Origin of the sequence: Sphingobacterium sp. UBA7249 (assembly GCF_002472835.1) — a bacterium.
In the GTDB taxonomy this organism is placed as follows: Bacteria; Bacteroidota; Bacteroidia; order Sphingobacteriales; family Sphingobacteriaceae; genus Sphingobacterium; species Sphingobacterium prati.
Map to the genome: position 1 here is coordinate 1 of NZ_DKST01000029.1, position 48,431 is coordinate 48,431.

Consider the following 48,431-nt stretch of genomic DNA (forward strand, 5'->3'; position numbering starts at 1 on the left):
ATTAATATTCAAATTAAAAATTGGTTCTATTTTATTTGCGAATATGATATTATTTGTAATATTTATGATTTCTTGTAAATATTTACAAATTGTATGTTAATAATTTTAACGAATATAAATATATTTTGGGAGTTTTAGAGATTGACTATTAGGTGATTATAGTGCATAAAAAAGCCCTAACATTCNNAATTTTCCGCCATCTGTCACACTGTATAGTGCTCCATTTTTAGCTTGGATAACATCTCTGAATCTTTCACCCTTATCACCCAATAATCTTTCTTCACCCACGACTTTATTGTCTTTAATAACAAGGCGAGCAATATGAGTGCTGCTTAAGCCACCAATGAAAAGGTTGTTTTCCCATTCAGGAACATTCGATCCTTTATAGAAGGTCATTCCACTTGGAGATAAAACTGGATCCCAGTAGTAAACAGGTTGTTCCATTCCTCCTTTTTGTTGGATAGGAGGGTTTCCGATTGCATCGCCTTTATACTCGATGCCGTAGGTAATTTCTGCCCAACCGTAGTTATTTCCTGGTTTCACCAAGTTGATTTCATCACCACCACGCGGACCGAATTCAGAATCCCATAAATCACCGGTAGCAGGGTTAATTGCTAGACCTTGAACATTACGGTGTCCGTAGCTATAGATTTCAGGTTTAGCATCACCTTTACCAATGAAAGGATTACCTTCTGCAGGTTTACCGTCTTTGGTGATTTTCAAAATTTTTCCAAGGGCTGAGTTTAATTGTTGCGCTTGAGGGCGAGTTTCCAAGTCTGAGCGCTCACCTGTTGAAACGAATAAATTACCATCTTTATCAAACAAAATACGTCCACCATAGTGTAATTTGCCATTATAGGTAGGTAAAGCTTGATAGATAACTTTTGCGCCTTCGATAGACTTTTCATCATCTGCTAATTTACCTTTTGCCACTGCGGTGTGATTTCCTCCAGAGACAGGTTCTGCGAACACCCAATATACCATTCTATTGCTTGCGAAATCAGGGTCTAGGGTAATTCCTAATAAACCACCTTGACCTTGAGCATCTACTTTAGGGATGCCAGTGATTGCATCACTCGTTGTTTTTTTAGCTGGATCCACGATACGCATGGTTCCTTCTTTTTCGGTTATCAGCAGTCTTCCGTCAGGAAGTTCAGCGATTCCCCAAGGTTGTTTCAATCCTTCAACTACTACTGCGCCTTCATAAGGAGAGGTAGTTTTTACGCCTGCGATTCTAGTTTGACCTTCAAAAGCAGGTTTATAATTTGCATTTGCCGGAAGTGTTTCTACAGGTGGGTATTTTGTTGTATCCTGACTGGTTGTTGTTGTATCTTTTGGTTCAGTACCATTAGAATTCGCTCCAGAACAGGAAATAAATGCTGTTGCTGCTGCGAAAAACAAAACGTTAGAAAAATGTTTCTTCATGTTGGTTGATTTATGTTTGTTTATTTTTTATTAGTTGAATTCTGGTCTTTTCGGGAAGTTTGCGACATGGGCATACTTAGGTCCCATACTAATCAATGCTTCTTTCCATAGGTTTTCGCCATCGGTAATAAATGCTAAATCAATATTAAAGGAGTTGTGTACAGCCCATGAATTCTGTTTGATTTCACCATCCAATTGTCCGGGGCTCCATCCAGAATAGCCGAGAAAGATTTTTACTTCTTCATTTGAGATAAGGCTTTCGTTGATCAGATATTTTAAACGTTCAAAATCGCCACCCCAATAGAGGTCATCTACGATATGGGTTCCGCCGGGGATTTTTTCTTGGGCTTTATGAACGAAAAATAATGCATTGCCTTCCACTGGGCCGCCAAAATAGAGTGGGACCTCGGGGTTTTCGATTTCCTCTAAGACATCGGAAAGCATGAGCATGGAACGATGATTAAGGATTAAGCCTACCGTACCATCCTGATCATCATGTTCGCATANNGCGTTCAAAATTTTGGTCGAGCATGAAAGGTTCGGATAAAATTAGACTGCCTCGTTTTGGAATATATTCGTTGAACATAACAGAAATAGATGTGTTTATATCAAATTTATAGAATAACATTATTAATCCACTGTAAAATAGCAATAATTTTTCATTTCATTTTCTATAAAAAATGGAGATTATGTTAAGTTTGTAGGAAATATCCTTTGCCATGTCCATTGAACATAAAGAAATTGCCGCGATTCGGGAAGACTATGTTAAAAGCAGTTTGAGCGAATCGGACGTCCTAAAAAATCCTATTGAACAGTTTCAGAAATGGTTTGATGAAGCTATGTCTTCGCAAATTATGGAGCCAACCGCTATGGTTGTTTCTACGGTATCCGAGCTTGGTTATCCATCCTCACGTGTTGTATTGTTGAAGGATATCAAGGCGGATGGTTTGAGTTTCTTTACGAATTATAACAGTAGAAAAGGCCAGGAGATTCTTCAAAATCCACATGTTTCAGCCTTGTTTTTTTGGCCAGAGCTGCAACGGCAGATACGTTTTGAGGCGGAGGTTGAGAAACTTCCTAAAGCAGATTCTGACGAATATTTCTCCATTAGACCTCGAGGTAGCCAAATAGGTGCCATTGCATCTCCGCAGAGTGCCATTATTCCAGATCGTGAATCCTTAGAAAATCGGGTGATGGAAGTTGAAAAAGAAATGGAAAACGTAGAAGAAGTGCCGAGACCGGAGTTTTGGGGTGGATTCTTAATGAAGCCCTTTCGGGTTGAGTTTTGGCAAGGTCGCAGTAGTAGACTACATGACCGTATAGTTTATCTGAAAGAGAATGACAACTGGGTCATAAATCGTTTAGCACCTTAATTATGATTCAGGAAATCAATGAAAATATACTACAAGCAGTTCATCCAGATGCGGTTGTGGAGGTCCAAGAAATTGGTCTTCAATCTGCATTATATATAGCACCTGATTATTTAAAGTCAGTCTGTAAGTTTCTTAGAGATGATTCAAGATATTATTTTGACTTTTTGGCAAATGTTACTGCGGTTGATTACTTTCCGCAGGAATATTTTGAGGTCGTATATAACTTAACCTCCATTCCATTTCAAACGCAATTGTGTTTAAAGGTTCGGGTTTCAGCCGAGCGGAATTTGAATGAATTGCCAGAAGTGCCTTCGGTATCTGAGGTTTGGCGAACAGCAGATTGGCATGAACGTGAAGCATATGACTTAATGGGCATATTTTTCACAGATCATCCAGATTTAAGAAGAATTTTGATGCCTGAGGACTGGGTTGGGTATCCGCTGAGAAAAGATTATCAAGATCCTGAAACTTACCATAATATCCCGATTAAATAAGCAATGAACGAACGTTATTTACAAGCTCATAAAAATTATCAGGAAAAGATTAATACCGTTTCCTCCCAGGAGATGGTTATTAATTTAGGGCCACAGCATCCTTCAACGCATGGGGTATTGCGGTTGGAACTGATTACTGATGGTGAAATTGTAAAGGAAATTATTCCTCATATGGGTTATTTGCATCGTTGTTTTGATAAACATGCGGAATCCATGAATTATGGAAAAACAATTCCTTTTACAGATCGCTTGGATTATTTGGCTTCCATGAACAATGCGCATGCCTTTGTAATGGGGGTGGAGCGTATGCTCGGGATTCAGGATAAGCTTCCAAAAAGGATTGAATATATCCGGGTCTTAGTTACTGAATTAAATAGAATTGCATCCCACCTGATTGCGATTGGAACTTATGGCATTGATATCGGTGCTTTTACGCCATTTATGTGGTGTTTTAGAGACCGAGAACATATTATGAATATGTTAGAATGGGCGTCAGGTTCCAGGATGCTCTATAATTATATATGGGTAGGTGGGTTGTTTTATGATATTCCAGTCAATTTTGAGGAGCGTTGTCTAGAGTTTATTCAATATTTTAAGCCCAAATTGGTTGAATTGGATGATCTTTTGTCCAATAATCAAATCTTTATTCAGCGTACTGCAAATATTGGTGTTTTGCCTGCAGATGTGGCGATAAATTATGGTTGTTCAGGGCCAATGTTGAGAGGTTCTGGAATAAAATGGGATTTAAGAAGGGTAGATGGATATTCTGTTTATCCGGAATTGGAATTTGAAATTCCTGTTGGAAAAGGTGAGATGGGCGCTGTTGGGGATTGTTGGGATCGTTATAAGGTGCGGGTAGATGAGGTTAAAGAGTCTGTAAGGATTATTGAGCAATGTTTGCCAAGGTTGATGCATGATTTTAAAAGAACGCCTGATTTTGACCCTCGCGGATTAGTTCCCAAGAAAGTGAACTTAAAAGCTCAAGAATATTATGTGCGGGCTGAAAATCCTAAAGGGGAACTAGGTTTTTATTTTGTCACTCAAGAGAAAACGGATATTCCTAAGCGAGTAAAGGCGAGAGGGCCGAGTTTCAACAATCTCTCAGTTTTACCTGAATTGGGAAAAGGAGTTTTGATCGCGGATTTGATTGCAATCCTCGGATCGATTGATATTGTGCTTGGTGAGGTCGACCGCTAAAATAAACATGCATAAAAACGCAAAAATAATTAGGAATAATCCATTAAATAGTTATATTTGCTATCTCATAATTTAAGTTTATAATTGGTTAATAGTTAGGGATGTAATTGCCAGATTGCATCCCTTTCTCTTTTTNNCTTTTGTAAAAAATAGCAAGAACCTGCAAAACTTGTTGTCCCTATTTTTAATACTTCTCAATCCTTGATTCAAATCTCTCAATAGGTTTTTATTAATAATTTTAGTAAAATATATAATAAAATTATTAATAACTAAAAATATTAGTATATTTACAACAATGAAATAAGCGAGTTTCTTTAAATTTTTGAAGACATATATACAATCATAGGGGCTGTTGTGAAACATCCCCATTTTTTTTGAAGCATAATCTTAATTGATAGAATTCAATATTGAACTATATTAGGTGATTATGGATCTATATATTATTAGAAATAATTTTATTAGCTGTTAAATACCCATATTATGACTAAATCAATTAAAAACCCGGAAATAGTACTCAAGAAAACGGAGGTTTCTGATTTGGAAACTTTGTTTCAGATTCAGCTTGATGAAGAAGGCGGATACCTAGCGGCCTTTACAGCTAAAGACCATGATAATAAAGCTGCCTATATCAACAAATACACAAGTTTTTTAGAGAATCCGACGATCAATAATCAGACAATCTGGTTTGAAAATACCATTGTTGGAAGTGTTGCCAAATTTATCATGGATGATAAAACGGAAGTTACTTATTGGATTGATCGAAAATATTGGGGTAAGGGAATTGCAACAAAGGCTTTGAAAGAGATGTTGAAGATGATAGCAGTGAGACCAATATATGGAAGGGTAGCATTTGATAATTTAGGTTCACAAAAAGTATTGGAAAATTGTGGTTTTGTAAAAATTGGAACTGACCACGGATTTGCAAATTCCCGGCAAGAAGAGATTGAAGAATTTATTTATAAATTTGATTTATAGATTGTTTGTTTTGAAAAAATTCTTGTTGTTAATGTTAGTTTCAATGCTTTTCATTTCTTGTAGTAAAGAGAATGATGAAAATATCATTGGAAACTGGATTGGAGTTAACGGGGATGAATGGCTTTATTTAAACCTGAATTCCAATGGTGAATTTGAATTTTCGGTATGTTCATCCCGGGAACAAGGAAATGACTGCCTGGAACAAGGAAAATACAGCTTTAAAAATAACCTACTTACCTTGAATGATGGATTTACAGATGTTATTTATAGCGTAAGTTTTGAGTTAGAAAATAGAATTCAAATCTTCAAGCATGGTGGGTATGGGGATATAATTGACTTCAAGCGTAAATAATATCAAAATCGAGTATTGATCAATCCTTTCCCTTCAGATTGGTGATTTATCTGTCTACTTTCCTATAATAATCTGCTATTGGATATATAAACCTCGAGTATCCATCTAAATGGCAATTTCGATTAATATCCCAAATTTGTAGGCTAATTAAGTTGCCGCTAAATAATCTTTGGGGCTAGATGAGAATTGAAATTAATATTAGTCGCAAAAATTTCTTAATAACTAAAAGCAAAACAAAATTATTTAAATTATATAATCGTACATTTGAAAAAAACCGTTTCTGTAGAATCGAAAGACAACTTATTAGCTAATTAGATATAACATAATTTTTATAATTAATTCTTTTGTTGAATAATTATAGAATATGATGCCATAACCTAAAAAAGAAATTGTTATCAAAATGAATGAAGATCATAGCTTGGCATATTCTCAGCTCTTGATTGCTATCGAACAGGGCAATGAGCGAGCTTTTGTAATGTTATACGATATGTTTTCGAAAGATCTTTCACATTATATTCTTTCAAAAGTCTCTGATGCAGACCTCGCACAAGACATACTACATGATTTGTTCTTATCAGTTTGGAAAAATAAGGATCGGATGGCTGAAATAAAGAGCTTGCCAGCATATCTGTATAGTTCCTGCAGATATCTCATCATGGCCAATTATCGCAAGAAAATCCTAAAAGAAGTTCCAGCATACAATCTAGATCAGTTGGATGTATTGGATGAATCCGTACCATTAGAAGATAGGCTCCACTATCGTTATATTATTGATTTGGTTGAAGAAGAAATTGAGCGACTTCCTGAAAAATGTCAAGCCGTATTTAAATTAAGTCGCTATGAATATCTGAGCAATAAGGAAATTGCTGAACGAATGAATATTGCAGAATCAACCGTTGAAAAACATATCAATAAGGCCATCTCCCGTCTTAAAGTCTTGACAAAGAACTATACCATCTTATTTTAATGCTAATTTTATTTCACTGTTTTTCAGGTGTTTGTGGTGAAATTCATTTTTTTTTCAATTTATAGTAGAAGCTAGCGATATGAAACTACACTTATGTTTAAGATAGCTCAATAAACCGTCTATTATGATAGATAAAACTAAATTATTACAATTACTTACGAAGTATCTTGCTGCAAAGGAAACGAAAGCGGAGCGGAAAGAGCTATTGGAATGGTATGAACAACAAGAAAGCAATCATCCTGATTCTTCAATGGAAGATGATGTTCGGATAAAAACAAGAGCAAGACTTATTACTTCGATCAAAAGTTCCGAACGAAATAAATCTCGAATACCTCTTATTTGGTTACCAATTGCTGCGGCATTGCTTGTAGTAGGAATTTTTGGTTATCAATATTTTCTGTCTGGATCTGAGAAGAAAGCTACCATGGAAATGTTAAGTCAAATCAAACCGGCCAAAGATCATGCTATCATGATTTTGGAGAATGGGAGAGAGATTAATTTGGATCAGTTGGCTGCCAATGAGGAAATCCAGATTGATGGTATGATTATCAAGAAGGATAAAGATGGAAAAGTTAGCTATCATTTAGCATCATCGAATTTGCCAGTCATTCCTAAGAATAGTATTCAAGTTCCTATTGGATCCACCTTTAGTTTGACTCTAACGGATGGAAGCCGAGTAGTTTTGAATTCGGATTCTAAACTTACCTTTCCAAGTAATTTTAGCACAGGAGATAGGGTTGTGGAGTTAGAAGGAGAGGGATATTTTGAGGTTAAGCATTTGAATGACAACAGTCGTTTTATTGTTAAAACAGATGATCAGAATGTTGAAGTATTGGGAACAAGATTCAATGTCAAAGCATATAAAACTGAAGATAATACCCTTACCAGTCTGGAAGAGGGCTCTGTAAAAGTAACAATCCCTAAAGGGAAAAGTGCCCTGCTCAAACCGAATCAGCAAGCCCGAACAGATGGTTCCACAGAATTACAAGTGGGCAATGTAAATATTGACAACATATTAGGTTGGACAAGGGGACAGTTTTGTTTTGATGGAAGCAACACTGATGAGGTTCTACGAGAAATAGCCCGATGGTATGATATCGACATCACTTACAACAAGCAAGGAAACGCGGCTCAATATAGTGGAAAAATTCCACGGAATTTGAGTCTAGAAAAGCTCGTTGCGCTTTTGAATTACGCGGACATTAAAACCAAGGCAGTTGTAGGGAAAAACAATAGAATTAACTTAATCATTACATAACCAAACTTATTGACAAAATGAAAAGCATAAAATCTCCTCCCTAAAAATAGTGCGTTAATATCAAAAAAAAGACGGATCCTGTTGGCGCAGAATCCGTCCAACTTAATTGGTATTAAAGTATCGTCTAACTTCTAAATTATTAACACGTTAAAACCAAACGAATTTAATGAAATTTACCTTAACTCCGTTCACTAAGAAGGAGAAAGATTTTCATTCGACAAATTTGGATGCTAACCTAGCGTCCAATATTTGGCGAATTTATGAAAAACAAAAGCCTCTTTTTGCGCGCCCCTTATCCAGATCTCTCATGAGGATCAACTTAATCACCCTACTACTTGGTCTAGGTTTGTCGCAAGTAGATGCAAATACCTATGCCCAACAGATTAGCTTAAAAAAGCAGAAATCGAGCCTTGAATCGATCTTGAGAAACCTCGAAAAACAAAGTGGTTATTCGTTCTTTTACAAGAAAAATGAGATCAACCAAATCATCGATTTGACAACTGAAATCAAGGATGTTCCCTTCAAAAAAGCGTTAAATGTAATTCTTAATAAAGCAAATCTGTCTTACGACTTTTTTGATAAAACTGTAGTTGTCAAAAAGAATACCGAGCGGCCCAAAAATCTCGCTATGGTAACATCGCAAGCTGAAAGAATTATCTCGACTATGCAACAGCAATACGTAAAAGGGCGAGTCATCGACAACGAAGGAAAACCTATTTCGGGTGCATCCATTCGTCTCAAAGAAGATGCACGAAAAGGCGTCATTACCCAGCCCGATGGAAGCTTTACATTGCCTATATATTCATTAAATGAAATTCTGGTCATAACTTCCTTAGGCTACGAAAGACAGGAAATTAAAGCGAGTTTAAATCTGGAGAAGATGATAGTTCGCTTAAAGAAGCAAGAAAATGCGCTTGAGGAAGCTGTTGTTTCTACAGGTATTTTTAAGAAGGAAGACAAAAGTTTTACGGGAGCATCACGTACAATTACGACAAAAGAACTGAGGCAATATGGAGCAAGAAATCTCGTAACTTCCTTACGGAATATCGATCCATCGTTTAATATCATTGAGAATAATCTTTTTGGTAACGATCCTAATCGACTTCCGGAAATTCAGATGCGCGGAAATTCCAGTATTCCCAATGTGAATGAAATTCAGAGCGAATCCGCAAGTCAGCTCAACACACCGCTGATTGTTTTAGACGGTTTCCAGACATCCCTTCAGGCACTGATAGATATTAATGAAAATGATGTTGCCTCTATTACCCTCCTGAAAGACGCCGCCGCAACTGCACTTTACGGGTCTCGAGGTGCTAACGGTGTCATCGTCATAACAACAAAACTTCCGAGACCAGGCAAATTACGCCTAAGTTTTGGGTCAGAGCTAAAGGTTGAAAATGCCGACTTATCGGCTTACCACCTCCTTAATGCAAGAGACAAGCTGGAGCTAGAACGTATTACCGGGCTTTATGACTCTCCGAACGCAAGTACAGATATGCCGAATAAGCGTTACTATAATTTTCTGTTAGATGAAATTAATAGCGGCGTAGAAACGGACTGGATGGCTATTCCACTGCGCACTTCATACGCATTAAGAAGTAATTTAAGACTGGAAGGCGGGGATAACCAGTTCCGTTATTCAGCTGGCATTCAAAATAACAATACAGCCGGTGTCATGAAAGGGTCTTCGAGAAATACGCTGAATGGATCTATTACCCTATCTTATACCTACAAAAATTTAATATTTAGAAATTATTTAAACATCAATAATATTAAGAATCAACAGTCACCATATGGATCATTCAGTGATTATTTCGACCTCAATCCGTATTGGCGCCCTTATGATAAAGATGGGAACGTAAATAAAGTATTGGGAGATCCGGGTACAACTGATTATTCAAATATATGGACAACCCTTCCGACAAACCCCTTGTATAATGCTAGTCTAAAAACATTTGACAAAGGAGAACAAACAGATATTACCAATCAGACTGCTGTCGAATGGTCGATTCAAGAAGGATTAAGATTAATTGGTAAATTCAGCTTTACGAAATCGGATAAACAGTCCGATGCGTTTAAACCAGCAGAACATACTGACTTTGCCAATTATACTGGAGTTGATGTCTTTAGAAAAGGGGCTTATTGGATTAGTCTCAATCGTGGAATGAAATACGAGGGAGCTTTAAATCTATCCTACAGCAAAAAAATAAAAGAAAAGCATCAGATTTTTGTCGGAACCGAGGCGAATATTTTTCAGGATAACACCTCGCAACTGACAAACGCCGCTGAAGGTTTCCCAAACAGTGATCTTGATTTTCCATCGATGGCATTGCAATATATGAAAGATGGAAAACCTTCAGGTAATGAGTACTATTATCGGACAGTAGGCTTTGTAGGAAATGCGAACTACAATTATAACAACCGCTATTTTATTGATGGAACTTTCCGTATGGATGGCTCATCACAATTTGGTGCCAACAAGCGTTTTGCGCCTTTCTGGTCTGCGGGTCTCGGATGGAATTTACATGAAGAAAAGTTCTTTAAAAAGAATGAGTTTGTCAACCGACTTAAATTACGCGGGTCAGTAGGGACATCCGGGTCTACAAAATTCAATACTTACCAGGCCTTGACTACTTATGGCTATTACACTTCCGATAGATATTATAATTGGCTGGGAGCTTATATCTTGGGGCTCGGCAATCCAGATCTAAAATGGCAGCAAGTGCTCAAATACAATATCGGAACAGATATCGACCTTTTCGACCGTTATGTAACGCTACAGGCCAACTATTATATTGAAAACACCAATGATCTAGTTTCGTCCGTTAATACCCCTGCATCAACAGGTGTCAATTACTACACCGCTAACATCGGAAAATTACGAAATAAAGGATTCGAGTTATATGCGACAGTTTATCTGATGAAAAAGCCAACCGGTTTAACCTGGTCATTATCTGGTTCAGTATTGCATAACAAAAATAAGGTACTTGAAACTTCACAAGCTTTAAAAGACGCGCAGAAAACACTTCAGGGGGATCTTTATAATGCCAACAAAATGTACATCGAGGGATATTCCAGCAACGCAATTTGGGTAGTCCCATCCCTCGGAATAGATCCGAGCACAGGTAAAGAGCTTTATCTCGCTGCTGACGGCACGCCAACTTACACCTGGGGCTCTAAAGACGTTACTGCTGTCGGAAACACCGACCCTAAAGTTTGGGGTAATTTCAATACAATGCTACGCTACAAAGGATTTACATTTACCGCTTCGTTGGGTTATCGTTTTGGCGGTCAGACTTACAATAGAACGCTGGCCGAAAGAGTCGAAACCAGCAGTTACAAATATAATGTTGATGAACGCGTCTATACTGGCAGATGGCAAAATCCCGGCGATTATGCACCATTCAAAGGAATTTTAAATACAAACCCAACCTATAAAACATCCCGGTTTGTCCAAGATGAAAACACCATATATGCGAGAAGTTTCAATTTCCAATATAATTTTCGTTACATGAACTGGGTAAAGAAAATTGGCTTCGAAAACGTCAATATAGGACTGGATGTATCTGATCCATTTATCATTTCGAGTATCCGCCAGGAACGGGGAACAAATTATCCATTTTCAAGGCAGGTAACTTTTAGTCTTAACGCAACATTTTAATAAAATGAAAAAACACATCATATTAGCGAGTTTAGTAAGTTCCTTATTTTTAGGTTCATGCAATAAATTTTTGGATGTCTTACCTCGAACCCAAATACCTGCAGATAAGTTATTCGATTCCGAACAAGGGTTTAAAGATGCTTTGGCAGGCGTTTATATTTCTGCAAAAAGTAGCGCAAGCTATGGAAAAGCTTTAACTTTTGGAACATTAGAAAGCCTAGTCTCCAGTTGGGACGTGACCACAAATACTGTGGAACAACAGTTGGGCCTTTTCAATTATTCCGACAATCGAGTAATTGATCAATTCAATGCCATATTTGCCAAGCAATATGCTACAATCGCTTCAATTAACTCTATTCTGCAGAATTTAGAAGCCAACAAATCTCTTTTCAAGACCGAGGGGGTATATCAAGTGATTAAAGCAGAATGTCTGGGTTTACGCGCCTATATTCACTTTGATCTTATGCGGCTATATGGCCCGATCCCAAGTGATCCATCCACTGGAAATCAACTTGCTTATGTAACAGAATTCAACAGAGAGATCCATCAGCATATTTCTTATGAAGAATTTAAAAGCAAAATTTTTACAGATCTGAAACAGGCTGAAGAACTCATCAAAGAATTCGACCCCATGCTTACCTATTCGATGAATGACGTAAGAAATCCGAATGGTTTTGGAAGCAATTACAAACCATTGGATGACTTCCTATCTTATCGCAATATGCGCATGAACTACTACGCAATGAAAGCATTAGAAGCGCGCGCGAGCTTATGGTATGGCGACAAAGACAATGCCTACAAAGCTGCCAAAGAGGTGATTGACGCAAAAGATTCGGACCGAGAAGCGAAATTCAAGTTGGCAACAGGGAAAGAGTTTACAGCAACCAATTATATCTTGACTTCAGAACAGATATTCGGACTTTACGCTTTTGATTTAGCAAAAACCTACACGGACAACTTTGGCAATGCAACCTATCGCAAAGGTACATCTGCAACAACCATCACGAATCAACTATACGGAAATACCGGAACTGATTTTAGGGAATCTTCCCTTTGGAATATTGTTACATTGACTAGTGGTTCCAAATATAATGTCATTAGAAAGTTTTGGGTTACGGCAGACAATGTGACTGTTTTAACAGATTACAAACAACTTCCAATGATACGTACGAGTGAACTTTATCTGATTTTGGCAGAAACAGCACCGTTCAACGAGGGGGTCGAATATTTAAAAACATTTAGGACAAATCGGAATATATCCAGTCTCACTATACCGGGCGACGTTCCAACATTACTAAACGAGATCATCAAAGAATACCGAAAAGAATTCTACGGTGAGGGACAGGCTTTTTACGCTTACAAAAGACTGAATATTCCAAAACCTCAAATAGTGTTTGCCCCCTCAAATGCAGTGGTCAATTACCTCTTGCCAATGCCAACAGTTGAATCCATTAATTAGTCCCCGTTATGAAACTATATTTTATATTAATCATTTTTGGTATTGTATGCTTCTCATTCAATAGCTGCAAAAAAGACCAATATTATATCTTTGATGATATTCCAAGAGTACAATTTGGACCGCCCATTTCTACGCTCAAACTCAATGAATATACCGATTCGTTAAAATCTGAAACATTCTTTTACGAATCCAAGGATACGCATCAAGATACCGTGTATTTTGATATCTACACCGTTGGCGAAACATCGAAAAAAGACCGGAAATATCAGCTTCAACAACTACAATTGCAGGGCGTGGAAAATGCGATCCCCGGAAAACATTTCATTGCTTTTGAGGATCCTGCTGTTGCCGATCTTTACGTTATCAAATCCGACTCTGTACATACAAGGGTACCTATCGTGATCTTACGGGATGGTGAATTAAAAAACAAAACTGTCAACCTTGGCATTTCCATTGTCGCTAACGCAAACTTTGCTATTGGTGAACCCACGAAATCTTGGCGAAAACTACAATTTACCGATCGTCTTAGCCAGCCGAATGCCTGGACAGCATCCTATTCCACCTATTATTTCGGAGCGTACAGTGTTCGAAAACATGAATTTATGATTGAGGTTACGGGTCAGCGTTGGGATCAAAATTTTATAGCCACTCTACCTTTAGATCAAATGAACTATTATAAATCTGTCCTTGGAATGGCAGTCATCGATTACAATATACAACATCCGAGTGCACCTTTACGCGCCGAAAATGGTGATCTCATTACTTTCCCTAATTAATCAGAAGCGATGAAAAAGATAAATATTTACATATTACTCCTAGGATTCCTATTGGTTTTATCCTGCTCAAAAGATAAAAGCAACTATGACTATAGTGAAAACGAACATATCGATATCGAAGGCATTGAGTCAAAATATGCTGTCATTTCGTTAAAAGACACGTTAAAAATATCTCCAACGGCAAAATCAAATAAGGAAGGTGAGTTAGAATATAGATGGGGATTTTACGAAACAAATGTTCAAGGAAGAACAGAACCATTGGATACAATCGCCCGCAGCCAGAACCTTCGCTATTTTATCACGGAGGATGCCAAGGACTGGATTGCAGTCTGTATCGTTAAAAACAAAAAAACGGGTTATACCCAATACAAAACTGCTACCGTAACCGTAAGTACACAGTTCACACGGGGTTGGTATGTTCTTAAAGATGATGGAACCAATTCAGACTTAGACCTCTACCTTACCCCACAAAATAATTCGGTAAATGGAAAAATCGAAAATGTATACAGCACCGCAAATAATCAAAAAATAGCAGGAAAGGCAAATTTCATCAGTTTTTCTTCCAGTTACAAAAGCAATATCTTAAATCCCGCTTCTTATTCAAATACCCGGGCTTTATTTCTCGTAACAGAAAAAGATGTGCAAGCTATTAATGTCAATAATCTAAAGAAAATAAGAGATAAGCAGAACTTATTCTTAGGAGGACCACAAACGATATCCGGAACTACCGGAGCTTTTGTAGGAAGTAGCGCCAATTATATTCTTAATAATGGGCAGCTATATAATATCTATGCCATGAGCGCCAATACCGGCCAGTTTGGAAACAAAGCAATGATCGATGGAAACAACAGCGCTTACGAATTGTCAAAATTCATGATCTCTAGCTCTAGTAATGATCCTATTCTATTCGACAACATTGGCGGAAATTTCGTCACGCTCGCGAATGGATCAGGCTCTAGCATGACGATATTTTCAAATGATGCTAACAATGATTTCAGCACGACGAACAACAACCAAAAAGCGTTGTTTTTGGGAATGAAGTCGAATGTTTATTTACCCACCCCCGATTATTACTACAAAACTGTTGGCTACGCAATATTGCAGGACAAAACCGACCCTAGCTTGAAATCCCTATGTATGCTGGAAAAAAACAAGTATGTCTTAAAAATAAAAAAAGATAGCATAGGACCTTCTTCTAAACTATATAACGCTAGCCTACATACCTTATTATTTGAAGATGAAAACCTGCTATATTTTGTCAACAACAACCAAGTATATAGCAAAAATCTGAGCAATAGTTTTGAACAGTTGCAATTTAGTGCACCTGGAGGTGAACAGATTACCTTTATCAAACATCTCAAATATTCAGAATCGGGATATGCTTTCAATTTCTTCGTAATTGGGACAAAAATCGGATCGAATTATAAAATCAGAATGTTTACAAAAAACTCGGGGAACTTAGACTCAAATCCAGCACAGACTCTCGAAGGAACCGGAACAGCACGCGCAATAATCTATATTGCACCATCCGTTTATGACTCTACTTACCCATGCTCTTATTAGGCCCCTCATTACCTATAAAATACTAAAAATGAAAAAATACATCATAACCATTATAACGTTACTCAACACAAGCGCAGTTTTTGCGCAATCACCAGTCCTAATCAAAGGGACATTTAACAAAGAGTTTATCAAACCGGTAAAGCTCTTCAAGGTCGTCGACGGCGATATGGTGGAGATTGCTTCGGCACAGCCGCAATTGAATAAAAAGTTTGGCTTCACCTTCTATCCTGAGTACGAGGGATTTTATGCCATCGGCTCAGGAACAATAGGGAGTCAAACCGAGAATAATATCTTCTATTTCAAGCCGGGCGATCAACTTGAGTTGACCGTTTCTGAAAAAAATTACCAATTGACCGGCACAAATAACAGCAAGGAAAACCAGATTCTAAGCCGTTGGCACGACGAAGTCAACCCAATAGAACAGAAGGCATTCAATTGGATGAAAACCCAAAGTACTTTTGTCGATTTTTTTCCGGATCTGGAGAATATTGTTGCCAAAGCCAATACCTTCACAAAAAATAACAAAAGTGGAAATGTAAAATTCGATACAAAATTACAAGATTATATTCAATGGGATCTTGCCGCGAATGCGACAAATTTCTTAAATACACCACGTTCAGCACATCCCGCTGTAGAAGAGTATACGGATTACTACAAAAGCCTAACGTTAGCCAACTTCGCAAAAAACGCCGCATTAGTCTATCAAACTCCCTGGGGAAATCGCACTTTAAACGGTGTTTCATCTGTCGTACGCCGAACGGCAAATATTCCTTATACTAAGGGAATTGAAGGGCTACAAAAAGATATTGATCTGCTTCCAAATGACACCTTAAAAGGTGATGTCGTATTGAGTTATCTGAGCCGACAAAAAGATTATGCAAGCTATAAGGAGGCTGCAGATAAATATCAAGCGTGTTTTCTAACTGCAAGCCAGAAGCAACGTGCAACAGGGATCATGAATGACATGGCTCAGCTAAAAAGTGGAGACCAAGGTCTTAATTTTTCTTTTCCTGACAATAACGGAAAAACCATAAAATTCGCCGACTTAAAGGGGAAAGTAGTTTTAATCGACGTATGGGCAACTTGGTGTGGCCCCTGTAAAGCAGAAATACCGCATCTCAAAAAACTTGAAAAAGAAATGCATGGTACAGATGTTCAGGTGGTGAGCATCTCGGTTGATGAAGAAAAAGATAAAACGAAGTGGCTAAAAATGATTAAAGACGAACAACTTGGTGGCCTGCAGCTTTTTGCTTCCGGGTGGGGAGATTTTGCCAAATATTACAAAATTACGGGCATTCCACGCTTCATGGTTTTTGACAGACAGGGAAAAGTTGTCACCATAGATTCACCACGTCCATCGAACCCAGAATTAAAACAGCTCCTTGAAAAAGAATTAGCAACGAAATAGGTATGAACAAACTTTGGATTTACTTCCTATTTTTAACGTTGTCTCCCGCGCCCCTATATGCGCAGGGAGATAGCGTTACAATTAAAGGAAAAATTACATCGTCTGCAGCGGATCCTGCTACGAAGTTAAGCGTTTCTTTTACTGACAATCAAGGCAAAAGACTAGGTTTTACAACTCCAATAAATGATGGATTATTTGAAATCAAGGTTCCCAAACAAGTGCAAGTGGTTGACGCAATGTTACGGACAAGCAGTGGCGATCAAATCACCAACGCATTACAACAGGTCATGCGCCATCCGCTCAATATTTTTATTTCTAAAGATGATATCTTGATTAATGGCAATGCCGAGGAACTTGAACTTTCACATGTAGAAGGTGGAGAAGAAAACAATGACTACAATAGCCTTCGTCAGTCCACAGCCCGATTAGTACAACAAAAAAATACATTATATAGTCCAATCCTACAGGGAAAGATAAGTACTGAATCTCCAGAAGGCAAAACCATACTCGAACAACTTAGTCAATTGGGCAAAAAGGAAAATGACCTTCAGAAGAAATTTATAGAAAATCATCCTAAATCCTTTGTCAGTCTATTTTTACTTTACCGAATGAAGTCCAGTTATACATCTGAGGATTACAAATTAGCATTTAGTCGTCTTGACTCCACCTACAAATCAACAGACAGGGGTACAGCAATAGCATCGACAATTGCCAAAGAAACCGTTACGGCGAAAGGGAAAATGGCCCCACAATTCACACGGACAACCGCCACCGGAACTCCTTTTAAATTAGAAAAGATGCAAGGCCGCGTTATTCTGTTGGACTTTTGGGGCAGTTGGTGTGGCCCATGCCGTGCAAGTATGCCACACCTCCAACAGCTTTACAGTCGTTACAAAAATAAAGGCTTTGAAATTATCGGTATTGCCCAAGAACGAGGTAAAACACTTGATGAATCAAAAAACAGCTGGCACAAAGCTATAGAAGAACTCAACTTGCCTTGGACAAATGTCTTAAATAACGAGAACAAGGAGCAAATGGATATTGTAAAAGAATATCAGATCAGTGGTTTTCCAACAAAAATTCTGGTGGATGAAAATGGAAAAATCATTTTACGGGTTATTGCCTCAGCAACAGATGACATTGACATTGCACTGAAAAACATCTACGGCTACTAACCTAATGAGATCAATTACTAAAGACAATAACTTAAAAACCATGCCTTATAAACCAATAATCAAAGCTGGGAGCCTCTTACTGTTGACAGTCTGGGTATCATGGTCAAAAGCTCAGCTAGCGGCACAATTACCAGCTAAACTACTGACATGTTTTGAACAGAAAGACACCTCTATGATAACAGGTGAACTCGCACCAAATTTTTCCGTAGCAGGACATACTGGTGCAGGAGCAAGCTTCCGATTAAACCAAATTATTAAAAACTATCCCTTAAAATCTGTACATATATTGTCAGAAAATAAAACAGATCGAGGGACATTACTTCAAATAGAAACCATAGATGCTAAAGATAAGCCAACAACCAATCAGGCCCTCATCGATAGCAATGGAAAACTGGTCCACTTCAGTCTTTTTGATCAGCTCTATGGACTAAAAAGAGAAAGCAAACCCAAATTACGAGCTGTAATTCCGTTTGAAAACAAGAATGGTTCCATTTACCTGCAGGTAAAAATCAATGGATACAAAAAACCTTTAAGGCTCCTTTTTGACACCGGAGCAGATGGCATGGCCGTGAACAAGCAGCTTGCTGATGCTATTGGCCTAAAGGTAACGCGTGAAAATAACGCCTCCGTCGTCGGCGGCAATACAAAGATTCAGGTATCTGACAACAATAGTATTCGATTAGACACGCTTAAGTTGGCTGGACAGGGAATTGCTATCTTTCCTGAAATGGGCAAAGAAGGCGATGGCATTATCGGCAATACGTTGATACGCCAATTTATTACCCATATCGACTACGATAAAAATACTATTTCCTTGTACGATTTCGGGGATTTTCAATACAAAGGTAAGGGAACTACAGTACCTATTACAATGCCTGCCGGTGTAATGATATTGCCCGGACAGCTTGAGATCGTCAAGGACAAAAGCTACTCAGGCCATTTTGTTTTCGACACCGGTGCTTCGTATGACCTGATCTGCTTCCGTCCATTTGTACGTCAGAACAAGCTGCTGGTCAGTGGATTTAAACCCGAAGCGCAGGCAGCGACCGTAAGCATGGGTGTTTCCTCTCCCACCTTCTCGGGCAAAAGTTACCAATTTGCCATTTCTCCCCTCCCCTCAATGCAGGGTTTGCCTGTGACATTAATGGGTGGCAGTGCTGGAAATGAACAATGGCAACCTGGTTTCGACGGATCCATTGGTGTTCGCCTATTAAGCCGCTATAATATTACCATCAATCTTGCCGAAAGTGAGGCTTACTTTGCTCCCAATAGATTACATGCTTACCCACAGGACTTCTTAGTAAAGAATTATCAGTTTGGCTGGGATAATTCGGGACAACTGAAAGCTTTGGGCGTCGTCAGATCGGCCGAAAATCCAGCCGGTCTGAAAGCAGGTACTTTAATCCAACACATTGACAAATATACAGTCGATCAGTTGAAAAAAAATCCAACGTTGATAGATGAAATTCGATTAAGATCGGCAGCAGAATCAATTTCCGTGACCACGTCTGACAAGAATATCATCAACATCTAATCCCATTAAACAAGATATACTATCTCTAATTTTCAAAAAAATTTATGAAAAAGGTTATTTTTTATATTATCACGATCTGTTACGGAATATTCATTTCAAGCACGGCGAACGCACAGGGAAAAGCTTTCGAGGGCAGCTATGCGGCATGCCAAGCACAGGCAAAAAAAGAAAATAAACTCATTCTGATAGATCTGTACTTTGTTGGTTGTATGCCCTGTGCAGAAATGGACAAACAAGTATTTCCGGATCCAATAGTAGCTCAGGAGTTAAGTACTAATTACATTCTATACAAAACAGATGTCATGAAAGAGGCAGACGGAAAGAAATTAGCCCGCAAATATGGCGCGCCCGGATTTCCAACCTATGTCATCGTAAACCCCGAAGGCAAAACCATAATGACTGAATCCGGTTTCTTTGGTGTGGACCGATTTGTCCCTTTACTAAAAGAAGCTGTCCAGCGCAATAAATCTGGGCAATACCTCGCCTTTAACAATACATTGGACAACGTCTATCCTGCAGCTTACAGCGAACGTTTTATCAAAACCGGCGAAAAACACGATTTTGCGGAACTCGAAGGATATCTAGAGCAACAGAAAGATCTGTTCAATGAAACCGCTTTCTTGGCCAATAGCGTTACTTCCTTTACAAAATACAATAATTGGGCTTATGCAAACCTTCCAGAATTAATTAAACGATATGGCGGAAATCTACTCCGCAACAAAATTTCAACAATTGCCAAAGCAAAAAGTAAAGCATATGGAACAGTACAGCAATTGGACAGCCTAAAGACCATGTTGACCTATATACGTCCTACGTTCAACGATAAATTATGGGAGGCATTTTTACCCGGGTTTGTAACGAGTTACTATGCCGGCTCCCAAAATGCGGCCAGCTATTTAGCCCTGATTGACGAATATAAACTTTACCCTACTTGGGATGAACGCAGCAATGCCTTTGGGCCGGTCATTCTGGATCAGTCAAAGAACCCGGCAATCCTGAAATCTATACGAGCTGAATATCTAGCCGCAGAACAACGAAACACACTGGACCCCGTAGATTGTTATCGGCTGATACTATTAAATTACTATTTAAAAAATTTTGATCAGGCTTCCAAAGGGATGGAAAAACTGCTGAAATCAGATTTAACATCTCCATTCCAAACTATCGACAAAAAAGACCTGCAAGACTTAAATGAGGCCATAAAAAGAAAAGATGCCAGTTTATATCAAGCTAAGGATATTAAGAAAATTATTCCATTTAAATTAAGTTAACCCTCTATATCATGATTAGAAAAACTATTTTATTGCTCACTGCCCTGACTTGCTCGATTGTCGCATTCGCACAACAGCCAAGCAACATCACCGGAACGACAGATCCCGCAAAAGTAAAACGTGTCGGACTATTTAAAGTACTCAATGGTCGATTGAAGGAAATCGCAACATCCATTCCCGACGCATCGGGAAGATTTGCATTTCGTTTTACGCCTGAATACGAAGGACTGTACTCTGTTGGTAGTGGGAATGCCCAGAATCAGCAGGGACTTTTTCGCTTTTACTTCAAGGGGAACGAGGACTTAAACCTAAAATTAAGTCAAAATGATTATGAATTAACAGGCAAAAATAGTCCAGAAAATGAAACGTTATACGCTTGGGACAAAGCGTCGAAAACTTTTCACGATAAAGGCACCACTCCAGGAGGAATGAGCACCTATGTCGATTTCTTCCCTGAAGTCGAGCAGTTCAAAGGAAAACTGGACGCTATCAAGAAGAGCGCAAAAACAGGAAATTCCAATTTTGACAAATTTTTCCCTGAACTAGTCGATTATGATTTTGCCTATTATGCAATCTCTTATCTGTACATGCCACGTACAGCCCATCCAAGTAAAGAGGAAATGAGTGATTTTTATACCCAGTTCAACGCCGATCGTTATCTGACGACCGAATTATTAAAATTTCCGTATGGCGACCGCTTTATGAGTAATATGATCTATCGTAAGCTGGATCTTTCCTCCAAACCAACATTTGATCAACAAGTAGCGGCAATCGGCCCCGATGTACTAAAAGGACAATACGTATTGCAGCGGCTTGAGGGAGCACGTTCTTATGGCGACTTTCAGGAAATGAATGAGAAATACAAGAAGTATTTTACGCTACCTGAGCAAATCGAACGGGCAAAAGTTGTAGAAGCGCGATTGGTAGAAACAAAAACAGGTGTACCTGCTTTCCAATTTAGCTATCCCGATCTTAGTGGCAAGAAAACAAGTCTCGCCGATCTTAAAGGTAAGGTAGTATTGGTCGATATGTGGGCGACCTGGTGTGGACCTTGTCGTGCGGAAGAACCCTATTGGGAAAAATTAAATGAAGAGTTTAAAGAAAAACCAGTGGCATTTGTAGGTATCTCAGTCGACCAGGACAAACCAAAATGGGAAACCTATGTTAAAGAGAAAAATATCAAAGGAATTCAATTACACGCGGGACCGGGAAATGAGTTGACAAATGCGTATAAAGTAAATGGTATACCACGTTATATTCTGATAGATAAAGCCGGAAACCTCATCACCGCAGATAGCCCAAGACCAAGCGATCCAAAGTTAAAAGCTTTGCTTGAAGAATGGATTAAAAAATAAAAATCGAATATCAACCGATCGAAACAAAAAAGATCCCAGCTCAAATAAAAGCTGGGATCTTTTTTTGTTCATATAACGAATAGGCCAACTCTATTCGCTGCTTTGTTTATATGGTCATTACCCCAATTGTGGATCAGTCTTCGAGTGACTTCCTGTCTCCACACGACCGGCAAATTGGCGGACAAATTTACTTTCCACAATCTGTAAAGTAACATCATACCAACCACTAACTTTATGCGATTCTACAACCCATTTGATGGTTTTACCCACTCCCAGTACGGTATTTTTCTGCCAAGAACTGTAGGCATTATCCTTCACCTGTAAATGCAGCGATTTGTCTCCTTTATTGGTCGCTTCCAAGATAAGGTTTCCCGTGGGGATACCTTGCTTTCCGATCTCATAAGTAGCGACAACAACCAAAGGCTCTTCATTCCCTTTAAAGCTACGCATAAACCCATTTGGCCCGTATACGGTTAAATCATAATATCCATCTTTAAAGTCAGCTCGATTCCAGTCAAAACTCAATTCTTCACCAGCAATCACCGCAAAAGGCCAGAAACTGACACCATCTTTATAGTTCGGTCCACTATACACATTAAAAGGGCTGCTTAGGGATTTCGTTCCGAATAGCTTATTCCCAGCGGACATCGTCAGTTTTACGCTGTCCTTATCAATAGTTTCACTTGCATATAACTCATAGGCCAGCGCATTGGAATTTTTTTGACCTTTTTCCTGTCTTGCCAATTGTCCAGCCTTTCCTGTATTTTGTAAGACTTGCATTTCATCAGCAGTCCATACATGGAAGTTATTCGGTAGCGGTTTGGATTTAGCCTGATCAATTGCATAAATCTGTTGATTACGGTTCAAGAACGGCAATTCCACATGGGTACCACCTTCTGCTTTCCGAAATACCGAAGTCAGATCTCCGGTAATGGCACGGCGCCACGAACTGATGTTGTGTTCTTTCACATCCTTACCAAGCTTCTTGTCGAAGAAATACTCCATAAATTGAATGGTCGAAGTGATGTCGCAAACCTCCGAATTAACCCAGCCCCCTTTGCTCCATGGAGATGCAATGATCAAAGGTACCCGATAGCCCAGACCAACCGGTCCCTCTGTAGCGTGTTCCTTTTTCTCACCGCTGGCAAGTTCCTGCTCCAGACTTACATATTCACCACTATAATCCAAGCCTGCTGAAGTCTTTCCTGACCGTGCATCTGCCGGATTAGGTGCTACAAACGGTGGAATATGATCGAAATAACCATCATTCTCATCGTAGTTTAGTATAAAGATTGTTTTCTTCCACACGTCAGGATTTTCAGTCAGAATATTCAGGATTTCGGATACATACCATGCACCATACATCGGCGCACTTGGATGATCTGAAAAACATTGTGGGGCGACAAGCCATGATACTGTTGGCAATTTCCCAGAATTGACATCTTTCCGGAATTGATGGAGTACATCCCCTTTTGGAACAGTAATCTCTTCACCTTCATGTAGGACGGAAGCTGTCTCACGATAGAATGCGTCATCCTCATTTGTCTGAAAAGCACGCTTATGCAACGCGATTTGTTCTTTTGGAAGTTGTTGGAATGCCTGTTCGGTGAGTCGTTCCAGTTGTTTCTTATAGCTGATCAGCTGCTCTTGTTTTTGCTTAAGCTTATTTTGGGTTTTCTGTACACTTTCGGCTCCATTATTCGCTAATGCTTTTTCAAGCTCCTGGATCTCATCAGGTAGTTCAACGGCACGCTTACGCATAAATTCCAAGTGGCTTTTTTTGAATTCAATATGGTATTGTGAAAACCACTCTAAGTTATTGTCTGTAAAATTACCTAACCATTCTTCTCCATGAAGACCGCTCTCTATACTGACTTCATTCTGATATACCTTCCAAGGAATACCCGCAGCTTCCAGACGCTCAGGGAAAGTTTTCCAATGCGCCCAACGGTTGAAATAGATATCTGAATTACGAATTAGCGGTTTCGCACCTTTATGAGGCACACAAGTACCTGTCCAGAAAAAATGACGATTGGTAGTCGTTCCGGTAATGGAAGAACAAAAATGTTGGTCACAAATTGTAAACGCATCGGCCATCGCATAATAGAAGGGTATATCTTCACGGGTATAATAGCCCATGGTTAGCGGTATCTCACTCAGCACCTTTCCACTGGGACGCTTTGCGTCAATCCAGTTATCATGTTTACCCTGGTTACGTGCCGCCATTTGATTTTCCCAGGAATGGGGAAGATTTCCTGTCCAGGCGGCATTGGAATTCTTAATATCCAATCGAAAGGGTGAATAGGTCTTTCCTGAAGCTGAAGCCTGCAACCATACCGGATTTCCACTAGGCAACTGGATAGCTCTTGGATCATTAAATCCCCGAACCCCTCTCAGTGTACCAAAACTATGGTCAAAGGAGCGATTCTCCTGCATTAACAAAACAATATGCTCGGCATCTAAAAAAGAACTCCCCGCAACTGGTTCAATCGCCAAAGCGCGTTGTATCGCATCCGGTACAGCATTCTGTAAGCCAAAAATACCAGCCAATAAGGATGCTTTCTTGATAAAATCTCTTCTACTATCCATAAAAATATTTCTTATCTCTCCTATAAATTCAATGGTCTATCAGCGAATATATTCATTCGCCACCGCTTTTTAATGTAACGTTTTTAACAAAAATCCCCGCACACGATTGATATGGTGCGCGGGGATAGTTTTTATTGCGCATAAAAAATCCCAGTGGAAATGCCAATGGGATTTATTGAAAAAAATTATTTAGGCGCTCTAAGAGCGATTATTTTATCAATGGGAATGGTCCTAGGAAGTAACTGCCCCTTTTATAAAAACGCAGGAAAAAATCCAGTACTTCTTCTTCCAGCGGAAAGAAAAATTGTTTATCTACCTCCGTTTTGAATAGATTGGCGTAATACTTTGGCAATTCACTAGGGAAAAAGTCTTCGACCAAAAGATTCAAGAAATAACGGGCAAACGGGACGTCTGCTTGGCTTCCCTCCTCTTCCTTTTCAATAAATGGATTATGTTCCAATGGAAAGAATTCTTCTATTCCACCGAATACCTCTAATCCTGTCTTTGGGTTAAAGAAAACAGTCACTTTCGCATCTGCTGTCAGATCTAAATTCGATTCTGGAAGTGCTGATTCCTCTTTGCTTGGATGTTTTTGCTGATATGTTTGAAAGAATTTGTTTGCAAATTCTTTCACTTCTCGTCCCTCCATAAAAGCTACAGCAGCCTTTTGCTCAGACTGGAATAATTTACCCATATCTTTCAATTGCTTTTCTGTTTTTTTCAAGCTCTTGTCCTTGCCGTTCATCGCTTCAATGCGGTAGGTCATTTCATATTGTTCCGGCAGATCGAAATTCACTTCTTCCGGATTGACCACCGTCATAATTCCGGAGAGATTCCAAGCATCTTTCCAAGGAACGATTTCCATATAGAACGATAATACTTCTGACGGTTCAACAAACTCTTGAATAGAATCCTTAAAAATTTTGAATTCGGTTTTTGTGCCAATATGTTTTACGTGGACAAATTGTTCATCCATTTTGACATAGTCAAAAAAACTATGGATGCGGTTGCCTAAAGTTTTAACAGCACTATACAGCGCATGTCCTTTACCCACAACTTCTGCAACAAATTCAGATGATTTAAGAGCAAATAAATGCAGTCTATAATTGTTAAAATGATTATCACGAACACGGTAAACCATTTGCTGCAATTGTGCCTGATCATGTTGATATCTTCCCAATTCCGCAACTTGCATAAGATGATTGAGGTTGGTGTTATACTCACCAGCAGTCAGATAATTTGTTGCGACAAGTTTTTCTATAAAATTACGAACATCAAAGTAACTCGCATTTTCGCCCAGTGAATATTCCAATTTTAACTTGGGATTTTCTGGCGCCACTTCATAATGTTCCTCCAAAATAGCGTAAGCCAATTCCGTGATCAACTGTATCAATCGGCCATNNCCATGAGGATCGATAAACAAGTGTGGGTTGCGTTCACTAAAAAATAACCAAGTCAATACAGCAACGTCTTCACCATTAATATCCTCAGGAAAGTAATCCAACAGATTATCGTCCTTGTAGAAAGGTAAAAATTGATTATACAGCTCTTTGTGGATAGTTCTAAAAGCTGCAAATATCCCTGTATTGGCAATAACATCTTCCAAATAACAGGTCAGATAAATACTTAAAGTTTTTAAGGCATCAGTCTGAATAAGATCATTAGTCTCTGGTTCTTCAAACCATAAAGTTGATAAATTATCGTTGATCTGATTCGCAACTTTTAAATAATAACTATCTATATCATTTGCTTTTTGGTAGGTATGGTGTGCAATCCAATCTTGAATAAAAATTCTATTTCCTCTCATATGAAAAATGCTAAATCCAAAAGTAGCCAAATTTTCGAAATTTTATGACTGCAAAACACATGCATTATCGAAAATAATTTCGGTTAATCTTTCCCGCCAGTAAAGGACAAAGAGCTACTGATAATTCGCCCCATGACCGTATAGCTGCGCTTGACAGAAACAAAAAAAGATGCCTTTTGGGCATCTCTATATTGTAAATTTTATTTCCTTTATCCAGCGGCAATAACATTCTCATTGCTACCCAAATGATCCTGGAGTGTAGGATTCAAAATATTACAGGTTTTTAGCAAGTCACGTACAGGATATTTCGCAACGATTTCCTCCAGCGCGACCAAATGACGGTTGTGATGAAGATCCGTTCCTACAAAATCATACATACCAGATTTAATCATTGTCAACGCTGCAGATTTCACTTCAACACCATAGTATCTACTGATCGAAAGGAGGTTCAATTGCAACATACAACCAGCATCTTTGATCTGTTTGTACATATTGAAATTATAATGGTAATAGTTATAGCGTTCCGGATGAGCCAATATTGGTTGATAACCAAGATTTTGAATATCCAAAATAGTTTGGAATAAAGCCTTAGATTCCTGTAGATAAGACATCTCAATAAGTACATATCCCCCCGGCATCACACAAAGCTCATTGGCATCGATCAACCTTGCAATTCCATCGTCTATCATATGCTCAGCGGCAGGATAAATCTCAGGAATATTAGGTAGGTGTTTTATACCATTCACCAACTTGTCTTTGGCATCTTCAATTGTTTGGATTGAATTCGGATGCACACCTTCCATAATATGCGGTGTACAAATAAATTTTTCAAATCCCATTCTTCCCAAGCCCTTCAATAAATCAATTGATTGTTCAATGGACTGACTTCCGTCATCTATTCCCGGGAGGATATGATTATGCATATCCACTTCTAAAAAGGCGAGTGCACCTACAACCTTTATTTTTGAATCTTGAGTTTTGTTTCCAAATAGTTTTGAAAATATCCCCATATTATATTATTAAGTATAAATCGTTTAGTTATCCGTTATCACAAATAACAAACCACAAAAATACCACTATCTCTCTAAAAACACATAATATTATATTAACATTATAAAAATATAACCATAATATTACAAACATTGCATCAAACAAATTTACAATTAAATTGTTTGATGCTCCGTATCTACTTATTTATTTCCGATCTCTAATAAAATTTGGTCAATCATGTAGCTAATTGCTCCCTCTTTTGTCTGTGGAAGCTTTGAAGACATTTCTGCCTCCATACGGTTCCCCACAATTCCTTTCGAGGTGATTGCCGTACTGCCATATTGATTCAGTTGTGCAACAGTTTTGTCCCATTGTCTTCCGGGACTAACGCCCATCTCCTGGAGCATGGCTGGCAACTTTTGCAGGTCAAAAGCTGCTGACATTTTATTTTGTTTCATCAACTTAATAAAATCTTTATTCGCAGGGGCAGTCATCTTATTTTGACGGATATCATGTAGCGATAAAGAATCATTACTTACCATCACCAAGTCATCTTTCAGTAGCACGTACATCGGGAAATCCATGGCTTTTTTCGACGCAAATGCATAGATACCATCTTGTGTTTTACCTAAGGTTTTGGCAACTGCAAGATCGAGTCCTCTTTTGATCAAACGCTGATCCTTCGAAGTAAACATCCAGATAAATACCGGTAAGGTTTCATCCTTTGTTTTCTTTACTTCCGTTGCATTATAATCATCATCATAACTATAATCAATATATTCTTTGCGGAATTTGCGCAAACCATTAACTACAAAAAGATGATCCCCCGGCATCACCTGTGCAATTGATTTCTCATCTAGTGCAACTTCAAGTGCCATTAATCCCCATTCCACCAAATCTTGCTGAGGACCTAATAATCCGCCATAGTATTTTGCCATATAACTAGGCATATCACGTAAATAGGCTTCTGAATTGATATTAACGTTAAAGAATCCAAGCGTTTTATCCGTCAAATATTTACTGAATTTTCCATTTGGCTTTCTGGCATAAAGCCGTTTGGACAAGTCGGCCAGATCTTTATCTAAGCCCATCGACCCTTTTAACTTCAATACATTTCCGTCCTGCGATAGATCGAGTATTCCGTCCTGATATCCGGTTTTGAACTTATCCATATTAATACCCATGTAGAGATAAGGAATCGATTTATAAGGCATAAGGCCGCGGTAAAGTTCTTCAACATGAGGTATGTAAAGACGAATCAATCCCAGGTTTTTTAGTACCTTATTCTGATCCGAAATGGAAAGGGGTTTATAAGAAGTAGAAAGTAAACGTGTTGCCTCCCCCATCAACCATTGATCGCGAAGCGCATTGCGGATGGAATCATTTTTTCGATTTTGATCCTCATAGGCTGTATAAAGTGAATCGTAATAACTTGGATCATGCATTTCCGCCGGAGCGACATCCATTGGCACTGGCACAGCTGCCTCCACACTCGCTACGACCGTATCGGGCACACTCTCCACAATAATCGGCGGACTCAGTGGCTCTATTTCCTTTTCGCCTTCTTCCCAATCTACCGCCACTGCTGCCGAATCCGCAACTGCCGCCGCAGAATCTATCTCTGGAGAATATGCATCAGCCGCAGGGGCCATATAGGCTACCTTCTTGATCCCGTACCGACTTGCAACCGAGTCATTATCAAAGAAGGTTGTACTCATCGTCGAAGAAATAAAACGTGCTATTCGTTCGTTGTAAACCAACATACTTCCTGGTTTCAGCGCTATGGTCGAATAGCCATTGGCAAGAGGTTTAGGTTCCCCGGCATCATGTAACAACTTCTCAAATTGACCCTTATTGGATAGTGGAAATATAAACTCGATAAAACTCACGCTATCTGTCTTTCTGCTATAGAAATAAGACGTCTGCGTAAGATCAATGCCTAAATTTTTGATATCATTCCCAACTGAAGCACCCGACTTTTCAATCTGCTTGAAGAGGCCCGCCTTCTGAAGCAACTCGTTCAATTTATTTGCATTCGCTTTTTGAACGATTTCCTTTACATTAAAAGCTGCTATCATTTCAGCATCTTCGGGAATGAGCTTAATTAGATCTTGCGACTTCACACTCCCCATTAAGGAGAAACATATCAGTCCGGACAATAAAATTTTTGATTTCATATAGGTTATTTTGTTAATGTGATTTTATTTGCCAAAGTAGATTTACCATAGACCAGATCAGTAAATAATAACTTTAACAGTACGCCCTTCTTGTTTCCGGCAACTTTTGCTTTATTATTCACCTGTGACGCAATCGGCTTTTCAAATCGAATGATCTGGGTATAAAAAGCATCTGCAAACTGTGTCGTGTTATCGCTTCCCAATTGATTAAATTTAGCCTTCCAATGACTCGAGGTCACAAATTTGCGTTCAAATATGTTAGTTTGCGCATTATAGTAGTATCTATTTGAGTTTGAGATTTTTGTCTTAAACCGATTAGCCAATATATCAGAAAAAGCGTTTAACGATTCGATCTGACTAAAGTCACACGAAATATTGACAATAAAGTTTGTAAAATCTGTTTGATACTGGACATTAGAGATACCTTTTGTCTGCTTAAGCAACTGAACCGCAGCCCGAATCTCCTTTTCCATCTCAGCTTGCGTTGGTATCTGTATCCCTTTAATACTTTTCATCTTCATCAAGGATGAAACTTTTGTTTTACTTTTACTTAGGTTTAATGTTGCTGCAATATGCCCCGAACCGTTAGGCTTAAGATCAATCTGTTCGACAAAGTCAAAACAACTGGACAGCGTAAATGTCATTACAATCGCACACAAAGCCACACAAAGCCTGTTCACGTCAACTCCTAATTTAAATACTTCCTTCATTGCTTTTCAGTAGCGGTTAATATTATCAAATCACTATATGTTCGGGCATTACTAGCAAACATTGTGCTATTTTCTTTGTTTTAGGAAAATTTCAACAAAAAGTCCGTTATGAACTAGTTTCTAAGAAGAATAAATTCTTCTTCAACGTTCTACTTTGCTCACACTAAATAAAATAATCAGCGATAATTCAGCATCACATTAGCCTTTAGCATAAACCATTAGTATGGATTAAAATGAATAAACACGATTAATAATTATATTGAAAATCAAAGCCATACACTATCAAAATACTTAATTTATCCAAAAGTAAGCTTAGCTTCCCCTTAATTTTACTTTTCTTGAGTATTTTTGCCAGCTCTTTATTCACAAACACTAACGACCAATATGATTTACAAGTCAATGACTATTCCACAGCACAGCATGTGTCGAATAGTTTATTTTATGATGGCATTGCTCACATTCAATTCATGTCAAAAAAATGGAGTCAGAATTGAGCAAGCCCCAGTACAATTTACGCCTACCATCGTTGGGCAAATTAATACGAATCCGACAGCAACCTCTTGGAATAAAAATGATCAAATTGGTGTTTTTATGGTCAAATCCGGTCAGCCATTAAGCTTTTCCTCAATTGTGAATGGAGTCAACAACCGTCTGTTTACCATCAACGGCAACATATTTCAAAGTAAATCACCCAGTTATTTACCCAATGAACAAGTAGATTTCATTTCCTATTATCCTTACAGATCCATCAGCGATTTTAAATACCCCATCGATATAAGTGATCAAACAAACCTATCGGCATTGGATCTCATGTATGCGAGCAATGCAAAAAACATCAGCAAGACGAACAATACCATCCCGCTTAATTTTGTAAGACAGTTAAGCAAGATTTCCATTCAGCTTTCCGTTACCAATACGGCAGCTTTGGAAGCCGGTCAGATTACAGTCAGCATTCCATCGGTACATACAACAGCAGGATTTGACCTCTCAACAGGAAAATTGAATATCAATCCGAATGAGAAAAAAGATATTCAAGCAAAAGTAACGATGAGCAGCAAGCAAACCGCTACAATAGAATGCATATTGCTTCCGGGGGAAGACATCACCCAAAAGGCAATTAAATTTATAGCTCCGAATGGTGATCATTATACCTGGACAACATCACAAAATGATCAGCTAAAAAAACTTATCGGCGGAAATCTTTATCGTTTTAATATCAGCATTAACAATGGTAAGCTAAGTGCTGAAACCGGCAATTCACAAGCTTATCCGGAAATCCCCAAAATGAACAATCTGAATAATGATGAAGTTTTTATACAACACTTTCTTCCCGATGCAAAGACAGAAAGAAACTATGCCATGTTATACAGTAAAAAACTCAAGATGGCTTATTGGGTCGCCTATCCATTGTATAATGGCATTTTGGGTTCCGGCAATCGAACAGATGCATGGGGGTATGATCCCGCTGTGTCAACAGCATTCCAACCCCTGCTGTTTAAAGGATTCCAACCAGCAGGTTATGACCGTGGTCATCAACTCCCTAGTGCGGATCGCAACTTGAATATAATTCATAATAAAACAACATTTTATTTTACCAATATGACCGCACAAGCATCCCGTCTCAATCAAGGTATCTGGGCAAACTTGGAAACTAAAGTAAGAACCTGGACTGCACAATGTGATACCATGTACGTAGTAACAGGAGCAATGCCGACAAGCGAGACGGACAACCTCCTTGACTTTGCCCGGGACAATGATGGGAAAGATATTGCAAAGCCAAAATATTATTTCAAAGCATTGGCGATGAAAAAAGGAGCCGAGTACTACATGATCGCCTATAAGATAGACAATGCAACGCCTCCCTCCGGAAGTACTTTTGACAGGTATAGACTTACGGTAAGTGAGCTGGAAAAAGCGACAGGATTTACGTTCTTTCCAGATCTAGATAACACGAAAAAAGGAACTATAGATACTCGTATTTGGAAATAAGTCGTCATCAAGTTGATCCTATCCTATTATACTATACTGATTAAGAATCTCAAAGAACGACATCGTCCTACGCATGGCAAAGCTAGCACTTTCCAAATCCAAAGATCAATTCAATTAAAGGCATTAGCTCGAAGTAATCGAGCTAATGCCTTTAATTCTTCATCCATACAAAACCTTTTTTCAAAACATTTGAAACTCCACTAAAAACACCATTTAATTCAGGAACTAGTCTTCTAAAACCCTCATAATTTTTTATTAGCTTTAGCACATGAAGCTAATAATATTTGATTTGGATGGAACACTGTTGGATACATTACAAGACCTCGGCGACAGCTGCAATGCGATCCTTCAACAATACGGCTATCCCATACATCCGCTATCGGCCTACAAAAAATTTGTAGGTAATGGTGTACAAAAGCTGATCGAGCGGGCACTTCCCGAACATGCGCGAACGTCGGAAATAGTAACACCGCTGCTAACAGCTTTTAAAAGCTACTACGAACAGCAGAAAATATCCCATACAAAGCCTTATGAGGGGATTGTCTCGCTACTACAAACACTCAAATCCGAAGGCTATTTAATCTCAGTAGCATCCAATAAATATCATGAAGCGGTTATCCCACTGATCAAGCAGTATTTTCCCACTATCACTTTTGACCTGATCCTTGGCCATCGCACGGGACATCCGGCCAAACCCGATCCCGACATCGTCCTGGATACCCTCAGGACACTTGGTATAGCAAAAGAAGACTGCTGGTATGTCGGCGATTCTTCTGTTGATATGGATACAGCCAATAATGCTGCTGTGACCGCAGTCGGTGTGACATGGGGATTTCGCGACGAGAACGAACTGAGACAACATAACGCAAAACATATTATTCACGTTCCTGGTGAGCTGCTAAGTCTTGTCTAAAAGAAAAAGCAGAACTTAATTCCAAGAGTGAGTTAAGTTCTGCTTTTTTAGATTTAACGTGTAAGCTAATGCTACATTTTTGCATCCATCAATTTTTCACTTTGTGATTTTGGTTTTCCCAATTTCATTTTGATTACAAAAGCTTTATTCGAAACAAAAGAGTTAGGAAGTACGATATCGTAATAGGTATTTTTATCCAAGTCTAATCCGATATCCGTATGGCTTAGCTCCAAAGATTGTCCATTTTGAAGAATAGTTGCTGAAACCGGAACTTCAGCTGCATTTTTAGGAACAGCAATACGCACAATATTGTTTACTGGCCGATTAAAAACCGTAAGGTAAAGATTATCCTCCTTTTTTGTAAAATATCCTAATTTGGATGGCGCAAGAGCGGCATGTCGGACTCCATATACCGCTTCTCCATTTACGTTTATCCATTCACCAATTTCTTTAGCCAGCTTGTCTTCTCCAGGATGCATCCGTCCGTTTCCGTCAGGACCAAAGTTTAGCACAAAATTACCATTCATGGCAACGCAGTTCATCAACATATCAATAAGATCATCCGAGGTCTTCGTATAAATTCCCGACCAGTCCTTCATATACCCCCAACCATTCGGCGGTATTGTCATAACGCAATCCCAGTCACGTCCCTCCAGCCATTCAAACTCCTTAGGCATTTTTCGTTCCCAACCCTGTTCATAGTCCCCCAGCATATCACCATTGGAGTCGAAATGCCGCTTCCCGAATTCGTCATTTCTAAATCGACTTCCAATAATCAATCCGGGATGTTTTTCACGCAGTTCTTTTTCCAATTTATAGGTAAAGTCATACGACTGGATCCACGACTGATCCCAGGTACCATCAAACCAAAAACCTTTTATTTGAGGGTAGTTTTGTAGAAGTTCCAGCAATTGATTACGAGTGTACTCCAAAAACTTATTGAATTTAGCCTTTTCTTCAGGAGTGGAGGGAGATTTGCCCATATAGTTTGAATTATTCCATTCCATAATTGAAAAATACAAAAATACGTCGATTCCTTCTGCAGTGTAAGCATCTACCACCTGTTTTACGATATCTTTTTTATATGGGCTTTTCTTGACAGTATAATCGGTAAACTTAGATGGCCATAGCGCAAATCCATCATGATGTTTTGTCGTAAAAATGAGATACTTCGCTCCCATTTCCTTGGCCTGTTTTGCCCAAGTTTTTGCATCAAAATTTTTAGGATTAAACTGTTTGTACAGATTATCATATGTATTCTTCCAGTCTTTCGGCGCTGTAGGTCCACTCCAAGTGCGTATCCATTCGGATGCAGCCGCTCCTTTTCGTGCACTTACACCTTCCCATTCATTACCCGGAATTGCATATAAGCCCCAATGGATAAATTGACCCAGTCCATAGTTCCGGAACCGCTCCATCGCCTCATCTTTCCGATGGGCAGGCGTTAAAGGTCCATATTTTACCTCTATTCTGTTTTCTACTTTCTTACGTGGACCAGTCCATTGTCCACAAGAAGTTTTCACCCCCAACAATACATTGCCGAGAATCAATGCGGCGATTAATTTATTGTATTTCATACTATCGTTATTTTTTTAAAATTGTTTATCAAACAACCTAGAAGCTATTGTTATCGGCCTATTACATCAAGTCAGTACAATCGTTATTTTGGATTATCGATATATTGTTTTTGTGACTTTTTGATTACTGCCGGTTCTGGGTTTGCGTCTTTAAATGGGTCATAGTAATAAAGGCCTTGATCACGGTACAAAAGCAGATGCCTTTTAAGTTTGGTTGTAAAATGATCAAAATTACGTGCTTCCCCCGGTGTCCAAGCAGCCTCAGCCAATGCCGCTATTCTTGGAAACACAAGGTAATCCAGACGATTGACATTCGTTACTGTTTCCGTCCAGAGGTTCGCTTGAATACCCAATATCTGTTTCTTTCTTTTACCTAAACTATCCAATTGGTTTCCTGCAAAATTATAGACATCTTGCAATGGATTAAAACCCTTCCCCCACTTGCGGCCATACTTATGATTTTCTTGCTGTACAAAATCAAAGTACATCGGCAGCCTAGGAGTTAATATCGTCTGGTAGCCCTTATTCAAAATCCGATTCAGTTGCTCAGGTTTATCATGACGCCACCACATCATCACGGTCCGATCCTTAGCCAGGCTAGCATCCACCATTTCATCCCAAACGATAATTTTCCCATTGATACTCGCTACAGAATCAGCCATACGACGAATAAAATATTCTTCAACGGCTTTATTGGTTTTTAGTCCTGCTGTTTTTTTAAGTTCCTGCACCTCGCCATCATTATTCCAAGCATCACTGCCAAAGGCAACCTCATCCCCTCCTAGATGGATATACGCTGAAGGAAACAGTGATTTTACTTCACACAAAACGTCTGTCAAAAATGAGTAGGTTGTATTTTTTGCGGGATGGAAAGTAAAATCAGGATGTTTTTCATTCCCTCCACCGGACAGAAAAGGATAAGCCCGATTTGCGGCTGTGGCATGCCCTGGCATATCTATTTCAGGTATTACTTCAATATTACGTTCAGCAGCATAGCTTATGATCTCGCTGATATCAGCTTGACTATAATACTGTGCCACCGCATAAGGATCAAGATAGTTACCAATTCCCCCAATTTGCGTTAACCAAGGATATTTCTGTATACTTAGACGCCATGCCGGCTCATCTGTCAGATGCCAATGGAATTTATTCAACTTATAAAATGCCATCCAATCCAGCAAAGACTTCACTTTCTCCTTACCAAAAAAATGGCGTGATTCATCTAGCATAAACCCGCGCCAGGCAAACTGTGGTTTATCCTCAATTTCAACAGTCGGCAAGATAAAAGATCTGTTTTTTCTTTCGGCGATAGCAAGTAATTGATCTAGGCTAGACAACGCATTGACAAAGCCGGGATGAGCAGAAGCATTGATCTCAATCTGTGTGTGATTGATCTTAAGTCGATACGCTTCATTTTCTAATTTGCTATCGTGCTTCACAATAATTTTAGCGTCCTTCTCCAAAGAAGTGTAGGTTGAAATCCCAAAACGGCCCAGCATCAATTTTCTGAGATAGCTCAGAGAAGATTCAAATGCGGCATCCCCAGCTACCCCAATATGATCTTTCAGGATTAGCTCTCCCTGTCCCATCTCATATTTCAGAGGATGCGGAATAATGGCAATTTGGGCAATCGTCTCCTGAATAAGCAAACATATAGCACAAAGTACCGGTATTAATTTATATTTCATTTGACAATTAAGATTTCACCTCGTTTAGCCTGTTAAAATTACTTTAATTATTAACGTTGTATTGTTAATTTCAAAAAATCATCCTATGTTAACTCCCGATTCACATACCTCTTTAAATTCAATCAAATATCAACGGTTTCTAATCGATTCCAAGTATCACACTATACAATACAATTGTAAATAAATTATTAAGTTATTGCTCAAGGTTAAATCCAGTCAATCGTTTGCGCAATTCCCGAAAACGTTGTAGTGTATATCATACAAAAAGACTAATAAGGAAATAAAACAAATATTTTACGAAAAATAAATCACTTCCTATAAATTTATTTTCAACATTTTGTTCCGCAAAAAAACATTGAATTAGCCATTGTCTTTTTGTTGGTTATATTTGAAAACGAAATAAATACCCTAAGTTAAAAACCATATGATCAAAAGGATTTTTTATGCGCTCTTCTTAATCGGAATAACAATGCTGAATCTACAAGCCAGAACTGTTATTCCCTTCAATGCGAACTGGTCGTTCAAAAAAGGTCCGTTTTCCAACTCAGCACTGGACTATAACCTCACATTTGATGGGAAATGGCAACTCGTTACTCTCCCACATACCTGGAATGCCTCTGACATGCAGACAAAGGAAATCAGGCCGGGTAGCCTTGGAAAAAATGAACGCTTTTATACAGGCGACGCCTATTACCGCAAAACATTTGTCCCTGGAGTAGATTGGAAAGGTAAACGTGTTTTCATTCGATTTGAGGGAGTGAATACCAATACCGAAGTGTACTTGAATAATAAACCCCTTCCTGCCAAAACAGGAAAGAATGATTTAACCTACGATAATTCTCAACGAAATGGCAATTATAACTTTGTCGGCAGACATCAGGGTGGCTATTCTGCATTTGTATTCGAATTAACCAATATGCTTCAGTTGGGGGCAGAAAACGAATTGTTGGTCAAAGTAAATAATGAAGCTAGTCCACAAGTTATTCCGGTCAACCATACCTTATTCCCGATGTACGGGGGCATTTATAGACCAGTTGAACTTATAGTTACCGACGAGATCCATGTTGCCGTAAACGATTTTGCATCCAAAGGTATCTTTATCACACAAAAGAATGTATCTAAAAAGAACGCAGATATCGCCGTAAAAATAAAAATTGACAATAAATCCGGCAAAACACAACCAATCGAATTGCTGACCACCATCCTAGAAAAAGATGGTACCATAAAAGCAAAACAACAAACAGCATACACGTTGCCGCCACAGGGCCGTCAGATATTGTCACAACAAATTGCGGTCAAAAATCCGCACTTATGGCAAGGATTGGACGATCCTTACCTTTACCGGGCTGTGACACAGATCAAAAAAGATGGACAGATCATTGATGAGGTGACAACACCTTTAGGCATTCGTAAATTTGAATTACGCACTGGTCAAGGATTCTTTTTAAACGACATTAAGTATCCTTTATATGGTGTATGTCGGCATCAGGACCGTTGGGGTAAAGGATCTGCCTTAAACAATGCCGACCACGACGAAGATTTAGCCATCATCAAAGAAATGGGTGCTACCTCCATCCGTTTGGCACACTATCAACAGTCAGAATATTTCTATTCCAAATGTGACAGTATGGGGCTTGTTATCTGGGCCGAAATTCCATTTGTCAACCGAGTCACCACATTTGAAGACAACAATGCGCAGCAACAGCTGAAAGAATTGATCCGACAAAACTTCAACCACCCCTCCATCTATATCTGGGGTATGCACAATGAGGTCTACTCCCCGTCTGCCTATACTGTAGAACTCACGACCAAACTCAATGATCTCGCTAAATCCGAAGACCCAGATCGTTACACCGTGTCCGTAAGCGGGTATAATGTAATTGATCACCCGGTCAACAACAATGCCGATGTGCAGGGAATCAATCATTACTTCGGTTGGTATAATGGCGAACTGGAAGACAAATCCGAAAAGGATGACGACGTTGCGACTTGGGCAAAGCGCATCAGCCAAGAGTTTAAAGACTACAAGATTATTTTCTCTGAATACGGAGCCGAAGCAGTTCCTGAGGATCAGGCGGAAGAAGTAGGGAATTTCGGGAATCAATGGAGCAACCCTTCATTCTTCCCAGAAGAATATGCGACAAAGTTCCACGAAATCCATTGGGGAGTCATTTCCAAAAGTCCAATTTTTCTTGGATCATATGTCTGGAACACCTTTGATTTCGCTACACCAATTACAGCTTTGAATGTCAATCCCAGAAATTACAAAGGTTTAGTTTCCTTTGACCGTAAATTAAAGAAAGATGGCTTCTACTGGTACAAAGCCAACTGGAGTAAAGCACCTGTATTGTACATCACGCAACGCCGTATGATGAACAGGGGAAATGAAATTACTCCAGTAACCATCTACTCCAATCAAGGCGAACCAACCCTGACGGTCAATGGAGTCATCATCAAAGGTGTAAGAAAAGGACAGACAGCTGTACACTACATTTTTGACCACGTTAAACTTGCAAAGGGAGCCAATACAATAGAGGCAAAGGTCAGCCAAAAAGATGGGAAGACATTGACCGATACGATTCATTGGAATTACGATCCCTCTTATAAACAGGATGCAGCTGGACCGACCAAATCCAAGACTGAGCATGTGGGGCTTTAATAACTACCCAAAATTCAATCGACTAAAAAAGGAGCAAGAGTATATAAAGACTCTTGCTCCTTTTTGCTGTAAATAAACTTCGCTCTCGCTATAATCGAATTGAATCCACTTTCTTCCTCTTTTACGATGATTTAGGCTCTTTACGATCCGGCACCATACAAAAATATCAAGCAATTCGCTTGCTGATTAAAATCTATGCATTATAAAAGTCGCCAACCGGGCATTGACCGACATAAGCCCTCCGTTTACCGAGATTCTTTCCCGATTAGCCTAATGACTCTCCCCGATACAACATATCTGTCCTACCTTTGAGATATCAAATAAGAAATAACAATATTAAAAAATAAACATCATGGCTACTAAAACAACATTCAACATCAACAGCAAAACGATCACAAAAGCTTTTCAAGATCTTTTTGATTCATTTAAAAGTTCACGTTTAAAGGTTTCTTCAAAAAATGGACAGGAATACCTAAATATATCGCTACTGCTTGCAGTAATCATTGGTATTATCTTTCCTGTCGCCATCGTGGTTCTGATTATTCTTACCCTAGTTTGTAGTCTTCAATTAGCAATCTTAGAAGAAGACAAACAGGAGAAAGAAAAGCAAAGAGTAATTGAATTAAAATAAGCTGTACCTACATATTTAACATGAACGGGACGTCCAACAAAAGGCGCCCCGTTCTATTTTTATGAATATCTACTTAACGATCAAAAAACACATTATTCCAAGGTCGGATTAAATTCCCCGCCCCAGTCTTTATTTTGCTTGATATTCGGATTCTTGTCTATTACCGATTGTGCGATTGGGAAGAAATAGTAAGTATCTGGCACCAAATTAATCTTATTCCCCGTGCTTGGCACCTGCAATACGATATACTTAAACTGATTTTCCTTCAATTGGTAAGTTTTAGCCAAATCCGCCGCTGCTTTTAAATCCATATCCGTTCCATTGGAGTTTATGGCAATTGCTTCCACGCCCTGTTTCGTCTTATTGTTCAGTATGGCAAGTTTGCGCAATCTGCGTAAATCCCAAAAGCGATGGCCTTCGAAACAGAATTCGATGTTTCGTTCCGCTAAAATAGCTTCCCGCATTTCGGCTTTATTGCCTGCAGTAATGCCATAGCTATTATCTATGCCGGGCTCGATGCCAGCACGCATTCGAATCTGCTTTAAAAGGGACATTGCAGTAGAAAAATCACCTGTCTCATTTGCTGTCTCGGCATAATTCAATATCACCTCTGCAAAGCGCATCAGCACAAAATCTACATCATATTGTGTCTCTACCTGAGTTTGCCGTAAAGAAAGCTTCGAATTTTTCAGAATAAAAAATCCTGTATAGCGATCCCTGTTCGAAGAAGTGGTTCCAGCTTTTGGATTCTCACCAAAATTATCCAGCGCATCCGCTATACCCAGCGAAGTATATTGTCTTTTACCAGTTTTACCCGAAACCTCGTAGATTTTTCCGTTCCAGACAATGGATTTATCAAAACGCGGATCACGGTTCTCCCAATAACTTTGTAGGAACTGCTCATCTGTCTTATGATATTTACCGGTAGGATCCATATAGAGCTTGCCATCTTTCATCGGGAATTCTTTCACAAAATCCCATGTTGGGACAGCACTTGCTGTTCCACGGCTTTCCGATCCCGGCCGTACCCCATTATCCCAGGTAGCCACTTTGTTGGGATACGAGTTGATTACTGCAAAGACCACCTCAGGACCTTTTTCCACCAATGCAATATTGTAATAATCAGCAGTCAGGCTATAGCCCTGGGCCTTTAGCTGCTCATAGGCCATTTTATTCACTGTATTAGCTTCCGCCCAGTAGGTATTGCCATAAGGATTAGAAGGGTTAAATTGCGGCGATGCTTTATATAACAAGACTTTAGCTTTAAAAGCCAAAGCAAAATTACCATCGATACGACCATAATCTGCCGCTCCTTTCCCAATTGTCATCGGCAAATAGGTCATTGCTTCATTCAAATCTTTTACAATCAAATCAAAGCATTCCTTTGTACTGTTGCGTGGCACCTTCAAATCATCATCTTCCAAATCCTGTGGTTTTGTGATATAGGGTACTCCACCATGGTATTTGACCATATTAAAATATAGATAGGCACGCATAAAAAGTGCCTGACCTAAGATGGATTTCTTGGAGGCTTCATTTAGTCCAGTACTTGCAGACACTTTTTGGATGGCTGTATTAATCTTGCGTATGGTTGTATAATCCCATGCCTTATAAGCAGTATTATTAACTGTAACAGCATTCAGCGGGAAGTTGATACCGGCCAACTGTTGTGAGTTATTATCAGCGCCGCTGTTCCAGTTGCCAAATAGGGTATATAAATTAGCCAGATAGGCATTGACGAGATTGGGGTCATTCCACACCTTATCTTCGTTCACCGAATTGAGATCCTCAATATCCAGCACATTTTTACAAGAAGCCGTTGTCAACAACAGGGCAACTAAGGGATAAAATATCTTTTTCATCTTTAAAAATCAATTAAAATTTAACATCTAGGCCCAAGGTAAACGTTTTCATCACAGGGTAGGAATCGTACATTTTCTGCTCCGGATCGTGGAATTCCTTCATAGGTGAAAAAACAAATAGGTTGGTACCATTTAGAAATATGTTGACACTCTTCATCTTGATTTTCTCCATCATTGCCTGTGGCAGCGTGTAGGAAATATTTAAATCCCGCAGTCGCATATAAGCCCCGTTCCGGATCCAGAATGTTGAGGAGGCTGCACCTGATTCCTGCCAGTTATAACCCACAGGACGTGGGTATTTGGCATCCGTGTTTTCAGGTGTCCAGACATCTGAAGTCCAGATTGGATAATAAGGCCTAAAAGTATCCCCATGTTGGCGCATGCCTGCCCCTTCCTGATTGCTAATGACGCGATCATATGCCAATACTCCCTGAAATAAGGCCGACACATAGAAACCTTTCCAACTGGCATTAAACCCAAATCCATAGTTAATGCGAGGCGTATTATTCTCCGAAAGCAACTGCATATCATTGTCATCAATAATGCCATCAGGCTGATCCGAATAATTCTGTCCACGAATATCTTTATAGAGAATCATCCCTGGATAAGGATCGCGTCCATAGGTCTTAAATCCTTTTTCTTTCAAGGCATCCGCTTCGGCTTGCGTACGAACCAACCCCGAAGCTTCTAAACCAATAATACGATTTTCAGGCCTTCCTACCTTAGAGCGAAAGTTTTCCCTTCCGCCAACAGCATAAGAGGGCTCTTCATCAAAAATATCCCAACGATCTTTCGCATAGCCCATATTTGCGTTCAGACCATAAGAGACCTCCCCGATCCGGTCGCTCCAGTTGAAAGAGACCTCTCCCCCTCGAAAGCTTCGAGCCGCATAGTTCTCCGGTGCCAGCGCACGGCCATAGTTATCCGGGACCTTTATCCCTCTTGTTCCAAGGATATCCGTTTCCTTCCGGATAAAGCCATCCAAACTACCCGTTAGTTTATTCTGCACAAAACCAAAGTCGATACCAACGTTATAACTTTTTGATTTTGTCCAGGTGAGATTTGTGGTCGGATTATCCAGATAGGTTATTCCGGTATAATAACTATCACCAAAAATATATCCGGGGACTGGAGTTCTTGTTCCTGTCCGTGAAGTGATTATCGAACTATATTTTTCCATGTAGGAATAAGGCAATATCGAATAGCCTTCCACATCCACAAAGTTACCCGAGCTTCCGTACGATGCTCTCAACTTTAGGTCGCTGACCGTATTCTTGATGGAAGAAAAGAAATTTTCATCCGAGATACGCCAGCCGAGGGACATAGACGGAAAAAATCCCCAACGCTTATCATTTGGAAATAAAGGCGAGCCATCATAACGAAAAGAGAATTCCGCAATATACTTATCCGCATAGTTATAGTTCGCCCGACCGATTACTCCACGTCGTGCATCCATCAATTCAAAAGCATCAGTCGATCGCATGCTTCGGTCAGTTGGATAGATATACATCTGGTCCAACGGAATAATTGGATTTTCAGCGCGCGATGTAATGTTGGTATTTCCTGATTTAAACTGTTCATAAACGACCAAGCCATCCACGGTATGTTTACCAAACTTGCGGTTATAGTTTAAAAACCAATCCACCTGGTATTGCCATTTCCGCTGTGGATTGTAGTCCATAAAAGGTTGTGCCTGGCTGAAAGTAAATACGTTCGTCCTATCTTCCGAAGGTGGCGCAGGTATAAAACGGTTTCCATCTGGATTCAGTGAGGTGAATGTATAATTCTTTTGAAAACTCATATAGCGCTTACGCATATAATCTTCTGCCACGTAACTCCCTACCAATTTTGTAGAAAGTCCTTCCACCAGTTTATCCAATTTCAAATTCAGTGTCATAATCGGATTTACCTGACGCACCTTACGATCAATATACCGGTCGCCGATCACCTGGTCAATTACATTCCAGGCCTGCCAGCTTCCCATTGGTGTCTGTACCGGATAAGCCGTTGGTGTATTGCTTGGCGCACCATCTGCCGTCAGATAAAATGGATACATTTTAGGCCAGTTGAAGGTAACCCTGTAAAAATCCGAAACATCAAAATCGTCATCACTAGATGAAGTACTAAAGGGCCAAAAGAACCTGTTGGAGTTTGTCTGGTTGGCCGAGATATTAAAATCCATGCTAAATGCATCACTGATTTTCGCCGAAATATTGCTACGTAGATTGAACTTTTCGTGGTCCAGTGATTTGTAAGATCCATTTTCCTTCCTATAGCTTAGTAATGCATAGTAAGTAATCTTGTCCCCCCCACCGTTCACCGCGATAGATTGACGATGGCTGAAAGGATTTCGCCAAATGACATCGTTGGCATTGTAATTCTTATCTTTAAAATAATCAAATTCACGTTGCCCATTAGGCGCTACCCAAGGTTCTGTTTTTTTTCCCTGTTCCCAACGGAATTGGGAAACCCTATTCTGATAGGTCAGCTCATCCGTAGCCGTTGTCAGGTTGGCCAATAAAGTCTGCGTTGGTGAACTGAAGGAATAATTGCTCTGCACATTAAATACAGGCGCCTGAGAAGTTCCTTTTTTTGTCGTCACGAGAACCACACCGTTACCTGCTCGTGTCCCATAGACAGCGGCAGTTCCAGCATCCTTCAAGAAACTCATCTGGTCGACTTCGTTGGCCTCCAGGGCATCGAAAGCAGCTTTATCGCGCACCACTCCATCGATCACATACAAAGGTTCGACAGCAGCTCCACGGATACGTAGCGAAGAGGAAGCTCCAGCCATTCCTGAGGTATTGGTCACATTTACCCCAGCAGCCCGTCCTGCCAATGTATTGGAAAGATTGGATGGCGAGATGTTTTTCAATTGTTCAGAATTGACAGCTGCTACTGCACCCGTTAGATTTCCTTTTTTTTGTTTACCGTATCCCACGATAACCACTTCTTCCAATGCTTCGGAATTACTCATCATCGTGACGTTAACGGCTCCGCTACCTACAGCGACTTCCTGCCTAGTGTAGCCCTGATAGTTGATCACCAAAAAATCGCCCCGTTTGGCACGAATGGAAAAGCTACCGTTAGCGTCAGTCGAAGCTTGCACCGAACTGCCCTTCACCGTGATGGTCGCTCCTGCAAGCGGCTCCCCTTTTTCATTCTGTACATTACCCGAAATTTGCTCTTGTTCGACATGAAAGTAGCTCTGTTTCGATTTCAAATTGCTCGCAAATAAATTCGGAGACGAGCATAAAAGACTAAGACCTAGAAGGCTTAATGGTCTAGCTTTGCTGTAAAAAAGATAATTCTTTTTCATAATTAAGATGGAGGTTTAGATAATAGTTTACAAACAATTACTAAAGGTTCATTGGTGTCTATCTTTTATAAAAAAATAATAAAAGATAATTGATTCTTACAGGAAATTAAATAAAAGAATCTAAAATTCAAACTGTTTTTTATGTTTTACAAGGAAATTACTAAAATAATTCACTACCTGTTTTTATAAAAATTCATACAGACCACTAGTTTCTCTATGAATGAACATATTTTTCACAAAGGCAAAGAATCATTCCGGGCAAAAAAAAACACTTCAAAGGCAGCTGCTTTTTTATCGAGATATTGATCGTATAGTTGACCTGAGAAGCTAAAGAGTGATAACATTACTGAGATTGAAGGTCTTCTCGCTACCTAAATTTTGCTTTTTTTCATTGAAATTGAAACACAATTATCTGACACCATTAGGTTAGCATATACCACAAATTTGCAGTGACGAAGCATCTCATTAAATAAACCGATTGAGCCAGTTTTTTAAAATGTAGCCATTAATCGACAAGTCTACACCACTGCTTTCATTTTTAAGTATTAAATTTGAGTTCCATATTAAATAAAGAGGCGGTCATCAATTTATTTTTTGAAAGAATAGAAACGTGAAAAATAATAGAAAAATATTTATTTTCAGGACAATTTTAATTGCATTCCTGATTCTTTCATTAGTATATATCGGTTCGATATTTACCTACCAATATATTGAGTATCAAAAAACGGAAGCTCGTCTAAATAAAGCTTATAGTTCAAAAAATCAGTTGACTAGTTTATTTTATGACCTCTTTGCCTCCTATAATGCCGCTGGTAATGCCTTTCGCTCCTATACAGTAGATTTTAGTGCTGAAAACTTAGCAAACTATACAAAAAATCTAGATAGCCTACGTTTTTACATTGATTCGCTCTCCACCCTTTCTTCTAAAAAGGGAATTTCCCTTTCGTCCAATACCCCATTAGAGCAGAATATCCATCTCTCTGATGAATTCGTACGTATTAAGAAAACTGTTGATAATATGATTTTCTTGGCAAAAGATTCTCTTTCTCTTTTGACCAAAACCAGTCGTACCATAACCCCCACAAGAAAGCAAATAGATGCCGATTCTGTTGTCAGTAAAATATTAAGAGATACCGCCTTAACTGTCAGCAAAAAAGATACAATCGTCAGGAAAAAAGAAAAACTCTTTACTCGCATATTCAGAGCAAAAAACGACACCTTGGTATCGGATAAATTGCAACAACAGTTTAACGTCAATCAAATCAAAGCAATTCATAACCAGATTCAGACCTTGATTGAACAAAATGAATCCTTCTATAAACAAGATTTTAGCAAAATCCGTCGTTCTTTTGTCGAACTTCAGGCAAAGGAAAGACAATTGCTGCAATCAAATTATGCGCTTTTCAATACGATCAGTACTGCACTTCTTAAAATAAAAACACAAGAAGATGAATCTTTACGAGCTGCAGAAATACAAGATTTCACCCTATACAAGAAAAACTCTGCTATTTTCGGCAAGCAGGTTATTGCATCGATCATTTTAATGATCATTATGGTGACATTGATCTTGTCTTATCATTACAATACGATCATTTATGAGCGTAAAATCACAGCTGCAAGAGACTATGCGTTGCACACCGCCAAGGAAAAAACCAGCATATTAGCTAATGTCAGTCATGACGTACGTACACCTGTCAATTCACTGATCAGTGTAATTGATTTATTAAAAAATAATACATCCAACAATCGCATAAATCCAGCTTTATTGGATTCCATTACGCAGGATATCCAGGTCATTAACGATACTGTTGAAGATATCCTTAATCTTGGTAAATTAGAGTCAGGCATGCTGGAAATTAAGGAAGAATATTTTTCACCGGCCAATCTGCTTAGCAATTTAATAAAAATGCAAAAGGCACAGGCGGATAAAAAAGGCCTCCAGTTAATCAGCCAGATTGCCATTGAGCAGAGTATCTTAATTAGAAGCGGTTCATATCGTTTACGCCAGATTGTATCGAATCTCCTAAGCAATGCCATTAAATATACCGAAGAAGGAAAGATCGAGATAAAAGCATTTATCAATCGTGAGACGAAGAAAACCTTGCAGATAGAGGTTACAGATACAGGCAGGGGGATTTCGGCCAAAGATCAAGAACATATCTTTGAGCAATACTACATGACTGACATCAAGTCCAAAAATAGCTTTGGACTGGGATTACATATTTCCAAGCTTATGGCAGAGCAACTCAATGGAACCTTAAGCGTTGAAAGTAAACAAGGCAAAGGGTCAACCTTTACATTAATCGTGCCCATAACTGATGAAAGGAAAAACGTGAAGGAGGTTAGCACAGCGCACAATCTATCAGAAAACCTACATATTGTTGTTATTGATGATAATGCGATCAACAACCTATTTGTTAAGCAAGCTTTGCAACATTTCAAAAATGTACAGATCTTTCAGGATTCGCAGCACGCAATGGAATACCTACAAAATCATGCGAGCGATATTGTTATCACCGACCTCAGGATGAAAGGCCCCAGTGGTTGGGATATCCTGAATTTGGTTAAAGACAACAATATTGTTCAAGGATCAAACAGCAAAGTAATTGCATTGACATCAGATGAATCACAGGTAACCACACAGCAACCTGAGGGACAGTTCCATCATTTCGATGGACTTATGATCAAGCCGTTTAATCTCTCAAATTTCTTGCAGCTTATTTCCACACTCTAAATAACAAAGATTATATCAAGGTGTCCTCTATAGTAAGGGGACACGATTCCCCCCTTTTTTAAGCATACCATTGTACAAATCCTTTGGAAATCCAATCATACTGATATGTAATTTTTGAAGGTAAGATTCTCTGACTTACATCATAAATATCTCTTATTAGCTTGTCTCATGAACGAATAAACAACGATAATCGTTTACACATAGCTATGATGTGATTTTCTTCGAGCTATTTATTTTCCTCAACCTCGGGATGGCCGGCGAATTTCTATGCGGATACTTTATACTGTTTATCGAACAATAAACAACCACTTTAAAAAAATATTGAATTCCTTCGACAACAAAAAGCGCTAATTTCTCCGCAGTGTCTTTCAATACTAAACCAAAGACTGTTAGAGCTGTATTTCGAGGTGCCAGAGATAGCACTTTTTTCTTGTATCGAGTGATGAAAATCTATGCTTAAAAAACATTTCCACAAAACTTTCGGTATGATCCTACGCCTGCCTGCCGGTTTGCATTGTTTTTTGAGAAGTATCCAAACGCAAG

General features: G+C 39.1%; 32 protein-coding genes. 21 read left to right on the forward strand and 11 right to left on the reverse strand.

From position 1 onward, the window contains the following. Nucleotides 1-156: 156 nt before the first annotated feature. On the reverse strand, nucleotides 157-1,425 hold the full coding sequence (locus tag B4A24_RS21350; RefSeq protein WP_293946997.1) for a PQQ-dependent sugar dehydrogenase: 1,269 nt from the start codon (nucleotides 1,423-1,425) through the stop codon (nucleotides 157-159). A gap of 30 nt (nucleotides 1,426-1,455) precedes the next feature. Beyond that, on the reverse strand, nucleotides 1,456-1,875 hold the full coding sequence (locus B4A24_RS21355) for a YqgE/AlgH family protein (RefSeq protein WP_422663682.1): 420 nt from the start codon (nucleotides 1,873-1,875) through the stop codon (nucleotides 1,456-1,458). Between the two features lie 269 nt (nucleotides 1,876-2,144). Between B4A24_RS21355 and pdxH the strand changes: the two genes are divergently transcribed. From pdxH to B4A24_RS21435, 16 genes are all read left to right on the forward strand, one after another. Further along, entirely contained in the window at nucleotides 2,145-2,798 is a 654-nt protein-coding gene (gene pdxH, locus B4A24_RS21360; protein ID WP_277711371.1) for a pyridoxamine 5'-phosphate oxidase, read from the forward strand. Nucleotides 2,799-2,800: 2 nt separating this feature from the next. Further along, nucleotides 2,801-3,292, forward strand: coding sequence for an NADH-quinone oxidoreductase subunit C (locus B4A24_RS21365; RefSeq protein ID WP_293946999.1), 492 nt, complete (start codon nucleotides 2,801-2,803; stop codon nucleotides 3,290-3,292). Between the two features lie 3 nt (nucleotides 3,293-3,295). Further along, nucleotides 3,296-4,489: an NADH-quinone oxidoreductase subunit D gene (locus B4A24_RS21370; RefSeq protein ID WP_182499482.1), complete on the forward strand. Its 1,194-nt coding sequence runs from the start codon at nucleotides 3,296-3,298 to the stop codon at nucleotides 4,487-4,489. A gap of 480 nt (nucleotides 4,490-4,969) precedes the next feature. Next, complete coding sequence (locus B4A24_RS21375; RefSeq protein ID WP_094255924.1) at nucleotides 4,970-5,464, forward strand: GNAT family N-acetyltransferase; 495 nt, start codon at nucleotides 4,970-4,972, stop codon at nucleotides 5,462-5,464. Between the two features lie 43 nt (nucleotides 5,465-5,507). Then, nucleotides 5,508-5,816, forward strand: coding sequence for a hypothetical protein (locus B4A24_RS21380; RefSeq protein ID WP_293947000.1), 309 nt, complete (start codon nucleotides 5,508-5,510; stop codon nucleotides 5,814-5,816). Nucleotides 5,817-6,216: 400 nt separating this feature from the next. Beyond that, a complete protein-coding gene (locus tag B4A24_RS21385; protein ID WP_094280038.1) occupies nucleotides 6,217-6,783 on the forward strand; it encodes an RNA polymerase sigma factor in 567 nt (188 codons plus the stop codon). Nucleotides 6,784-6,907: 124 nt separating this feature from the next. Continuing rightward, complete coding sequence (locus B4A24_RS21390) at nucleotides 6,908-8,041, forward strand: FecR family protein (RefSeq protein WP_293947001.1); 1,134 nt, start codon at nucleotides 6,908-6,910, stop codon at nucleotides 8,039-8,041. A gap of 166 nt (nucleotides 8,042-8,207) precedes the next feature. Beyond that, a complete protein-coding gene (locus B4A24_RS21395; RefSeq protein WP_293947002.1) occupies nucleotides 8,208-11,702 on the forward strand; it encodes a SusC/RagA family TonB-linked outer membrane protein in 3,495 nt (1,164 codons plus the stop codon). 4 nt (nucleotides 11,703-11,706) lie between these two features. Continuing rightward, nucleotides 11,707-13,161 (forward strand): RagB/SusD family nutrient uptake outer membrane protein, encoded by a 1,455-nt coding sequence (locus B4A24_RS21400; protein ID WP_293947003.1) that lies wholly within the window; start codon nucleotides 11,707-11,709, stop codon nucleotides 13,159-13,161. A gap of 8 nt (nucleotides 13,162-13,169) precedes the next feature. Continuing rightward, nucleotides 13,170-13,937, forward strand: coding sequence for a DUF4843 domain-containing protein (locus tag B4A24_RS21405; protein WP_293947004.1), 768 nt, complete (start codon nucleotides 13,170-13,172; stop codon nucleotides 13,935-13,937). 9 nt (nucleotides 13,938-13,946) lie between these two features. Beyond that, nucleotides 13,947-15,500, forward strand: a complete 1,554-nt coding sequence (locus tag B4A24_RS21410; protein ID WP_293947005.1) for a PKD-like family lipoprotein — start codon at nucleotides 13,947-13,949, stop codon at nucleotides 15,498-15,500. Nucleotides 15,501-15,528: 28 nt separating this feature from the next. Next, nucleotides 15,529-16,908 carry a TlpA family protein disulfide reductase gene (locus B4A24_RS21415; RefSeq protein WP_293947006.1) on the forward strand — a complete coding sequence of 460 codons (1,380 nt, stop codon included), beginning with the start codon at nucleotides 15,529-15,531 and terminating at the stop codon, nucleotides 16,906-16,908. A 2-nt stretch (nucleotides 16,909-16,910) separates the two neighbouring features. After that, on the forward strand, nucleotides 16,911-18,083 hold the full coding sequence (locus B4A24_RS21420) for a TlpA family protein disulfide reductase (RefSeq protein WP_293947007.1): 1,173 nt from the start codon (nucleotides 16,911-16,913) through the stop codon (nucleotides 18,081-18,083). Nucleotides 18,084-18,087: 4 nt separating this feature from the next. Further along, on the forward strand, nucleotides 18,088-19,617 hold the full coding sequence (locus B4A24_RS21425; protein WP_293947008.1) for a retropepsin-like aspartic protease: 1,530 nt from the start codon (nucleotides 18,088-18,090) through the stop codon (nucleotides 19,615-19,617). Nucleotides 19,618-19,661: 44 nt separating this feature from the next. Continuing rightward, nucleotides 19,662-20,888 (forward strand): thioredoxin family protein, encoded by a 1,227-nt coding sequence (locus tag B4A24_RS21430; RefSeq protein WP_293947009.1) that lies wholly within the window; start codon nucleotides 19,662-19,664, stop codon nucleotides 20,886-20,888. 11 nt (nucleotides 20,889-20,899) lie between these two features. After that, complete coding sequence (locus B4A24_RS21435) at nucleotides 20,900-22,243, forward strand: TlpA family protein disulfide reductase (protein ID WP_293947010.1); 1,344 nt, start codon at nucleotides 20,900-20,902, stop codon at nucleotides 22,241-22,243. A 117-nt stretch (nucleotides 22,244-22,360) separates the two neighbouring features. Here the strand turns inward: B4A24_RS21435 and B4A24_RS21440 are convergent, their stop codons facing one another. The 5 genes from B4A24_RS21440 to B4A24_RS21460 all read right to left on the reverse strand — a co-directional run bounded on the left by B4A24_RS21440 (nucleotide 22,361) and on the right by B4A24_RS21460 (nucleotide 30,516). Continuing rightward, nucleotides 22,361-24,832 carry a phosphocholine-specific phospholipase C gene (locus B4A24_RS21440; protein WP_293947012.1) on the reverse strand — a complete coding sequence of 824 codons (2,472 nt, stop codon included), beginning with the start codon at nucleotides 24,830-24,832 and terminating at the stop codon, nucleotides 22,361-22,363. Nucleotides 24,833-25,040: 208 nt separating this feature from the next. After that, entirely contained in the window at nucleotides 25,041-26,639 is a 1,599-nt protein-coding gene (locus B4A24_RS21445) for a DUF3843 family protein (RefSeq protein ID WP_293947013.1), read from the reverse strand. A gap of 209 nt (nucleotides 26,640-26,848) precedes the next feature. Further along, entirely contained in the window at nucleotides 26,849-27,649 is an 801-nt protein-coding gene (locus B4A24_RS21450; protein ID WP_293947014.1) for a tyrosine-protein phosphatase, read from the reverse strand. 180 nt (nucleotides 27,650-27,829) lie between these two features. Further along, nucleotides 27,830-29,806, reverse strand: coding sequence for a DUF4836 family protein (locus B4A24_RS21455; RefSeq protein ID WP_293947015.1), 1,977 nt, complete (start codon nucleotides 29,804-29,806; stop codon nucleotides 27,830-27,832). Nucleotides 29,807-29,811: 5 nt separating this feature from the next. After that, nucleotides 29,812-30,516: a hypothetical protein gene (locus tag B4A24_RS21460; RefSeq protein ID WP_293947016.1), complete on the reverse strand. Its 705-nt coding sequence runs from the start codon at nucleotides 30,514-30,516 to the stop codon at nucleotides 29,812-29,814. A 441-nt stretch (nucleotides 30,517-30,957) separates the two neighbouring features. Between B4A24_RS21460 and B4A24_RS21465 the strand changes: the two genes are divergently transcribed. After that, complete coding sequence (locus B4A24_RS21465; RefSeq protein ID WP_293947017.1) at nucleotides 30,958-32,505, forward strand: DNA/RNA non-specific endonuclease; 1,548 nt, start codon at nucleotides 30,958-30,960, stop codon at nucleotides 32,503-32,505. 268 nt (nucleotides 32,506-32,773) lie between these two features. Further along, nucleotides 32,774-33,418 carry an HAD family hydrolase gene (locus B4A24_RS21470; RefSeq protein ID WP_293947018.1) on the forward strand — a complete coding sequence of 215 codons (645 nt, stop codon included), beginning with the start codon at nucleotides 32,774-32,776 and terminating at the stop codon, nucleotides 33,416-33,418. Between the two features lie 71 nt (nucleotides 33,419-33,489). Here the strand turns inward: B4A24_RS21470 and B4A24_RS21475 are convergent, their stop codons facing one another. Together B4A24_RS21475 and B4A24_RS21480 are read right to left on the reverse strand one after the other, a co-directional pair. Beyond that, nucleotides 33,490-34,995 carry an alpha-L-fucosidase gene (locus tag B4A24_RS21475; protein WP_293947019.1) on the reverse strand — a complete coding sequence of 502 codons (1,506 nt, stop codon included), beginning with the start codon at nucleotides 34,993-34,995 and terminating at the stop codon, nucleotides 33,490-33,492. An 83-nt stretch (nucleotides 34,996-35,078) separates the two neighbouring features. Then, nucleotides 35,079-36,683, reverse strand: coding sequence for a beta-N-acetylhexosaminidase (locus B4A24_RS21480; RefSeq protein ID WP_293947020.1), 1,605 nt, complete (start codon nucleotides 36,681-36,683; stop codon nucleotides 35,079-35,081). Between the two features lie 469 nt (nucleotides 36,684-37,152). On the opposite strand from B4A24_RS21480, the gene B4A24_RS21485 reads away from it, so the two are divergent. Beyond that, on the forward strand, nucleotides 37,153-39,342 hold the full coding sequence (locus B4A24_RS21485) for a glycoside hydrolase family 2 protein (protein WP_293947021.1): 2,190 nt from the start codon (nucleotides 37,153-37,155) through the stop codon (nucleotides 39,340-39,342). Between the two features lie 352 nt (nucleotides 39,343-39,694). Beyond that, nucleotides 39,695-39,973 carry a DUF4342 domain-containing protein gene (locus B4A24_RS21490; protein WP_293947022.1) on the forward strand — a complete coding sequence of 93 codons (279 nt, stop codon included), beginning with the start codon at nucleotides 39,695-39,697 and terminating at the stop codon, nucleotides 39,971-39,973. A 92-nt stretch (nucleotides 39,974-40,065) separates the two neighbouring features. Here B4A24_RS21490 and B4A24_RS21495 read toward each other — a convergent pair whose 3' ends face one another. Both B4A24_RS21495 and B4A24_RS21500 read right to left on the reverse strand, forming a co-directional pair. Beyond that, the gene (locus tag B4A24_RS21495) at nucleotides 40,066-41,835 is read right to left on the reverse strand and encodes a RagB/SusD family nutrient uptake outer membrane protein (protein WP_293947023.1); all 1,770 of its coding nucleotides are present in this window, start codon (nucleotides 41,833-41,835) and stop codon (nucleotides 40,066-40,068) included. 13 nt (nucleotides 41,836-41,848) lie between these two features. Continuing rightward, a complete protein-coding gene (locus B4A24_RS21500) occupies nucleotides 41,849-45,154 on the reverse strand; it encodes a SusC/RagA family TonB-linked outer membrane protein (RefSeq protein WP_293947024.1) in 3,306 nt (1,101 codons plus the stop codon). A 610-nt stretch (nucleotides 45,155-45,764) separates the two neighbouring features. Here B4A24_RS21500 and B4A24_RS21505 point away from each other — a divergent pair. Continuing rightward, nucleotides 45,765-47,888, forward strand: coding sequence for an ATP-binding response regulator (locus B4A24_RS21505; protein WP_293947025.1), 2,124 nt, complete (start codon nucleotides 45,765-45,767; stop codon nucleotides 47,886-47,888). Nucleotides 47,889-48,431: the final 543 nt, after the last annotated feature.

Bases quoted from the DNA above. Each gene is read 5' to 3' on its own strand.
- B4A24_RS21400 (WP_293947003.1), top strand. From the start codon at position 11,707: ATGAAAAAACACATCATATTAGCGAGTTTAGTAAGTTCCTTATTTTTA.
- B4A24_RS21490 (WP_293947022.1), top strand. From the start codon at position 39,695: ATGGCTACTAAAACAACATTCAACATCAACAGCAAAACGATCACAAAA.
- B4A24_RS21430 (WP_293947009.1), top strand. From the start codon at position 19,662: ATGAAAAAGGTTATTTTTTATATTATCACGATCTGTTACGGAATATTC.
- B4A24_RS21415 (WP_293947006.1), top strand. From the start codon at position 15,529: ATGAAAAAATACATCATAACCATTATAACGTTACTCAACACAAGCGCA.
- B4A24_RS21450 (WP_293947014.1), bottom strand. From the start codon at position 27,649: ATGGGGATATTTTCAAAACTATTTGGAAACAAAACTCAAGATTCAAAA.
- B4A24_RS21370 (WP_182499482.1), top strand. From the start codon at position 3,296: ATGAACGAACGTTATTTACAAGCTCATAAAAATTATCAGGAAAAGATT.
- B4A24_RS21465 (WP_293947017.1), top strand. From the start codon at position 30,958: ATGATGGCATTGCTCACATTCAATTCATGTCAAAAAAATGGAGTCAGA.
- B4A24_RS21365 (WP_293946999.1), top strand. From the start codon at position 2,801: ATGATTCAGGAAATCAATGAAAATATACTACAAGCAGTTCATCCAGAT.
- B4A24_RS21390 (WP_293947001.1), top strand. From the start codon at position 6,908: ATGATAGATAAAACTAAATTATTACAATTACTTACGAAGTATCTTGCT.
- pdxH (WP_277711371.1), top strand. From the start codon at position 2,145: ATGTCCATTGAACATAAAGAAATTGCCGCGATTCGGGAAGACTATGTT.
- B4A24_RS21440 (WP_293947012.1), bottom strand. From the start codon at position 24,832: ATGGATAGTAGAAGAGATTTTATCAAGAAAGCATCCTTATTGGCTGGT.
- B4A24_RS21485 (WP_293947021.1), top strand. From the start codon at position 37,153: ATGCTGAATCTACAAGCCAGAACTGTTATTCCCTTCAATGCGAACTGG.
- B4A24_RS21425 (WP_293947008.1), top strand. From the start codon at position 18,088: ATGAGATCAATTACTAAAGACAATAACTTAAAAACCATGCCTTATAAA.
- B4A24_RS21495 (WP_293947023.1), bottom strand. From the start codon at position 41,835: ATGAAAAAGATATTTTATCCCTTAGTTGCCCTGTTGTTGACAACGGCT.
- B4A24_RS21380 (WP_293947000.1), top strand. From the start codon at position 5,508: ATGCTTTTCATTTCTTGTAGTAAAGAGAATGATGAAAATATCATTGGA.
- B4A24_RS21500 (WP_293947024.1), bottom strand. From the start codon at position 45,154: ATGAAAAAGAATTATCTTTTTTACAGCAAAGCTAGACCATTAAGCCTT.
- B4A24_RS21375 (WP_094255924.1), top strand. From the start codon at position 4,970: ATGACTAAATCAATTAAAAACCCGGAAATAGTACTCAAGAAAACGGAG.
- B4A24_RS21475 (WP_293947019.1), bottom strand. From the start codon at position 34,995: ATGAAATACAATAAATTAATCGCCGCATTGATTCTCGGCAATGTATTG.
- B4A24_RS21470 (WP_293947018.1), top strand. From the start codon at position 32,774: ATGAAGCTAATAATATTTGATTTGGATGGAACACTGTTGGATACATTA.
- B4A24_RS21395 (WP_293947002.1), top strand. From the start codon at position 8,208: ATGAAATTTACCTTAACTCCGTTCACTAAGAAGGAGAAAGATTTTCAT.
- B4A24_RS21410 (WP_293947005.1), top strand. From the start codon at position 13,947: ATGAAAAAGATAAATATTTACATATTACTCCTAGGATTCCTATTGGTT.
- B4A24_RS21460 (WP_293947016.1), bottom strand. From the start codon at position 30,516: ATGAAGGAAGTATTTAAATTAGGAGTTGACGTGAACAGGCTTTGTGTG.
- B4A24_RS21405 (WP_293947004.1), top strand. From the start codon at position 13,170: ATGAAACTATATTTTATATTAATCATTTTTGGTATTGTATGCTTCTCA.
- B4A24_RS21355 (WP_422663682.1), bottom strand. From the start codon at position 1,875: ATGCTCATGCTTTCCGATGTCTTAGAGGAAATCGAAAACCCCGAGGTC.
- B4A24_RS21420 (WP_293947007.1), top strand. From the start codon at position 16,911: ATGAACAAACTTTGGATTTACTTCCTATTTTTAACGTTGTCTCCCGCG.
- B4A24_RS21455 (WP_293947015.1), bottom strand. From the start codon at position 29,806: ATGAAATCAAAAATTTTATTGTCCGGACTGATATGTTTCTCCTTAATG.
- B4A24_RS21435 (WP_293947010.1), top strand. From the start codon at position 20,900: ATGATTAGAAAAACTATTTTATTGCTCACTGCCCTGACTTGCTCGATT.
- B4A24_RS21480 (WP_293947020.1), bottom strand. From the start codon at position 36,683: ATGAAATATAAATTAATACCGGTACTTTGTGCTATATGTTTGCTTATT.
- B4A24_RS21385 (WP_094280038.1), top strand. From the start codon at position 6,217: ATGAATGAAGATCATAGCTTGGCATATTCTCAGCTCTTGATTGCTATC.